This window comes from Actinoplanes sp. NPDC048988 (assembly GCF_043197815.1).
In the GTDB taxonomy this organism is placed as follows: Bacteria; Actinomycetota; Actinomycetes; order Mycobacteriales; family Micromonosporaceae; genus Actinoplanes.
This window is the reverse complement of the sequence record NZ_JBICTW010000017.1, coordinates 56,123-113,793: the sequence shown is the minus strand read 5'-3', so window position 1 is coordinate 113,793 and position 57,671 is coordinate 56,123. Positions and strand designations below refer to the sequence as shown.

The 57,671-nt window shown below is 67.5% G+C and carries 36 protein-coding genes, 2 tRNA genes and 1 pseudogene (2 of these 39 running past the window's edge); 14 read left to right on the top strand and 25 right to left on the bottom strand.

Annotation, left to right across the window (positions count from 1 at the left end; translation table 11 throughout):
* On the bottom strand, positions 1-1,682 hold the 5' portion of the coding sequence (locus tag ACGFJ7_RS37375; protein WP_392646684.1) for a S8 family serine peptidase. Its footprint begins 1,255 nt before the window's first position; only the first 1,682 of its 2,937 coding nucleotides appear in the window; the start codon lies at positions 1,680-1,682; its stop codon lies beyond the left edge, outside the window.
* Between the two features lie 237 nt (positions 1,683-1,919).
* On the opposite strand from ACGFJ7_RS37375, the gene ACGFJ7_RS37370 reads away from it, so the two are divergent.
* Positions 1,920-3,902 (top strand): hypothetical protein, encoded by a 1,983-nt coding sequence (locus tag ACGFJ7_RS37370; RefSeq protein ID WP_392646682.1) that lies wholly within the window; start codon positions 1,920-1,922, stop codon positions 3,900-3,902.
* A 5-nt stretch (positions 3,903-3,907) separates the two neighbouring features.
* Positions 3,908-5,860: a hypothetical protein gene (locus tag ACGFJ7_RS37365; protein WP_392646680.1), complete on the top strand. Its 1,953-nt coding sequence runs from the start codon at positions 3,908-3,910 to the stop codon at positions 5,858-5,860.
* On the opposite strand, the gene ACGFJ7_RS37360 is transcribed toward ACGFJ7_RS37365, so the two are convergent.
* From ACGFJ7_RS37360 to ACGFJ7_RS37345, 4 genes are all read right to left on the bottom strand, one after another.
* On the bottom strand, positions 5,850-6,320 hold the full coding sequence (locus tag ACGFJ7_RS37360; protein ID WP_392646678.1) for an NUDIX hydrolase: 471 nt from the start codon (positions 6,318-6,320) through the stop codon (positions 5,850-5,852). The two genes, ACGFJ7_RS37365 and ACGFJ7_RS37360, sit on opposite strands and share 11 nt — an antisense overlap.
* Positions 6,321-6,330: 10 nt before the next feature.
* Positions 6,331-11,106, bottom strand: a complete 4,776-nt coding sequence (locus tag ACGFJ7_RS37355) for an ExeM/NucH family extracellular endonuclease (RefSeq protein WP_392646676.1) — start codon at positions 11,104-11,106, stop codon at positions 6,331-6,333.
* Positions 11,107-11,284: 178 nt separating this feature from the next.
* Complete coding sequence (locus ACGFJ7_RS37350) at positions 11,285-12,850, bottom strand: DHA2 family efflux MFS transporter permease subunit (protein WP_360247537.1); 1,566 nt, start codon at positions 12,848-12,850, stop codon at positions 11,285-11,287.
* A gap of 337 nt (positions 12,851-13,187) precedes the next feature.
* Positions 13,188-13,823, bottom strand: a complete 636-nt coding sequence (locus ACGFJ7_RS37345) for a DUF4360 domain-containing protein (RefSeq protein ID WP_360247539.1) — start codon at positions 13,821-13,823, stop codon at positions 13,188-13,190.
* 344 nt (positions 13,824-14,167) lie between these two features.
* Here ACGFJ7_RS37345 and ACGFJ7_RS37340 point away from each other — a divergent pair, with 344 nt between their 5' ends.
* Complete coding sequence (locus ACGFJ7_RS37340; RefSeq protein WP_360247541.1) at positions 14,168-14,803, top strand: DUF4360 domain-containing protein; 636 nt, start codon at positions 14,168-14,170, stop codon at positions 14,801-14,803.
* Between the two features lie 54 nt (positions 14,804-14,857).
* On the opposite strand, the gene ACGFJ7_RS37335 is transcribed toward ACGFJ7_RS37340, so the two are convergent.
* The gene (locus ACGFJ7_RS37335; RefSeq protein WP_360247543.1) at positions 14,858-15,577 is read right to left on the bottom strand and encodes a ferric iron reductase; all 720 of its coding nucleotides are present in this window, start codon (positions 15,575-15,577) and stop codon (positions 14,858-14,860) included.
* A 373-nt stretch (positions 15,578-15,950) separates the two neighbouring features.
* Between ACGFJ7_RS37335 and ACGFJ7_RS37330 the strand changes: the two genes are divergently transcribed.
* Positions 15,951-17,459 (top strand): peptide deformylase, encoded by a 1,509-nt coding sequence (locus tag ACGFJ7_RS37330; protein ID WP_360248281.1) that lies wholly within the window; start codon positions 15,951-15,953, stop codon positions 17,457-17,459.
* Here the strand turns inward: ACGFJ7_RS37330 and ACGFJ7_RS37325 are convergent.
* The gene (locus tag ACGFJ7_RS37325; RefSeq protein ID WP_360247545.1) at positions 17,456-18,571 is read right to left on the bottom strand and encodes a globin domain-containing protein; all 1,116 of its coding nucleotides are present in this window, start codon (positions 18,569-18,571) and stop codon (positions 17,456-17,458) included. The two genes, ACGFJ7_RS37330 and ACGFJ7_RS37325, sit on opposite strands and share 4 nt — an antisense overlap.
* Before the next feature lie 138 nt (positions 18,572-18,709).
* Here ACGFJ7_RS37325 and ACGFJ7_RS37320 point away from each other — a divergent pair, with 138 nt between their 5' ends.
* Entirely contained in the window at positions 18,710-19,474 is a 765-nt protein-coding gene (locus ACGFJ7_RS37320) for a CPBP family intramembrane glutamic endopeptidase (RefSeq protein WP_360247547.1), read from the top strand.
* Here ACGFJ7_RS37320 and ACGFJ7_RS37315 read toward each other — a convergent pair.
* Positions 19,461-20,888 carry a hypothetical protein gene (locus ACGFJ7_RS37315; protein ID WP_392646672.1) on the bottom strand — a complete coding sequence of 476 codons (1,428 nt, stop codon included), beginning with the start codon at positions 20,886-20,888 and terminating at the stop codon, positions 19,461-19,463. The genes ACGFJ7_RS37320 and ACGFJ7_RS37315 overlap by 14 nt on opposite strands.
* A 387-nt stretch (positions 20,889-21,275) precedes the next feature.
* Between ACGFJ7_RS37315 and ACGFJ7_RS37310 the strand changes: the two genes are divergently transcribed.
* Both ACGFJ7_RS37310 and ACGFJ7_RS37305 read left to right on the top strand, forming a co-directional pair.
* Positions 21,276-21,365 (top strand) — tRNA-Ser (locus ACGFJ7_RS37310).
* A gap of 41 nt (positions 21,366-21,406) precedes the next feature.
* Positions 21,407-21,479 (top strand) — tRNA-Arg (locus tag ACGFJ7_RS37305).
* A gap of 102 nt (positions 21,480-21,581) precedes the next feature.
* Here the strand turns inward: ACGFJ7_RS37305 and ACGFJ7_RS37300 are convergent.
* On the bottom strand, positions 21,582-23,012 hold the full coding sequence (locus ACGFJ7_RS37300; RefSeq protein WP_392646671.1) for a tyrosine-type recombinase/integrase: 1,431 nt from the start codon (positions 23,010-23,012) through the stop codon (positions 21,582-21,584).
* A gap of 103 nt (positions 23,013-23,115) precedes the next feature.
* Positions 23,116-23,313 carry a hypothetical protein gene (locus ACGFJ7_RS37295; RefSeq protein WP_360247553.1) on the bottom strand — a complete coding sequence of 66 codons (198 nt, stop codon included), beginning with the start codon at positions 23,311-23,313 and terminating at the stop codon, positions 23,116-23,118.
* Positions 23,314-23,615: 302 nt separating this feature from the next.
* On the opposite strand from ACGFJ7_RS37295, the gene ACGFJ7_RS37290 reads away from it, so the two are divergent.
* Both ACGFJ7_RS37290 and ACGFJ7_RS37285 read left to right on the top strand, forming a co-directional pair.
* On the top strand, positions 23,616-32,546 hold the full coding sequence (locus ACGFJ7_RS37290; RefSeq protein WP_392646669.1) for a putative Ig domain-containing protein: 8,931 nt from the start codon (positions 23,616-23,618) through the stop codon (positions 32,544-32,546).
* A 2-nt stretch (positions 32,547-32,548) separates the two neighbouring features.
* Positions 32,549-32,836 carry a barstar family protein gene (locus ACGFJ7_RS37285; protein WP_360247557.1) on the top strand — a complete coding sequence of 96 codons (288 nt, stop codon included), beginning with the start codon at positions 32,549-32,551 and terminating at the stop codon, positions 32,834-32,836.
* A gap of 255 nt (positions 32,837-33,091) precedes the next feature.
* Here the strand turns inward: ACGFJ7_RS37285 and ACGFJ7_RS37280 are convergent, their stop codons facing one another.
* From ACGFJ7_RS37280 to ACGFJ7_RS37235, 10 genes are all read right to left on the bottom strand, one after another.
* Positions 33,092-34,210 (bottom strand): IS630 family transposase, encoded by a 1,119-nt coding sequence (locus ACGFJ7_RS37280; protein WP_392646797.1) that lies wholly within the window; start codon positions 34,208-34,210, stop codon positions 33,092-33,094.
* A 1,211-nt stretch (positions 34,211-35,421) separates the two neighbouring features.
* Positions 35,422-36,219 (bottom strand): phosphotransferase, encoded by a 798-nt coding sequence (locus tag ACGFJ7_RS37275; protein ID WP_392646667.1) that lies wholly within the window; start codon positions 36,217-36,219, stop codon positions 35,422-35,424.
* A gap of 16 nt (positions 36,220-36,235) precedes the next feature.
* Positions 36,236-36,712 (bottom strand): hypothetical protein, encoded by a 477-nt coding sequence (locus ACGFJ7_RS37270; protein WP_360247561.1) that lies wholly within the window; start codon positions 36,710-36,712, stop codon positions 36,236-36,238.
* Between the two features lie 303 nt (positions 36,713-37,015).
* The gene (locus ACGFJ7_RS37265; RefSeq protein WP_360247563.1) at positions 37,016-38,086 is read right to left on the bottom strand and encodes a hypothetical protein; all 1,071 of its coding nucleotides are present in this window, start codon (positions 38,084-38,086) and stop codon (positions 37,016-37,018) included.
* Positions 38,086-38,916, bottom strand: a complete 831-nt coding sequence (locus tag ACGFJ7_RS37260; RefSeq protein ID WP_392646664.1) for a thiopeptide-type bacteriocin biosynthesis protein — start codon at positions 38,914-38,916, stop codon at positions 38,086-38,088. Before ACGFJ7_RS37260 ends, ACGFJ7_RS37265 begins: the two co-directional genes overlap by 1 nt.
* A gap of 10 nt (positions 38,917-38,926) precedes the next feature.
* Complete coding sequence (locus tag ACGFJ7_RS37255; RefSeq protein ID WP_360247567.1) at positions 38,927-40,165, bottom strand: lanthionine synthetase C family protein; 1,239 nt, start codon at positions 40,163-40,165, stop codon at positions 38,927-38,929.
* Positions 40,162-43,188, bottom strand: a complete 3,027-nt coding sequence (locus tag ACGFJ7_RS37250) for a lantibiotic dehydratase (RefSeq protein ID WP_392646661.1) — start codon at positions 43,186-43,188, stop codon at positions 40,162-40,164. Before ACGFJ7_RS37250 ends, ACGFJ7_RS37255 begins: the two co-directional genes overlap by 4 nt.
* A gap of 104 nt (positions 43,189-43,292) precedes the next feature.
* Positions 43,293-43,475 carry an FxLD family lanthipeptide gene (locus ACGFJ7_RS37245; protein ID WP_317789530.1) on the bottom strand — a complete coding sequence of 61 codons (183 nt, stop codon included), beginning with the start codon at positions 43,473-43,475 and terminating at the stop codon, positions 43,293-43,295.
* Between the two features lie 58 nt (positions 43,476-43,533).
* Positions 43,534-44,745: a methyltransferase, FxLD system gene (fxlM, locus tag ACGFJ7_RS37240; RefSeq protein ID WP_392646659.1), complete on the bottom strand. Its 1,212-nt coding sequence runs from the start codon at positions 44,743-44,745 to the stop codon at positions 43,534-43,536.
* An 84-nt stretch (positions 44,746-44,829) separates the two neighbouring features.
* Positions 44,830-45,018, bottom strand: a complete 189-nt coding sequence (locus tag ACGFJ7_RS37235; RefSeq protein WP_392646657.1) for a hypothetical protein — start codon at positions 45,016-45,018, stop codon at positions 44,830-44,832.
* A gap of 616 nt (positions 45,019-45,634) precedes the next feature.
* On the opposite strand from ACGFJ7_RS37235, the gene ACGFJ7_RS37230 reads away from it, so the two are divergent.
* Positions 45,635-46,198, top strand: coding sequence for an NUDIX hydrolase (locus ACGFJ7_RS37230; protein ID WP_392646655.1), 564 nt, complete (start codon positions 45,635-45,637; stop codon positions 46,196-46,198).
* Between the two features lie 57 nt (positions 46,199-46,255).
* On the opposite strand, the gene ACGFJ7_RS37225 is transcribed toward ACGFJ7_RS37230, so the two are convergent.
* The 4 genes from ACGFJ7_RS37225 to ACGFJ7_RS37210 form a co-directional block, all read right to left on the bottom strand.
* Entirely contained in the window at positions 46,256-47,134 is an 879-nt protein-coding gene (locus ACGFJ7_RS37225; protein WP_392646654.1) for a phosphotransferase, read from the bottom strand.
* 8 nt (positions 47,135-47,142) lie between these two features.
* Positions 47,143-48,684: a helix-turn-helix domain-containing protein gene (locus ACGFJ7_RS37220; RefSeq protein WP_392646652.1), complete on the bottom strand. Its 1,542-nt coding sequence runs from the start codon at positions 48,682-48,684 to the stop codon at positions 47,143-47,145.
* A gap of 268 nt (positions 48,685-48,952) precedes the next feature.
* A complete protein-coding gene (locus ACGFJ7_RS37215) occupies positions 48,953-50,410 on the bottom strand; it encodes a tyrosine-type recombinase/integrase (RefSeq protein WP_392646650.1) in 1,458 nt (485 codons plus the stop codon).
* A complete protein-coding gene (locus tag ACGFJ7_RS37210; protein ID WP_392646648.1) occupies positions 50,407-50,700 on the bottom strand; it encodes a hypothetical protein in 294 nt (97 codons plus the stop codon). The genes ACGFJ7_RS37215 and ACGFJ7_RS37210 overlap by 4 nt, the downstream gene beginning before the upstream one ends.
* Before the next feature lie 1,001 nt (positions 50,701-51,701).
* Here ACGFJ7_RS37210 and ACGFJ7_RS37205 point away from each other — a divergent pair.
* The 3 genes and pseudogenes from ACGFJ7_RS37205 to ACGFJ7_RS37195 all read left to right on the top strand — a co-directional run.
* Positions 51,702-51,932 (top strand): annotated as a pseudogene (locus ACGFJ7_RS37205) (replication-relaxation family protein); the annotation flags it as partial.
* A complete protein-coding gene (locus tag ACGFJ7_RS37200) occupies positions 51,833-52,528 on the top strand; it encodes a replication-relaxation family protein (RefSeq protein ID WP_392646795.1) in 696 nt (231 codons plus the stop codon). The pseudogene ACGFJ7_RS37205 and the gene ACGFJ7_RS37200, both read left to right, overlap by 100 nt.
* Positions 52,529-52,755: 227 nt before the next feature.
* Complete coding sequence (locus ACGFJ7_RS37195; protein ID WP_392646646.1) at positions 52,756-53,811, top strand: beta family protein; 1,056 nt, start codon at positions 52,756-52,758, stop codon at positions 53,809-53,811.
* Between the two features lie 138 nt (positions 53,812-53,949).
* Here the strand turns inward: ACGFJ7_RS37195 and ACGFJ7_RS37190 are convergent, their stop codons facing one another.
* Complete coding sequence (locus tag ACGFJ7_RS37190; protein ID WP_392646644.1) at positions 53,950-55,314, bottom strand: Eco57I restriction-modification methylase domain-containing protein; 1,365 nt, start codon at positions 55,312-55,314, stop codon at positions 53,950-53,952.
* A gap of 345 nt (positions 55,315-55,659) precedes the next feature.
* Here ACGFJ7_RS37190 and ACGFJ7_RS37185 point away from each other — a divergent pair, with 345 nt between their 5' ends.
* Positions 55,660-57,671: the 5' portion of an Eco57I restriction-modification methylase domain-containing protein gene (locus ACGFJ7_RS37185; RefSeq protein WP_392646642.1), read on the top strand. It continues 970 nt past the right edge of the window; only the first 2,012 of its 2,982 coding nucleotides appear in the window; its start codon is at positions 55,660-55,662; the stop codon falls past the right edge of the window.

The following is a 57,671-nucleotide window of genomic DNA, read 5'->3' as shown; positions in this document are numbered from 1 at the left end:
AGATCCGGCTTCTGCAGTCCGGTGTGCACCTGGTCCGGTCCGTACGAGGAGAGTCCGGCCACGCTGGGCAGTCCGGCCAGGCTCGACCCGTCGCCGCCGGTCACCAGCGCCGCCGTGCCGTCGTCGCGGTGCGCCCACAGGTAGTTGAAGATCTGCCCGGCCTGCTCGGTGCTCCACAGGTAGACCGTGGGGAAGTCGTAGATGACGTTGAGCCGCGCGTTGCCGTTGGTCTGGAAGAGCACGACGCCCACGCCGCCCTTGGCCTTGACCTCCTCGACCGCCCCGGTCGCGCTGTCGAAGTCGCAGGCCACGATCTTGCCCTTGATCTTGGCCGCGTCGAGGCTGCCGCCGAGGCAGAACTGGGCGCCGTCCTCGACCGAGCCGGCCCGGTCGGCGAAGACGATCGGGGTCCGCTGCCGCGAGGGCAGCACGTCCATCGACGTACCGACGATCTTCGTGCCGTCGCCGAGGCGAACGGTCGCCTCGTTGGCCCGCTCGACCGCCGCGCCGACCGTGGTCACCCACGGCTCGGCGTTGCTGATCATGCCGGACCAGCCGTCGTTGCCGGCCGAGGCGGACACGAAGACCCCGGCCAGGTACGCGTTGAGGAACGCGTTCCCGATCGGGCTGTTGGCCTGGTAGTCGCCCATCGCGTTGCCGATGGAGTAGTTGATGACGTCCACGCCGTCGGCCACCGCGGCGTCGATCGCGGCGATGATGTCGGCGTCGGTGCCGGAGCCGCCCCACAGCGCCTTGTAGACGGCGATCTGCGCGTCCGGTGCCACCCCGGAGATCGGGCCGAGGTCACGCCCGAGCACCATCGCGTGCTTGACCGGCAGGCCCGCCGCGGTCGAGGCGGTGTGCGTGCCGTGTCCCTGCATGTCGCGGGCCGAGAGCACTTCGCCGTCGGGCAGCGATCCGGCCATGGCCAGCCAGCCGTCGGCGAAGTAGCGGGCGCCCACGATCTTGCCGTTGCACGCGGACGCCGGGAAGCCCTCGCCCACCTGGCAGGTGCCGTGCCATCCCTTCGGCGCGGGCATGGTCGCCGCGAACGACGCGCTCTCCGGCCAGATGCCGGTGTCGATCACGCCGACGACGACGCCGGAGCTCTTGCCGGGTTTCGCCGTGGGCGTGGCGGCCGCCGTCTTGCCGGTTCCGCCGAGGGACGCGGCCTCGGCCTTGACCATCTGCGCCTTGCTGACGGCGGCCACGCGCGGGTCCTTGGCCAGCGCGGTCGCCTGGGCTCCGGTCAGCTTCGCGGTGAAGCCGTTGAAGGCGGTCGTGTAGGTCTGCCGCGCGGTCACCCCGAGGTCGCCCAGCACGTCGCGCTGCGCCTCGCCGAGGTGCTTGCGATATCTCTCGGCCGCGGCCGAGTGGGGCTCGAGGTCCTGCCCGGCCGCCGGCCGGGTCAGGGCCAGACCGTCGACCCCTCCGGTGTACGACGTGACGGGCGCCTCCCGGAGACGGACCACGTACTGGCCGTCGGTGAGGGCGGCGGTCGCCGCGCCCGGGCGGAGGGCGGCACCGCCGGTGAGCGTCGCCGGGGTCCGTCCGTCGCGCAGAAGGCCGAGGTCGGGCAGGGGTGTGCCCGGTGCCGCCGCCCGCGCGGGCCCACCGAGACCGGTCACGGTCAAGGTGAGGGAAACGGTGAGCGCGGTCAGCGCTCTGAGGCTCGTGGCCACGAGTCTCCTTTCTCGGATGAGAGAGAAGGGTGTTGATGTGGCCGACAGTCCACTCTGAACCGGTTAAGCCCAGATACCTGGATCATTACGATTGCTTCACGCCGCACCGCATCGACCGAACGGTCCAGTACCGACCACCTGTGCCGGTACTGGCGCCATCGGTTCGGCCACAGTTGATCCACAGATGACGATCGTGTGCCTTACGCTTCGCGTACATAGACCACGGGGGTCCTCAATATGCACAAGGTTCGAGCCGTCCTGACGGCCGTGGCGGTCGCCTGCACCGCCGCCGTCACCGTCACCTCAGCCGCCAGTCCGGCCCTGGCCGGCCCGCCCGCCCTCAGCGGCGGCGTCGTCCTGCCGATCGACAATCCCAGCCGGGTCGTCGTCGATCCGATCCACAAGCGGGTGCTGGTCACCGACCCGAAAGCCGGCGAGGCGCTCTGGCTGTCCTACTTCGGCGGGGTGCAGAACCGCTACACCCTCGCTCCGGGCATCGAGGGCATCGCGCTCACGCCCGACTTCTCGACCGCGTACTTCGCCTCGTCGGGCTACTACAACTCGATCAGCGAATACGACATGGCGACCGGGTCCAACGAGGGCATCCATGTCCTCGACCCGTCACTGCGCGTGCGCACCGTCGCGGTGGCCGGCGGCCTCGTGTGGTTCGGTTACGACACCAAGGGCAAGGACTCGCCCGGCGGCTTCGGGTCGCTCGACCCGGCCACCGACAAGGTGACGCTGCACGACCTCCCGGCCGCCGTGCACGGCGCCCCCGAGCTGATCACCTCACCCGGCGCCCCGGGCACCCTGGTCGTGGCCGACGTCTCCGGCAACGCCGAGACCAGCGGTAACCTCGCCGTCCTGGACGTGACCGGCGCCGGCCCGGCCGTCACGAGCAAGGGCAAGTTCAGCGACGGCCTGCTGCACGGGGTCGAAGTCTCGGCCGACGGCTCCACGCTGATCGGCTACGGATACGGCTGCCTGGTCTGGAAGGCGCCGATCGCCGACCCCGCCAAGCGGGCCCAGGCCTTCCACAACGGCTTCTGCGACACGGAGACGTCCGACGTCAACACCGACGGCCGGGTCGCCCTCGGATACAGCAACACCAACGGCACGACCGACGTGGCGATCTCGCCGGCCGGCTCCGAGCTTCCGGCCGAGCAGTTCCTGGCCCCGAACACCGACCGGGTCACGCACGTCACCTGGGAACCGGGCGGCGACCGGCTCTTCGTCCTCAGCCGCGGCGCCGACGCGGGCAACTCCGAGGTCCGGTTCTGGCCCCTCCACGGATCTCAGCCGAAATACACGACGCTGACCGCGACGGCTCCGGCGACCACTCCCGTGGGCGTGCCCCTGAAGATCACCGGCACCGTCGGCGTGCCCAGTGCCCCGGTCCGGCTCTACCGCACGGACGCGACCGCGCCCGGCAAGACCGAGGTCGACTTCGTTCAGGCCGACGCGGCCGGCCGCTTCACTCTGACCGACCGGCCCGACGCGGGCACGGTCAAGTACACCGTCTCGTACGCCGGCGACGACACGTACGCGCCGATCTCGACCACGCGCTCGGTCGTGGTGTCCCGCAACGCCACGGCGCTGTCGCTGAGCCCCAACAACACGGTGAACAACTACGGCTCCACGGTCACGGTGACCGCGCGCCTGGGCAAGACGTACTCCAACCGGACGCTGGAGATCTGGGCCGACCCGTACGGCACCGAGCCGCTTCGGCTGGTGCGCAAGACCGTGACGGACGCCAAGGGCAACCTGACCGCCAAGCTCAAGCTGACCCGCACCACCGCCGTGCAGGTCAAGTTCGCCGGTGACGCCCAGTACGCTCCGGCGTCGGCCCGCTCGGTGCTCAACACCCGGGCCGCCGTGAGCCTGCAGCCGTCGCGGCAGTACCGGACGGCCAAGGTCGGCTCGGTGACCTACCGCTTCTTCCGCAAGAAGGTGCACCCGTACTTCCTGACCACCATGACCCCGTACCCGGGCCGCAAGCAGCGGTTGACCCTCGAGGTCTACTCCGGCGGCAAGTGGAAGGCCTGGCGCGTGCTCAACCTGCCGCTCAACGCGGCCGGAAAGTCGGCCTTCACGCTGACCGGCACCCACGCCGTCGGCGCCAAGTACCGGGCCCGCACCGGCTATGTCACCAAGACCTCCGGTGACACGGTCAACTACACCAACTACAGCCCGTACTACTACTTCACCTTCACGAAGTGACGCGCATGAACAAGATCAGAGCAACCCTGACGGCGGCTGTGGTCGCCGGTACCGCCGCGGTCACCGTCGTCGGCGGCACCGGCCCGGCGGCCGCGGCGGCCGCACCCGTCGCTCTCGGCCCGGGCGCCTACGTGCCGATCAACGGCGTCGGTGACGTCGCCGTCGACCCGGTACGCAAGCGGGTCCTGGTCACCGACGCCACTACCAGCTCGCTGAACTCGCTGTCGTACTTCGGTGGCGTGCAGAAGACCGTGGCGGCCGGATGGAACGCCGGCGCGGTGACGCTCTCACCCGACTATTCGACCGTCTACGTCGCGTCGCCGGACGAGCACAAGATCACCGCCTTCGACGCGGCCACCCTGAGCACCAAGCGCACGTACGACCTGGGCGGCGAGGTGTGGACGCGCCACCTCGCCTTCACCAGCGGCAAGATCTGGTTCGCCTACGACGGCGGCATGGGCTCGCTCGACCCGGCCACCGGCGAGACGACCCTCTACGACCTCGACAACGACGCCTGGGTCGACCCGCTGCTGATCACCGCCAAGGGCGCACCGGGGACCCTGGTCGTCGCCAACGCCTGGCGCTACTCCGTGGGCAACGGCGACCTGTTCGTCTACGACGTGTCGAGCGGCGAGGCGGTCCTGAAGACCAAGGGCCGGTTCGGTGACGGCACGCTGCGCGATGCCGCGCTCACCCCGGACGGGTCGACGCTGATCGGCTTCGGCAACGAGTGCCCGATCTGGAAGGCGCCGGTCACCGACCCGGAGAAGCGCACCACGATCTACGACAACGGCATCTGCCGCCCCGACTCGATCGACATCAACGACGACGGACGGGTCGCGATCGGGTACGGCAACACGAACGGCGCGACCGATCTCGCGGTCTTCACCCCCGGCTCGCAGGCACCGGCCGAGCAGTACACGACCGATCCCGGCGAGGAGATCTGGTGGCCCGCCTGGGAGCCGGGCGGCAACCGGCTGTTCGGGGTCGGCAACCTCGGCAAGGACTGGCGCTTCCACGCGGTCCACGGCTCGGCGCCGGTCCGGTCCACGATCACGATCAGCGCACCGGCGATCGCCGCCCCCGGCCGTCCCGTCCAGGTCACCGGCAAGGTCAGCCAGCCCGGTGCGCGCGTCGAGCTCATCGTCGACGCGAACGCGCCCACCGACGTCTTCCACGCCGACACGGCCGTCGCCAACGCGTCCGGGCAGTTCACCCTGACCGACACCCGGCCCGAGACCGGCACGTACACCTATACCGTCGTCTACGCCGGAACCGACACGATCGCTCCGGCGTCGGCGAGGACGAGCATCACGGCGCAGAACACTCCCGAGCTCACGCTGCGGCCCAACAACACGGTCAGCAACTACGGCGCGACGGTCACCGTGACCGCGCACCTCGGCAAGACGTTCACCAACCGGGCGGTGCAGATCTGGGCCGACCCGTACGGCAGTGAGCCCGCCCGGCTGCTGCGGTGGACGAACGTCGACGCCAAGGGCAACCTGACGGCCTCGCTGAAACTGACCCGGACCACGGCGGTGCAGGTCAAGTTCCTCGGCGACAACCTGTACGCCGCGACGTCGGCCCGCTCGGTGCTCAACACCCGGGCCGCTGTCAGCCTTCTGCCGTCACGGCAGTACAAGGCCGCCAAGATCGGCTCGGTGCCCTACCGCTTCTACCGCAGGAACGTGCACCCGTACTTCCTGACCACCATGACCCCGTACCCGGGCCGCAAGCAGCGGTTGACCCTCGAGGTCTACTCCGGCGGCAAGTGGAAGGCCTGGCGCGTCCTCTACCTGCCGCTCAACGCGGCCGGAAAGTCGGCCTTCACGCTGACCGGCACCCACGCCGTCGGCGCCAAGTACCGGGCCCGCGCGGGCTACGTCACCACGTCGTCGGGTGACACGGTCAACTACACCAACTACAGCCCGTACTACTACTTCACCTTCACGAAGTAGCGGCCCAGGGGCCTTCAGGGTCGAGCCGCCGGAGCACCGCGAGGAGCTCCGGCGGCTCGACCCTCTCCGTCATGGTGGACAGTTCCGTCCAGGGCACCCACGCGTGCCGGTCGAGGTCGTTCTGTTCGTAATCCAGCAGGCCGTCACGGCGTACCACCGGCTCGTCGGCGGTGAAATGGGCCAGGAACCACTGCTCGGGCCCCCGATAGCGGCGGCCCTTCCACCGGGTGTCGCGGTGGACGTCGAGGCCGGGGCCGTCGACCTCGACCGTCAGGCCGGTCTCCTCCAGCAGTTCCCGCCGCGCCGTCTCGGCCGGCGTCTCACCCGGCTCGATGCCGCCGCCGGGCGGTTCCCACAGGTACGAGCCGTCGTACGGGTCCCGCCAGCGCATCAAAAGGATCCGGCCGCCCGCGTCGACACAGACGACGCGAGCGGCCGGACGGAACGGCGCTATCTCCACACAGGGGACGTTACTTGGTGACCTTCGCCGTGAAGGTCCTCGGCGCGGAGGAGTTGCCGGCCTTGTCGGCCGCCCAGTAGGTGACCTTCAGGGTTCCCTTCGCGACGCCCTTGACGCCGACGCTCCAGACGGCGCCCGCGCTCAGCGTGGTGTCGGTGAGCACCTTGGCCTTGGCCGCGGCCTGCGACTGCGACGCCGCCTTGACCCACTTGGCGCCGTTGAAGTAGTACCACTTGCCCGAGCGCTGCTGGATCAGCTTCGCCTGCACCTTGGCCACGCCCAGGCCCCGGTCGGCGGCGCGGCCGGAGACCTTGCCCCACGACGACGCCCGCTCGGCGTGATGCGGCGCGGTCAGGGTGGCCGACGGGGCGACCTTGTCGACAGTGACCTTGACCGAACCGGCCGTCACCGTGGTGCCGGTGCCCGCCACGTTCCACGGCGTGACCGTCACCTTGAAGGCGCCGCCCTTGGCGTAGGTGTGCCTCAGGACCGCGCCCTTGGCGGAGACGGTGGCCGTGGCCCCGTCGCCCCAGGCGACGACCAGCTTGGTCGCGCCGTTCACCGGGCCGACGGCGAGCGACGCCGACTGCCTGGCCCAGATCGACGACGGCGCGAGCACCGTCCGGACCGGGGGTTGCGCCGACGCCCGGACCGTGGGAGCGCCCATGAACGTGGCCGCGGCGCTGTTGCCCGCCTCGTCCGTCAGCGCCACCGACACCGTGTACGTGCCGGCCTTGGCGTACCTGTGGGTCGCGGTCGTCGTGCCGGCGGCCAGGGTCTGCGGCGCGCTGCCGTCGCCCCAGGTGACCACCCGCTTGATCGCGGACACGGCGCTGACGTCGTCGCTGAGCGCGATCTGGGTCAGCGTCGCCGACTGGCCGGCCCAGAGGGCGACGGCCGCCCCGTTGAGCGCGAACCGGCCGGTGGGCGCGGTCGCGTCGAGCACGCCCGCGGTGGAGCGCGGCTTCGGGTCGGCGGTGATCGGCGTGTACTTGGCGAAGTAGTTGACCAGCATGGTCAGGTCGTTGTCGCCGGTGGTCACCTTGTCGTCGCCCTTGCCGAGGGTGGCGAAGTTGTCGCCGCCCGCCGCCAGGAACGAGTTGCTGGTGACCCGGTACTCGCCGAGCGGGTCGAGGGTGACGCCGTTGAGCTTGAGGCTCGAGGCGATGATCCGCGAGTTCTGCGGCTTGTTCACGTCGTAGGAGTAGGTGAGCCCCTTCGACGAGCCCAGGTGCAGCACCGGGCGGGACGCCCCGGCCGGCTGCCACTGCTCCTCCAGCACCTGCTTGATCTCGGCGCCGGTGAGCGTCTGGGTCACCACGTCGTTGGCGAACGGCTGGACCGAGAACGCGTTGGCGTACGTGACCGTGCCGTCGGTGCCGTACTTGAGGTCCGCCCGCAGGCCGCCCGGGTTCATGAAGGCGATCTGCGCGCCGCCCCGGCCGGGAGCGCTGGTCTGGTCGAGCTGGACGTCGGCGATGAAGTTGCCCAGCACCGACTCGGCGCCACGGTCCTCGGCGCCGGCCGCCGTGTAGGCCCGGTTGATGTCCGCGGTGATCTTGCCGAGCGGCTGCTTGCCGAGCTCCTCGGCGGTCGCCTTGGCCTTGGTCACGATGTCCGCGACCGCGGCGTCGGCCGGGTAGCCGGTGACGTTGAGCAGCTCGGCCGTCGACTTGGTGACCGACTTGGTGGCCGGGTCGTAGGTCAGCACGGCCTTGCCGAGCTTGAGGCCGTAGTCCTCGGCCTGGATGACCGGACGGGTCCGGTCGGTGCCGGGAACCGGAACCTCGAAGGCGTACGGCTGGTGGGTGTGGCCGCTGAAGATGACGTCGATGTTCGCGTCGACCTTGGTGAAGTTCCCGAACACCGGGTCGTTCTGCAGCGCCTGGGCCGAGCCGATGTTGGCGGTGGCCGCGCCCTCGTGGGCGAGCAGCACCAGCACGTCGGCCTCGCCGTTGGCCTCGTTGCCGTCGGAGAGCTGCTTGGCCAGGGTGTTGGCCTCGGCGACCGGGTCGTGGAACTCGACGCCGGCGATGCCGTCCGGGCTGACCAGCGACCTGGTCTGCTCGGTGACGACGCCGATGTAGCCGACCTTGACGCCGCCGACCGTCTGCACGCTGTAGCCGGGCAGGACCCGCTGGCCGCCCTTGTAGACGTTCGCGGCCAGGTACGGGAACTGCGCCCGGTCCTCGACGCGGCCCAGCAGGTCGGCCAGGCCCTTGTCGAACTCGTGGTTGCCGACCGCCGAGACGGCCAGGCCGCCCGCGTTCAGCGCGTCGATCGTCGGGTTGTCGCCGTCGATGGCCGAGATGAAGGTGGACGCGCCGATGTTGTCACCGGCCGAGACCCACGCGGTGTTCGGGTTCTGCGCGCGCAGGGCGTTGACCATCCCGACCAGCTGGGCGGCGCCGCCGTTGCCGGCGGTCGGCTGCTCGAGCCGGCCGTGGAAGTCGTTGACGCTCAGCAGCTGGAGGTCGACCGGACCCTGCGTGGTCTTCAGGCCGATGACCACGGGGTCGTGGTCGCTGGCCCGATAGGGGTCCGGCGCGTAGAACGGCGCGTAGCCGTCGTACTCGTACGCGAAGGACTCACCCGAGTTGATGTTCCAGATGTCCACGCCGGTGACCCGCTTGGCCAGCGACGGCGTCGCGAGAGCGTGGTCGAGCGAGCCGGACTCGCCGCTGAAGACGTACGAGTTCTTGTCCGGAGCGAACGTGGAGTGCAGGTCGCTGTAGCCCGCGTCGTACAGGGCCCGCATCGGGTCCTCTTGCGTGTACGCGTTGAAGTCGCCCAGCAGCAGCACCTCGTCGCTGCCGCTGGAGGTCTTCAGCCCGTCGACGAACGTGGCCAGCGCCTTCGCCTGCCGGACCCGGTCGCCGTTGTACGCGCCCTGCCCGTCCCCGGTGTCGACGTTGTCGCCGGTCGGCGCGACCGACGCGCTCTTCGACTTGAGGTGGTTGGCGACCACGGTGAAGGTCGTCGACCCGGCCGTGAAGGTCTGCGCGATCGGCTCGCGGGCGTTGGCCCACACCGTCTCGTCGCTCAGCGACCGGGACGGGCCCTTGGCCGCCACCTTGGCCGGCTTGAAGATGATGGCCGTGGTGATGAAGTCCTGCTCGGCCGCGCCCGGCAGCTCGGCCGGCGAGCGCACGTAGTCCCACGTGCCCGCGCCGTCGGCCTCGTTCAGGGCGCCGACCAGGGTCTTGAGCGCCTTCTGGGGGTCGTTCGGCTCGAAGCGGACCGAGTTCTCGATCTCCATGAGCGCGACCACGTCGGCGTCGAGCGAGGTGATCGCCGAGACGATCTTGGCCTGCTGCTTGGCCAGCGCCGCCGCGTCGGTGGCGCCGCGGGCCTCGCCACCGAAGTGGACGAAGTAGTTCAGGACGTTGAAGCTGGCGACCTTGAGGTCGCCGCCGACGGCGGCCGGGGCGCTGGTCCGCGGGTTCGTGTCCTTGAACGTGGTGCGCGACGCCGCCGATGTGTCCGCGTCGACCGGGGTGGTCGGCTGGAGGCGCCAGTCGTTGAGGCTGTAGCCGAGCACGGCCGGCCCGAACTTCTCGACGGTGTCGCCGACCCGGACCGGGTCGTTCTTGGCGAGGTACGGCGGCGCGAGGCCGGCGCTCGACAGGTTGGTGCTCTTGCCGTCGTCGAGCAGGATCCGGGCGGCCTTGTTGCCGGCCTTCACCTTGGCGGCGGCGTCGGTGCCGGGCCGGGCCACGTCGGTCGGCACGCGGGCCGCCTCGTCGCCGGCGGCCAGGACGACCTCGCCGTACCGGTTGGTGTTGTAGACGTCGGAGACGGTGAAGGCGCCGACCGGGGCGACCAGCATGCCCTCGACCGACTCGCGGGCCGCGTCGTCCAGCGGGAGGCTCAGCGCGACCGGGGCCGGCAGCGGCGCGTTGCTCGCGCAGACCTGCACGTCGGCCTTGGCCGCGGTGGTGATCTCGGTGAGCCCGTTGAACTCGCTGACCGTGCCGGTGACCCGCACCAGGTCGCCGACGGCGACGGACGGGTGGACCGCGGTGTTGGTCGTGAAGTAGGCGAAGATCGCGTCCGAGGCGGTGCCCGCCTTGACCGCGCGGTCGCCGCCGCTGCCGGCCGTCTGGACGTAGACGCCGTTGTAGCCGCCGGTGCGGTGGTCGGCGGTGACGACACCCTCGACGGTGACCTTGGTGCCGGCCAGCTCGGAGGCCGTGCCGGTGCCCTGCACCTCGGCGATCTTGTTGGTGACCGCTGTGGTGCAGCCGGGCTGCGGCTCCTCCGGCTCCTGCGGCGTGGTCCCGTTCACGGTGCCGAACGAGCTGGTGGCCGGCCCCTGCCACGTGCCGTCGATCTTCTGCAGCGACTGGCCGACCGGGGTCGACGTGGTCTCGGCGACGCCGAGGTCGACGCTGGTCTGGCCGGCGGCCGGGCCGCCGGCCGCGGTCATCGTGCCCTCGTACGAGAGGAACTCGGCGACCGATCCGTCCGGCTTGACCAGGGCGACGCCGTCGGGGGCGCCGTTCTGGAGGCCGTCGGTGGGGTAGTTCTGGACGACCATGCCGGCCGCCGGGACGGCGCCGCTGAGCGTGGCGGTGTTGTAGACGGCGTTGTTGGCGCCGTTGTAGAGGGCGAGCTGCCAGCCGCTCAGGTCGAATCCGGCCGGAGCCCGGATCTCGATGGCCTCGCCGCTGTCGGTGCCGGCGTTGTCATAGTGGATCTCACTGATGTACGGCGTCACGTCGGCCGCGACGGCCGGTCCGGCCATCGTCAGGCCGAGCGCGGTGACGAGGCCGGTGGCGGCCACGCTGTGTCTATATCGACGCATAGAGATATGTCCTCCGATGGACGTTGATCCGTCGGAGATTATGGATCTCGAATGACGTTCAATTCTCTTTCAGGTAACGAATAGGCATTCCCGCAGGTAAAAGCATGGCCCCGCCTCGCCATGCGACGAAACGGGGCCTCGCTCTTCTTAACGATCCTTAATGGATCAGAACGGGCGGTTCGACAGCTCCCTCGCCGCTCTCGTTCTTCGCGATCCGCTTCTTCGGGAGGAAGGCGATCGGGATCAGCGTGGCCACGGTGAGAAGGAAGCCGACCCAGAACGTGGTGGCGAACGAGTCGGCCGCCCACTGCAGGCCCCGCTGAAGGATTTCCGGCGGCAGCGGGATCTTGGCGCCCTGCTGCACGGCGATGGCCGCACCGGCCTCGGTGATCGGCTCGCCGTTGTTCGGGTTGGTCAGGCCGGGGATCTCGGCCGAGCCGTTGAGCTGGCTGGTCAGGATCACCGACATGATCGCGGTACCGATCGAGCCGCCGATCTGCTGAAGGATGTTCACCAGCGTGGACCCGCGGGCCACCTCGGAGTGCGACAGCGTCCGCAGCGCCGACGTCATGATCGGCATCATGGTGCCGCCCATGCCGAGGCCCATCACGAACAGCGAGCCGCACAGCAGCACGTACGACGTGTCGGTGCCGACCTGGGTGAAGGTGAAGAAGCCGGCGGCGATCAGGGCCATCGCAAACGGGACGGTACGGCCCACCGGCACCTTGTCGGCCAGCATGCCGGCGATCGGCATGGTCAGCATCGCGCCCAGGCCCTGCGGCGCCATCAGCAGACCGGCGTTCAGCGTCGACTCACCGCGGACCTGCAGGAAGTAGCTCGGGAAGAGCAGACCGGCGCCCATGAACGCGATGACGAAGACGAACAGCGAGATGGTCGCGATCGTCAGGCTGCGGTTGCGGAACAGCCGCAGGTCGAGCAGCGGGTGGCGCGGCTTGAACGAGTAGAGGACGAAGCTGATCACCAGGAGCGCGCCGACGAGCATGGGCACCCACACCTTGGCGGCCGTGACGGTTCCGGTCTCCGGGAGCGACGAGACGCCGTACAGGAAAAGCGCCAGACCCGGCGACAGCATGAGCATGCCGACGAAGTCGAAGGACTCCGACGGGTGCGGCTCGTCCTTGGGCAGCACGACGAACGCGTAGACCAGCGCGATCGCGCCGATCGGGATGTTGATCAGGAAGACCCAGTGCCAGCTGGCCACGTCGATCAGCCAGCCGCCGAGGATCGGGCCGCCGATCGGGCCGAGCAGCATCGGAACGCCGAGCACGGCCATGAGCCGCCCGATCCGGTCCGGACCGGCCGCCCGCGTCATGATCGTCATGCCGATCGGCATGAGCATGCCGCCGCCGAGACCTTGCAGCACGCGGTAGCCGACCAGCTGCTCGATCGACCCGGCGGTCGCGCAGAGCGCCGAGCCGAGCGTGAACAGCAGCAGCGCCATCATGTAGAGCCGCTTGGTGCCGAACCGGTCGGCGGCCCAGCCGCTGAGCGGGATCACGGTGGCCAGGGCCAGCGTGTACCCCGTCATGGTCCACGCGACCTCGGCGTACGTCGCGTCGAACTCGGTCTGGAAGGTGGGCAGGGCGACGCTGACCACGGTGATGTCGAGAATCGACATGATCGCGCCGAGGACTACGACCCCGGCGATCTTCAACACATGAGCGTCAAGCTTGTTGGGTGGCGCGGCGGCTTGCTCTGTCACGGAAAACTCCAGGGTTGGCTTCCGGCATCAACGCGCTCGCAGGTCAGAAGGGCCGCGCGCGCTCAGCAGACGGCGATAGTTGCATTACACACCGATCAGCCGCATCAGGTTTTCAGCTTGTCAGTCTTCTGCCAGTCACCTGCGCGGGTGGCTGAGGACCAGCGAAAACATCCCAGCTCAACGCATTGATCAACCTGAGAGCCGTGTCGAACGTCACTATCGGTGAGCCGCGGTCCCGGCGCCGGAAGAACCACCGGCGCAGGGTCTGTGGCGCGGGCCCTGGGCTGAGCCACGGGAACGATCGGGCGACCGTTCCCGCCGCTTCCGCCGAGTCAGATCAGCACTTCTGCCAGGCGACGTGGTACGTGGTCTCGATGTTGCCGTCGGTCGAGTCCATGGTCAGGAAACTGGTCGCCTTGGGGCTGGACCAGCCTCGATTGACCCGCAGCTCGGTGTTGATGTTCAGGTAGCGCTCCTCGCCGCACGGCAGGAACGACAGCGACTGGATGCCGACGCTGTCGCTGCGGACCCAGTCACCGTCAGCCGGCCCGGTGAAGTCGTGTTTGATGCGCGTGGACTGTCGCTCGCCCTGGAAGTAATAGTTCGCGCTCTCCGAACCGGTGGCGCCCTTCTCCAGATGGACGTATCCGCGGTAGTCGGCGCTGGCAATGGCGTACGTGTACCCCTGTGGCACATGCACATCGAGGGCCAGCTGACAGTTCTTGCGGAAATCGGTGGGCTTGGTGTCCGGGCCCACCTGCGCGGTGAATTCGCTGTACGTGACGGTGAACGCTTTGCTGTCCGGCGACACCGTCACCTCGGCGCTGCCGAGGGGGCAGCCGGAGCCGTTGGCGGCCGCCACGTCGATGACCATGTCGTCGGCCGGGCCCGGCGCGGGCGCGGCGTGGGCGGGGGCGCCGGTCGCCACGAGCGAGGCGAGCAGGGTGGCTCCGGTGGTGAGTGCCTTCAGCATGCTGATCCTTCCCGAGTTTGCAGTGTTCCTTTTGCACGTTTGTGCAGGTGGAGGAGCAGCGAGGTGAAACAGCCACTTTCCGGCCGACCGGCCGAGGAGGTGGCCGCCCGTTCGGTTGACCCCGAAATGATCACCTCTCCACCACGGTGTGAATCCGCGTCGGCCGAACGGCCCCCGGGCGATCGGCTGACCAGTCTTGACCTGCGCGTTTGCGCTCCGCAGGTCGTCGCGCTTGACAGGCTCTTCGTAGCGACAGATGTCGCAAAGCTCACATAACGGCTGTCGCGCGGGTCTCTCCGAAGTGCACCGCCGACACGACGAACTCCCACGGGGAAAGGACCACCATGCTGAAGGCACTCACCACCGGAGCCCTCCTGTTCGCCTCTCTGACCGCGAGCGCGGCGGCGGCTCAGGCCGCACCGGCGCCGATCCCGAGCGACGACATGGTCATCGACGTAGCGGCCGCGAACGGCTCCGGTTGCCCCTGGGGCAGCGCCGACGTGACCGTCTCGCCCGACAACAAGGCGTTCACCGTCACGTACAGCCAATTCACCGCACAGACCGGCGCCGGCACCAAACCGACCGACTTCCGCAAGAACTGCCAGCTGGCCTTGAACGTGCACGTTCCGCAGGGCTACACGTACGCCATCGCCGGGGCCGACTACCGCGGTTTCGCCCACTTGGAGAAGGGCGCCTCGGGTACGCAGAGCGCGAACTACTACTTCCAGGGCGAACGACAGTCCACGCGCATCCGCCACAACTTCACCGGGCCGGCCGACGGTGACTGGGTCCGCAGCGACAGCGTCGGTATCCAGTCGTTGTCGTTCCTGCGGTGCGGTGACCAGCGCTACCTCAACGTCAACACCGAGCTGCGGGTGAGCCGGGGCTGGTCCAGCCCCAAGACGACCAGTTTCCTGACCATGGACTCGACCGACGGCAACATCGAGACCGTCTACCGCGTCGCCTGGAAGAAGTGCTGATCGACTCGTACGCCCGGTCGGCCGCCCTCCGCGCCGGCCGGGCTCCCCGGCCCGTCAGCCCTTGATGCAGCAGCCCTTGCAGACTTTCGGCTTGGGCAGGGTGAAGGCCAGGCAGCAGGTCTTGCGCTGAACCTCGAGCTCGCCGCCGGGGCCGGGAACCAGGTCGATCAGGCCGTCGACGCCCAGCGCGCGGTGCAGCCGCGCGATGTTGTCGGCGGACGGGCCCGGGATGACGTCGGCCGAGCGGAGGATGCCCTGGGCGACGCCGGAGCTCAGCGAGCCGAGCAGGGTGCGCTTGCCGAGGCGGACCCGGCCGTGGATGGCGTCCAGCAGCGGGGTCAGGTGGCTGTCGAGCAGCGAGGCCCGCAGCTCGGCCAGCAGGGCTTCCTCGTCCGCCACGACGTGGACGCCGGGGAGGCCGGCGATGGCGATCGGGTCGCCCGGCAGGACCGCGACGGGCGTGTCGGCGCGCAGGCCGAGGGTCACCAGCGGGCGTGCGTCGTTGAAGTGCACGAGGACGTTGTCGCCGGTGAGCAGCGGAACGCGGCGGGCGGAAGCCCAGCCGAGCACGGCCGGCAGCGCCAGCCAGTACGTGTACGCCTTCCAGGCCAGGGCCGCGGCGGCGTGCGGCTGGGCGTTCCAGCGGCGGCGGGCCGAGTCGAGGAGGGTGTCGAGATTTTCGGTGGCGAGAGTGGCGGCGGGAGTCCAGCCGGCCGGGTCGGTGACGACCAGATCGGGGGCGAGGCCGGGGATCTCGGTGCTCGTGCCGAACATGGCACGAAGGGTCGCGGTGACCGGAGCGAGGGGCCGGGGGACGGTGACGGAGCGTGTCACTCGGTGCAGGGCCGTCGTCACTGTGCGCTGCCCGCCGGCGGCGACGAGAGAGGAGCTGTCACCGCATTCACCTCGCTAAATCGAGTGGGCACCCCAGGGTCGAAACGACCCCGTCATGACGACCCACCGTACACCTCTAAGGGTAGCCTAACCAAGCCGAACTTTCGGACTAATACCCACAGCAAGGGTGGCCTAACGTTCGGCACCCATGTTGCCGGATTCGTCAAGATATCTGTCGGCAACGCGCTAGTAGCGCGATGCGGACACGCGCGGCGGCGACACTGAAATTCTCGTCGCGAAGGGGACATCGATGATGACCACCTCGCCCGTCGAGCGGGCCGCTGACCAATTCGTTACGGCGTTGGCGCACTGGCGGGTCGAGCGCGGGATGAGCAAGAAGCAACTCGCCGCGCGCATGGGGTTCGACCCCTCGTACGTGAGCCACGTGGAGGGGCGCCGACATAAGCCCACCGAGGACTTCGCCCGGCGTGCCGAGGCGGTCCTCGGTGCGGGCGGCGCCATCTGGGAACGCTTCCAGGAGTACGACCAGCTGCGCCACGCGCGCAGCACGGCGCTCCACCGCGATCCGCCCGTGCCCGTGCAGTGGCTCCCGCCCGGCACCGGCCTGATCGTGGAGCGCGAAGTCGCCGAGCTCACGTACGTGGACGGCACCTACCGCTGCCGCGTGCGCCGCGCGCTCTACAACGCGGGCTCCGAGCCGGTCACGCGGTACCTGGTGAAGATCGCCGTGGACCGCTACCCCAACGACCCCACCGGCTCCAACCGGCACCACCGTGAGCACCCGCTCTCGTTCGACGAGATGGCCCTGGTGGCCTGCGCCGGCGAGGGCGACGCGATCGAGCCGATGCAGTGGCGGGTCAAGCTCGACCGGGACGCGTCCAAGGAGGTCTGGCTGCTGTTCGCCAACGAGCGCGGCCAGTTCGCCCTCTACCCGGGCGAGCGCACCACGATCGAGTACGCGTACACGGTCGGCGTCGAGAAGTGGGGTCAGTGGTTCCAGCGGGCGGTTCGGCTGCCCACCCGGCGGCTGACCGTGCGGCTCGACTTCCCGGTGGCGTTCGACCCTCAGGTGTGGGGCGTCGAGACGTCGCTGGCGGCCGAAGTGCCGGTGCGGACCCCGATGGAACGGCACGACGAGGGCGAGCGGGCAGTCTTCGAGTGGTCGACCGACGCGCCACAGCTCAACGCCCGCTACCGGCTGGAGTGGCGGTTCCGGGGCGCGAACGCGCCGTCGTACCCGGCCGTGGCCCCGGGCAACACCGGCAACGGCCACCGCCCGGCCCGCGACATCGGCATCGTGCAGCGCGGGTCGGAGCTGCTGCGGCAGCGGGCCCGGCACTTCCAGCTGCCCCGCGAGGAGGTCGAGGCGCACGAGACGGTCGACGCGCTGCTGAGCGCGCTGACCCGGCTCGAGCAGGTGCACGACTTCTCCAAGGGGGTCGGGCTATCGGCGCCGCAGATCGGGCGTTCGGTGGCGGTCGCTGTCGTACGCCCGGGCGACGGCACGCCGGAACCGGTGGTGCTGATCAATCCGCGGGTGGTCGGCGAGACGACGGAACGCGACGAGCAGTACGAGGGATGTCTCTCGTTCTTCGACTACCGCGGGCTGGTCAAGCGGCCGCTGCGGATCGACGTCGAGCACGCCCGCTACGACGGCACCCGGGTGATCACCACGTTCGAGCGGGCGATGGCCCGGCTCGTGGCCCACGAGATCGACCACCTGGAGGGCCGGCTCTACGTCGACCGGATGAACGCCGAGTCCAACCTGGTGCCCGACTATCAGCGGCCATGGGCCTACTAGGCCATCTCCGAGAAGCTGTCGTACTTGATGCGGATCGAGGGGACCTGCTGCTCGGCCAGGGTCTTGAGGGTGGCCTTGACCATCGGGCCCGAGCCGGAGACGAAGAAGTCGTGCTCGTTCCACGGTCCGTACCGGGCCACGACGTCGGAGATCTGGCCCTGCTCGCCGGGGAAGGTCGGGTCGTCGCTGCACGCGGTCACCACCGAGAGCCAGGGATAGCGGGCGGCGAGCCGGTTGAGGTCGGGCAGGTCGTAGAGGTCCTCGCGGTTGCGCGCCCCGAAGAAGACGTGCACCCAGCGGGTCCGGTTGTATCGGGTCAGCTCCTCGAGCAGTGACTTGATCGGGGCGAGCCCGGTGCCGCCGGCGATGAAGACGGTGTCGCGGGTCGAGCGGCGGTCCAGGGTCATCGAGCCCATCGGCGCGGCCAGCCGGATCATGTCGCCGACCTCCAGCCGCCGGACGAGCGCGCTGGAGACCCAGCCGGCGCCCACGGCCCGTACGTGGAACTCGATCGTGTTGTCCCGGCGGGGCGCGTTCGCCACGGAGTAGGTGCGCCACAGCCGGGGCTGTATTCGGGGGCATTCGACACTGACGTACTGGCCGGCCCGGAACTCCAGCGGCTGCAGGGGCTGGACCGTGAAGACGGCGATGTCCTGCGCCCGGCGCTCGTGCGCCACCACCTCGGCGTACCAGTAAGGGGGGTTGGTGTCGGCCTCGGCGCCGCTGAGCATCTTCGAGGCGATGACCGCGTACGCGTCCGCCCACGCCTGGTCGTACTCGACGCTCCAGCTCTCACCGGCGTACTGCCGCATCGCCTCGATCAAAGCCCCGCCCACCACCTCGTAGTGCTCCGGTTCCACGTGGAACTTGCGGTGATCGCGGCCCAGGCCGCGCAGGTACGAATCGAACTTCTCCGGATCCTCGAGCGTCTGCACCGCGGTGACGATCGCGTTGAGAAGCCGGGAGCGCTGCATGTCCATGTGGACCGGAAAGAGATCCCTCAGCTCCGGGTGCGACAGGAACATCCGCGCGTAGAAGTAACCGGCGACCTTTTCCTGATGCTCCTCGATGAGGCTCCAGCTCTCCTTGAGCATTCGTCCGAGGTCTCCCATGGATTCAGGGTGGTCACAACAGTCGGATAGGCGACGCACGGAACGTGCGACTCATCTCCATTCACGCCGTGACCCTTGACCCGATAAGTCCGTTTAGGTGGTGCCTGGGACCATCGAACGAGTGAGTAGTTTTATCGCGTGACCCTTGATCAGCGGGCCGGCCGCAAGCTCCTGACCGGCGAGATCATCATCGTTCTGCTGCTGTCGCTGGGCCAGAGCGCGGTGTACGCCGTGGTGTCGCTCATCGCGAAGCTGACCGCCGGCAAGCCGCTGTCGTCCCAGGCGGCCGTGCTGAACGCGTCACAGTCGGCCCGGCCCTACCTCGACCTGACGTACCAGCTGCTGGGGATCTTCTTCGACCTGATTCCGGTCGCGCTGGCGCTGTATCTCCTGCTTCGGGACCATATTGCCGTACGCCGGACGCTCGGCCTGGGCTTCGACCGGCCGGCCTTCGACACCGGCTGGGGTTTCGGGCTGGCCGCCCTGATCGGCATCCCCGGCCTCGGCCTGGTCTACGTGGCCTCGGCGCTCGGCCTGAACGCGCAGATCGTGCCGGCCGCGCTGCAGCCCGTGTGGTGGGCCGTGCCGGTGCTGATCCTGTCGGCCGCCCAGAACGCCATCCTCGAAGAGGTCATCGTCGTCGGCTACCTGATGACCCGGCTCCGGCAGCTCCAGTTCTCCACGGTCTGGATCGTGGTCTGCTCGGCGGTGCTCCGCGGCTCGTACCACCTGTATCAGGGTTTCGGCGCCTTCGTCGGCAACGCGGTCATGGGCGTGATCTTCGCGTTGTTCTTCCTGCGCTTCAAACGGGTGATGCCGCTGATCGTCGCCCACACCCTGCTGGACGTGGTCGCGTTCGTCGGCTACACCCTGCTCCCCGACTCCTGGCTCAACTGGATCTAGCCGACTTGAAGTACTTGGCGGCCCGCGCCGCCGTCGCCTGAGCCGAAGAGGTGGTGGCCAGGAACGCGGCCAGCAGACTCGTACCCGGAAAGCGGCGATTCACGACCTTCACGGCCGCCCAGGCCGCCGTCTGAGCCGTGAGCATTCGCGCCAGACGCCAGAGCGGTTCTTTCGAGTCGTACGCGGGCCGGCGCGCCTCGGCCAGCGCGTCAACCGCCTCGGCCCGCGAGGCGTGCACCCGCCCGATCACGAGCAGATCAACCGCCCGCTCCTCATCCGTCGGATCCAGCCCGTGCGCCGCCGCGATGTGCAACGCCAGCTCGGCGTCGGTGAGCGCGGCCGCCCCGAGCAGAGCCACCGGCGCGTACGACCCGGCGACAGCCCCCAGAATCCCGGTCACACTGCCCCACCGCGTGAACTGCCGCGTAGCCAGCCGAACGAGAGCGTCGGTCCCCGCCGCCGGATAGGCCTCCCGGGTGCGCGCGGCCCACTCCTTCGCCCGGGGCCCCAGCGTCTGAACGGCCGCAATGGCCAGAAGTTCCGGCGCCCGAGCCGGATCGGCGACAAGCCCCGCCCACGGATCAGTCCGCTCAACCTTCGCCTGCCGTACGGGGTAAGCCACCTCACTACCCGCCACGACGGCCGCACCCTCAATCGGCGAAGCCACCACGGCCGGCTCCCGCGCCGGCGTTTCAGCCTCACTCCGCGGGACCGCGGCCTCGGCATCAGTCCCGCCCGGAACAGGGCTGGCCGGCTCCTTCCACACGGTGGCTGCCGGCGCCTCCCGCCCAAACTCGGCAACCGACACAGTCGGCTCCTGCGGAATCAGCTCCTCCTGCACATGCTGACCCGACGCAGCCTTCCCCCGGTTGCGCACACCACCACCAGTCGCCGCCGTCTTCGCAGCCCGGCTCCGACGCGCTCGCGGCGGCCCAGCCTTCGAACCCACCGCGTCCACCGCCCCCGGCCCATCGGCCGAACCCGCTGCTTCCACCTTCTCAGCCGAGCCCACTCCCGCCGCCTGCGCATCCCCGGCTTCTACAGCTCGCGCATCCCCGGCTTCCTCAGCCTTGGAATCCTTGGCTTCCCCTGCTGCCGGCTCCTGTACCCGCACCCCGGCGCCCGCAGCCTTGAGCTCCTCCGCCGGAGCCTCGTCCACCACCGTGGGCGTCTCCGCTGAAACCGCGCCCGCCTCGGGCTTCTCCGCTGAAACGGCGCCCGCCTCGGGCTTCTCCGCTGAAGCCGCGCCCGCCGTCGCCGCCAAGGCCCCACTCGCCTCGGCCGCATTCGCGGTCCTATCGTTCGAGATCGGCGCCGCCTGCGACCGGCCAGGCGCCTGACGCGGCTTGCGTGGTGTGGCCTTGCGCACAGTCTGCTGCCCCTCGGCCGCAGGCTCATCGCGCGGAGCAGTCACGCGCTTACCCCTCGTACGAGAAGCGCCCTTAGCCGGCGGCCGACCCGCCCCCTCAGCCGGCGCAGACCCCCCAGACGGGTGATCTTCGGCACTGGGAGGCTGGAAGGTAACCGGCGGCGCCGCCTTGGCCGCCTTACGAGGAGCCCGAGCCACAGGCTTCTCCGGCGCCCCCGGTTCCCCGGTCGCACTGAACGAGGGCCGCGGGCTACGCGCTCGCGGCGACCGGCGAGGCTCACTGGGCGGGTTCTCCTCCATGCCGTGGGAGCCTAGCCCCAACGAGCACATTTCACCTGTTGACAACCTCTACGACCCGCCCGGCGTGGCCCGCTTTGTGCGCCCCCACGCCGGTCCGGTATTCTCAGGCGTCGGTAGCCCTGCGGCTACCGGGGAGACTTCGCCTAGTCTGGTCTATGGCGCCGCACTGCTAATGCGGTTTGGGTTAACCGCCCATCCCGGGTTCGAATCCCGGAGTCTCCGCGTGTGAGGCCGGTGTGTATGCTGGTCGAGCACCAAGGCAAGCGCCCGTAGCTCAATGGATAGAGCATCTGACTACGGATCAGAAGGTTAGGGGTTCGAGTCCCTTCGGGCGCACAAGATTGAGATGGGTCTGAACTGCGGAAACGCGGGTCAGGCCCATTTTGCTGTCCGGCCTGTGCGGACGATGGGTGGCGTGTGGGTGACACATGGGGGTCGTCACCGTCCGTGACGGTGCGGGTGTTTGCGGGCTCGTGACCTGCGGCGGCGGCTCTTCTGATCAGGCTTATCGGCCGGGGTGGTGTGTTTTTCGACGCGCCCCGCGGGCCGATTCTTCGCCGCCTTCTCCTTAATCCGTTTCCGGGTGTGCCGGGCCGCCGCGAGGACCAACGCGGCAGTCGCGTCCGCGCAACGGCGCTGGGAATCGGGCAGCACGCTGGTGTAGGTGTCTGCGGTGACCACGATGCTGGAATGCCCGAGCAGATCCTGCAGCGTCTTCAAGTCGGCGCCGGCCTCATGCGCGAGGGACGCGGCGCCGTGCCGCAGGTCGTGCAACCGGACCGGGGGCAGCCCGGCCCGCTCGGTGAGTTTCCGGAATCGGGTGGTGGCGTAGTTCGGGTTGATCGGCAGGCCGTCCTTACGGCTGAACACATAGCCGGAGTCGATCCAGATCTTGTCGGCAGCGTGCCGGCGATCGCGGTGGTTGAGCTGCCGACTGCGGTGCGCGCGCAAGATGCTGACGGTGTGCTTATCCAGAGCGACGGCCCGGTGCCCGGCGGCGGTCTTGGGGTCGCCTTCGACGACGGTGTAGCCGGCGGTGGTGCGCTGCCGCTCAACGACCAGTAGCCCGCGGTCGAGGTCGACGGCCGCCCATTTGAGGCCGCAGAGCTCACCGCGGCGCAGACCACGCAGCGCGGCCAGCCACCAGAACGCGAACAACGAATCCTCGACGTTGGCCTCCAAGAAGGTGGCGAGCTGTTTCGCAGTCCACACCGCAACCGCCGGGTGTTCCCCGGTGAGTTCCCACTGCTCGACGCGGCCGTCGGTCCAGACCTGGGCATGTGGGCGCCGGTAGCCGGCGATCTCGATGTGCCGGGCCGGGTTCGATGCGATCAGCTCTTCGCGGACGGCCAGGTTCAACGCGGCACGCAGGGTGGTGCGCAGATGGTTCAGTGCCGACGGTGACTGTGGCAATCCTTTGGCGTTGGTGGTCTGCGCGATCTCGGCGAACACCGCCCGCAGCAGCGGCCCGTCGAGATCACTGAGCCGGTAGTGGCCGAGGCGGGGAATGAGCACCAGCTCGACGTCGCGGGTGTAGGCCAGCCGGGTCGTCAGCCGGATCCGGGTCCGGGTGTCCAGCCAGTGCCGCAGCCACCGTTCCAGGGTCCAGCCGTCACCACAACGCCGTGCGGCGCTGTCGGCCAGGCAGTCCTCACGGGCTTGCCGAGCGGCGTTCTGGGTGAGAAAGCCGCCCCGGCGGATCCGCTCGGAGCGGCCATACAGGTTCGGCGCCGAGCACTGGAAGTACCAGGAACCATGCCCACGCTCAGGCAGTCTGGGGCAGGTCTGCTCCAGCCGCTTGCCCTGCTGGTTGCGGCATCCACACCGTTTGAAGGTTTTGTTTGTACTGGCCATCGCACTGCCCTCCACGACCGATCCGGTACATCGAGCGTGATGGGCGCGAGCGGAAGTATGACTCCCTCGGCGGAGTGACACTGCAGCTGGCGGCCGCTATGGCGCGGTTTGGTTTCCGTCACGGCTGACTATGCTCAGGCCGCCGTTGGGGCGGGTCGGGCACACCGTTGATGCCGGCCTCGATGCCGGTCTTGCAGTAGACGCGGGACAGGTAGGTGACCACGGGCCGGGCTGAGATCAGCAGTTGGTCGACGATGGCGCGGTTGCTCGGCTCCGGGCCGTAGAAGCGACTTGAGGAAATCGCTGCGAGATTCACCCGACCTTCATCGCACGCGCCCCGCGGTGGTGGGACTGGAGTGCACCAGACGATCTCTGTGATCGTGCTGTGTAGGCGCTGAGACTCCCCTGTCGTTCGCCAGGCCGACGAAAAACTGGCTGATCGGACCGGTCTTCTCCGTCAATCAGACCGGCCACGGCCTGTTCGTCTGTACCGCCGGGCTGCACCTGATCTGCACCCTTTTAAGGGTTATCTCCGGGTGTGGAAGGTCGGGCATGTCTAGTCGCGGATTGCGGTCGGTCAAGGCGTTCACTGGCAACGGTGGTGCGCCATCCCCGCGGTTGTATACGTCGGTTCTGATCAGCGTTCTCGCGCTGGTGGCCACCTTGCTCAGCGCGCCGGCGTACGCGGCGACCGCGCCGACGGTGACCAATCCAGGCAGCCAGTACAGCGGTCTGAACGTCGCGCTGAACAAGACGATGGCCGCGACCGGCGGCACCTCCCCGTACACGTGGTCGGCCACGAACCTGCCCGCCGGCCTGGCCATCAACACCACGACCGGAGTCATCTCCGGCACACCGACCACAGCGGGGGCGTACTCGGCGAAGGTCACCGCCACCGACGCCGCCCGGCTGGCCGGGACGACGTCGTTCACCTGGACCATCGGCACCGCGCCGGTGGTGGTCAACCCGGGCACCCGGGCGAGTATCAGGGGCACGTCGGTGTCGCAGGCGATGTCGGCCAGCGGCGCGAAGACCCCGTACACCTGGTCCGCGACCGCCCTGCCGGCGGGTCTGACGATCAACGCCTCCACCGGGGCGATCTCCGGCGCCCCGACGACGGCCGGTTCGTACAACACCACGATCACCGCCACCGACGCCAACAAGATCCCGGGGTACGCGTCGTTCGTCTGGGACGTCGCCGCGACCGCGGTTGCGGTCACCAACCCTGGCACCCAGCAGGGCACCGTCGGGCAGGCCGCCACCCTGACCTTCGCCGCCGCCGGCGGCACCGCCCCCTATACCTGGGCGGCGACCGGGCTGCCCGCCGGTTTGACTCTCAACACTACGACCGGTGTCGTGTCCGGCACCCCGACCGCGGTGGCCACCTCCGCGGTCAGCCTCACTCTGACCGACAAGGTGAACCGGACCGCGACGGCGTCGTTCAGCTGGGTCACCGCCACCGCACCGAGCATCAAGAACCCCGGCACGCAGACCGCCGCGGTCGGCTCCGGCGTCTCCACGACGATGACCGCGACCGGCGGCACCACCCCTTACACGTGGGCCGCGACCGGTCTGCCGGCTGGGCTGTCGATCAACGCGTCCACCGGTGTCATCTCCGGCACGCCCACAACCACGGGCACGTTCTCGGCCACCGCCACCGCCACCGACTCGGGCAAGCGGGTCGGCACCGTCGCCTTCTCGTGGACGGTCGCGGCCGCGCTAACCGTCGTCGCTCCCGGCAACCGGCAGGTCATCGCCGGGCAAGCCACCACACTGAGCATGACGGCCGCCGGCGGCGCCGCCCCCTACACCTGGACGGCCACCGGCCTGCCCGCCGGGCTGAGCATCAGAGACAGCGGCGTCATCTCCGGTACCGCCCAGCAGGCCGGCAGCGCCACGGTGACCGTCACCGCCAGCGACGCCGGCAACCGCACCGCCAGCGCCTCCTTCACCCTGACCGTGATCGCCGCCCTGGCCGCCACCGAGCTGGGCGAGCAGCACGCGACGACCGACACCGGCACCACGATCACGCTCAAGGCCACCGGCGGCACCGCCGCTTACTCCTGGAGCGTCACCGGCCTGCCCGCTGGGCTCACCGCCGCCACGAACGGCACCATCACCGGCACGCCGCAGAACCCGGGCAGTTCCACGGTGACCGCCGTCGTCACCGACACCAGCGGGCAAAGCAGTACCACCCGCTTCACCCTTCAGGTCACCGGGCCGCTGACCGTCACCAACCCCGGCCCGCAAAACGGCAGCATCGACGACGACACCACCCTCACCCTGGCCGCGGCCGGCGGCACCAGTCCCTACACGTGGCGGGCGATCGGCCTGCCCGACGGGCTGAACCTGGACTCGAGCACCGGCGTCGTCGCCGGCACCCCGACCACCGCCGCCATCTGGTCGGCCACCATCACCGCCACCGACGCCCGAGGAAAAACCGACAGCCTGTCCTTCGACTGGACGATCACCAAGCCGGTCACCGTCGCGCGACCCGAGGTCCAGATCGGCGTCGCAAAGCAGAGCACCACCGTCGCGATGACCGCCACCGGCGGCACCGGCACCTACACCTGGACCGCCAAGAATCTGCCCGCCGGCCTGAGCATCAACGCCACCACCGGCAGCATCACCGGCACGATCACCACCGCCGGCACATTCACCGCCACGGTCACCGCCACGGATGCCGGCGGCCGCACCGGCAGCACCACAGCCACCTGGCGAGTACTCACCGCACCGGTCTCAGGTCCGGTGATGGAAGCCGGCGAGGTATCGACCGTAACCGACGACGGCGCGCTGTACGGGACCAGCGGTATCGCGCTGATCGGCGACTACGCCTACCTCAGCAAGGGCACCCAACTCGTCAAAGTCAACAAAACGTCTGGGGCCATCAGCGTTGTCGCCGGCGTCGCCGACACCAACAACTGCGTCAACGGCGCAACCGGTGACCAGGTCCACTTCGCCTCAAGCATTCATGTTCTCGGCACCGACGGCCGGTTCGTCTACGTCCTGGACTACTGCGGTGTCCGGCGCATCAACCCGGACAACGGCGCCACCGCCATTATCGGCGTTCCCCCCAACTACAACAGCGCAACCCTTGCCGGGCGGTGGCTTTACCTCAGCGCCGGCAACACCATCTGGCGCTACGACCTGACCGCCAGCAACGACTGGGTCTCTGCTGACACCGGGCTAACGCTCTCCAGCCGGACCAGCGCCATCGCCGCCGACGACACCTACGTCTACCAGCCCGACGGCAACGGCAGCCTCTACCGGATCAACCCCACTACCGGCGCCAACACCCTGATCAGCAGAACCCTGATCCGCAACGATGTCTCGGCTTTGACCTCCGTCGGGGACTATCTCTACGCCGCCTTTAAGGCGCCCGCCACACCCGGCACCGGCACGACGATCATCCGGATCGACAAGAACGACGGCAGCACCCGGCTGATCTCGCCCAACGGCATCGGCACCACCGCCCTGGCCGGCGTCACCGGCATCGCCAGCGACGGCACCAAGCTGTACCTCGCTGACAGCGGCCCCGAAGGTAACTGGCTTAAGACGCTGACCCCGGTCACCGCCCCTACTCCGGCTCCGCCGGCGTCGACGCCGGTCATGGAAGCCGGCTCGGTCACCACCGTGACCGACGACGGCGCGCTGTACGGGACCAGCGGTGTCGCCGTGATCGACGACTACGCCTACCTGAACAAAGGCACCCAACTCGTCAAAGTCAACAAACGGTCTGGGGACATCAGCGTTGTCGCGGGTGTCGCCAACACCAGCGACTGTGCCGACGGCGTCACCGGTGATCGGGTTCACTTCGATGCCCGGTACGGCGCTCAAGTACTCGGCTCGGACGGCCGATTCGTCTACGTCTATGACTACTGCGGTGTGCGCCGCGTCAACCCTGACACCGGCGCCACCATCACATTGAATGCAACCCCGGGCGGTTACGGAACCGTGGCCGGACGGTGGCTTTACCTCGCCGCCGGCACCACCATCTGGCGTTACGACCTGACCGCCGGCAATGGCTGGGCCTCCGCCTACACCGGGCTGACGCTGCCCGGCGGAATCAGCGCCATCGCCGCCGACGACACTTACGTCTACCAGCCCGACGGCGCCGGCAGCCTTTACCGGATCAACCCGACCACCGGCGCCCATACCCTGATCAGCAGCACTCTGATCCTTGCCCCTGTCACGGCTTTGACCTCCGTCGGGGACTACCTCTACGCCGCCTATGAGGCGCCCAGCACACCCGACACCGGCATGACGATCATCCGGATCGACAAGAAGGACGGCAGCAGCCGGCTGATCTCGCCCAGCGGCATCGGCACCACTGCCCTGGCCGGCGTCACCGGCATCGCCAGCGACGGCACCAAGCTCTACCTCGCCGACCGCGGCCCGGAAGGCACCTGGCTCAAAGCCCTCACCCCGATCGCCGCCCCCACCCCAGCCCCAGCACCGTCAGGCCCGGTCATGGAAGCCGGCTCGGTCACCACCGTGACCGACGATGGGGCGCTGGAGTGGGCCAGCGGGGTCGCGGTGATTGGCGGCTACGCCTACCTGAACAAAGGCACCCAACTCGTCAAAGTCAATAAGAGCTCCGGTGCAGTAGACGTCGTCACTGGTGTCGATGGCACCGCCGACTGCGCCGACGGCGCCACTGCTGACCGAGTCCACTTAGACCCACGCCGGCACGGCATTCGAGTAATCGGCACCGACGGGCGGTTCGTGTACCTGTTGGACAACTGCGGTGTCCGCCGCATCAACCCCGGTAACGGCGCCACCACCACCCTCCACGGAACCCCCGCCAACACCGGCTTCGGAACCGTAACCGGTCGATGGGTCTACGTCAGCGCCGGCGAAACCATTTGGCGCTACGACCTGCTCTCCGGTACCCGGTTCACCGCCGTGTCCACCGGCATCGCCCCCTACGGCGCGAACGGCGCCATCGCCGCCGACGACACCTACATCTACGCCTTCGACAGCAACGGCTACCTCTACCGGGTCAACCCGAACACCGGCGGCAACACCGTGATCACCAACTCGCTGGTCAAAGACACCTTCTATGCCGTGGTCTCCGCCGGCGACTACCTCTACGCCTCCTACAACACGCAAAGGAGCGGCTGGGCCGCTGCCACCACGATCATCCGAATCAGCAAGAACGACGGGAGCACCGCCTTCATCGCCGGTTCTGACCTGGTAGGACACGTCGACGGGCTCTACGGCAACGCCAGCTTCGAAGGCATCAACGGTCTGGCCTCCGATGGAAAGTTCTTGTTCGCCATGGACGGCCCATGGCTGCGGAAGGTCACCAAGGCGAAGATCCCGGTCGCTGCGGGTGGGCCGAGCCTGCCGGGCGAGACCATCGGCGGCGTCAACATGTCCGAGGTCGCCTATTGCAACTCCTGCTGGGGCGACCCGGTGCAAACCGACACCGGCGCGCTCGTCGAGCCAGCCACTGACCTGAACGTCAATGACCACGGCGGCACGTTCGCGATGTCGCGCAGCTACAGCTCCGAGGCGGCCGGCGCCAAGAGCGTGCTCGGCTACGGCTGGGCCTGGCCGTTCGGCATGAACGTCGTCCAGCCGGCCGCGAATACGGTCACGGTCAACCAGGAGAACGGCAGCACGGCGACGTTCACGCTGCAAGACGACGGCACCTACAAGGCGGCTCCCCGGGTGCTGGCCACCCTCGTCAAGAACAGCGACGGCACCTGGACGTTCACCCGCAAGAAGCAAGTCACCATGGTCTTCAACGCCGACGGGCACATCGTGCGGCAGGTAGGCCGCAACGGCCGCGCGGTGACCTACACCTACAACTCGGACGGGCAGCTCACCGCGGTCACGCTGGCTTCCGGGCGGGCGCTGACGTTCACCTACGACAGCGCCGGCTATCTCGAGACGGCGACGACCCCGTCCGGCGCCCGGGTGCTCTACACCCAGGACACCGCCGGCAACCTCACCTCGGTCACCGACCCCGAAGGAGCCGTCACCCGCTACGGCTACGACAGCGATCACCTGCTGACCACCATGACCAACCAGCGCGGCGCTGTCACCACCAACGTGTACGACGCCGACGGCCGAGTGGTGAAACAGACCCAGCCCCTCGACCAGGTGTGGCAGTTCGCCTACGAGGACGGCGATGCCGTGGGCACTTCCACGGTGACGGTCACCAAGCCGGGCGGCGCCAAGATCCTCGAGCAGTACGTCGACGGGCAGCTGCACTCCCAGACCCAGGCCTACGGCACCGACCAGGCGGCCACCACCACCTGGGAGTACAACTCGACCACCTCCCAGGCAATCCGCATCACCGGCCCGGACGGGCAGGCCGACGAGTACACCTACGACGCTGACGGCAACACGCTGACGCACACCGACCCGCTGCACCGCACCACGACCTGGACATACAACACCGACGGCGACCAGCTCTCCGAGCGGGCGCCAGATGGCAACACGACGCGCTCGACCTACGACGCCGGCGGCAACCTGCTCACCACCACCACGGCCACCGGCAAGGTGACCCGGCTGACCTACAACGCCGACAACACCCTCGCCTCGCGCACCACCGCCCAGGGCCGCAGCACCGCCTACGGTTACGACACCAACGGTGACCTGCTGACCGTGACCGACCCTATGCACCGGGTCATGTCCTACGGCTACGACCCCGACGGCCGCGTACGCACGGTCAAGAACGGCCTGGGTAAGACCGTCAGCACCACCCAGTTCGACAACACCGGCCGGATCACCTCGGTCACCGACGCTCTCAACAACGTCACCGGCTACACCTACTACGCCGACGGCACGCCGTACTCGACCAGCGACCCGCAGACCGGGCTCAAGAGCTACACCGAGTACGACCTCGCCGGCCGGATCATCAAAACCACCGACGCCAACGGCGCCCACACCGGCTACGCCTACAACGCAGCCGGACTGCTCGACACGGTCACCGACCCCAACGGCAACACCGTCGCCTACACCTACGACACGCTCGGCGACAAACTGACCGAGACCACCAGCGCGGGCACCACCACCTACCGCTACGACGCGGCCGGGCGGCTGCTGTCCACCACCAGCCCGGCCGGCAACACCACCACGACCGAATACGACGCGGCCGGCCAGATCACCAAGACGATCGACGCCAAGCAGAAGACCACGACCTACGCCTACGACGCCGCCGGCCGGCTCGCCACCCTCATCGACCCCGCCCAGCGCACCACCGCAACCACCTACACCGCCGACGGACGCCCGGCGACGATCACCAACCCCGACAACTCCACCATCGAGTACGCCTACTACGACGACGGCGGCCTCAAGTCCGTCACCAACCCCGACAAGGGCATCACCAGCTACACCTACAACGACGCCGGCCAGACCGCCTCCCGCACCCAGCCCGGCGCCATCACCACCACCTACGGCTACGACGCCACCGGCCAACCGACCACCACCACGCAAAACGACGGCTCCACCACCACCCGCGTCTACGACGCCGCCGGCCGCGTCAGCGACCTCACCTACAGCGACCCCAACACCGCCGCAGCGCACTACACGTACGACAAGAGCGGCCGCCGGACCAGCATGACCGACGGCACCGGAACCACCAGCTACACCTACGACAACACCGGCCGGCTCACCAGCACCCGCCACGGCGCCGGCAACACCGTCGGATACACCTACGACGCCGGCGGCCGCCTGACGACCCTGACCTACCCCGGCGGGCAAACCGTCACCTACACATACGACGGCGCCAACCGCATGACCTCAGCCCAAGACTGGGCCGGCAACCTCACCACGTTCGGCTGGACCAAGGACAGCGAACAGAACCTCGAGACGACCCCGAACGGCGTAACCAGCAACACCGGCTACGACCCCAACGGCGCCGTCACCAGCATCGACATCGCCAACGACTCCACCCAGGTGGGCCGCTTCACCTACACCTACGACGACGCCGGCCAGCTCACGGCCAGCGACAGCCCCATCGGCTCGCAGACCTACACCTACGACGCGCTCGGCCAGGTCGGCACCATCACCACCGCCACCGGCAGCGGCGCCAGCGGCAGCTACGGCGTCACCGCCAACGGCCTGCTCAAATCCCTGCCCGACGGCACCACCAACACCTACAACGCCGCCCAACAGCTCACCGGCACCACAAAGGCAACCGGCTCCGCGATCAGCTACGGCTACGACAAGCGGGGCAACCGGACCAGCAGCACCACCGCCGGCTCGACGAACACCAGTTACACCTTCGACCAGGCGAACCGGCTCACCGGCACGCAAGACACCAAGTCGAAGATCGGTTACACCTACAACGGCGACGGGCTGCGCACCAGCCGGACCCTCAACGGCAGCACCAGCACCTTCGTCTGGGCGACTAACGGCGGCATGCCGGTACTACTCGACGACGGCGCACACCGCTACCTGTACGGGCCCAATCTCACCCCATACGCCCAGGCCAGCCGCGACGGCACCACCGAATACCTGCACACCGACAACCTTGGCTCCGTCCGCCTCATCACCAACGCCGCTGGTACCACCGTGGGCACCAACACCTACGACACCTACGGCAACCGCACCCAGCACACAGGAACCGCCGACAGCGCCATCGGCTACACCGGCAACTGGACCGACCCCACCACCGGTGTCATCCACCTCCGCGCCCGCGACTACGACCCCACCACCGGCCAATTCCTGTCCATCGACCCCGCCGTCGACACCACCCTGCAGCCCTACGCCTACGCCGAGAACAACCCCCTGCAAAACACCGACCCCACCGGCCAATGCCCGTTCTGCATCAGCGCCGCCATCGGCGCCGTAGCCGGCGGCCTGATCGGCGGTGCCACCTACGCCCTGCAACACCATAACGACGACAACTTCAGCTGGGGCGGCGTTGCCAAGGCAGCCGGCAAGGGCGCCCTCGTCGGCGCCGCAGCCGGCCTGCTAATGCCAGCAGCCGGAACCTTGGTCGCCGGAGCATTCGAACTCACAGGGGCCGCCGCCACCGCAACATCCGTCGCCGTCAACGCCGCCGTCGGAGCCGGCTTCACCTGGGTCGTAAACACCCTCGAATGCCGACCCACCACACCGTTGGACCTACTACTCGGCGCCGCCGCAGGCGGAGCCTCAAGCGGCCTACGCGGCTTCCGAGGTGGGGCTCGGACAAGCTCAGGCGCGGAATCAGCAGCAGCCGGCGCTGCACTCAACAGAGACCTTCGGGCAGCCGAACTCGCCAATCCGGTCATAGAGAGTCTCAGGAAGACCGGAAGCCTGCCTTCGAACTACATTACGAAGGACGAAGCCCTGGCTGCGGGCTGGAAGCCCGGCAAAGCCCTCAATAACAAGGTCCCAGGTGGCCAAATCGGCGGAGACGTATACCGTAATGACGACAACCTTCTCCCGTCGGCACCCGGCCGCATCTGGCATGAGGCAGATATCGGTGTTAACAACATGATGAGCAGGAAGACGCAAGGCAACCGACTACTCTACTCAAACGACGGGCTGGCATATGTTACGCCGGACCACTACGACTCCTTCTATCAAATTCCTAACTGGAAGTAGCCATGTTGGTCGAAATCAAAGGCACCGACATTCAGACGGTCCAGGACCTACACAGAACTCTGGCTCAACAGCTCGACTTCGGCACCGACGGCTGGAACATGGACGCGCTTCGAGACCGTCTAATGTACGATATTGAGCGCCCCATTCATCTAGTCTGGAACGATTCGGAAGTCAGCCGAGCACGCTTGGGTGAACCGACCTTCACTGCCGTTGCGAACATCTTTCGCGAAACACAGGAACAGGACGAGCGCTACGGCTGGGGCGAACGTTTTACCTTCGAAATGAAATAGAGAGTCGGATTGACTCATCCCTGAGGAGAGGCTCCGGCGCGTGCGCGCCGGAGCCTACGAGTCAGATGCTCTCGCCCGCGTCGTGGCAGCGCGGTCGCGTTGGCGGCCCGTGTCTCCTCTGAACTTGGATTTGAACATCGCGCGCAGTCACGCCGTCGTTCGTGCACCGGCCCAGACGGGTAACACGACTGGGCCGGCAACGCGGCGGTCGGCTACTAACTAGTGCCCTGACCAAGAACGTTTGAGGTGTTGGGGTCAAGCTGCGCGGGTGGCGGGTTGGCCCCAGCGTCGTTGGCGTTCGCTGCGGATGCGGGCGCGTTCACGGCGTTGGGCGGCCAGGACGTCGGGGTGGCGGGCGTTGGCGTTGCGCCAGCGCAGATAGTTGTGCAGGTGGCGAGTCATCGCGGGATGGTGCGGGTGGTCCGAGCCGGCGATGACGAAGGTGCGTAGCGGTCCGAACTGGGCCTCGATCGGGTTCGCCCAGGACGCGTAGGTCGGGGTGAAACACAACTCGACTTTGTTGCGGGCCGCCCAGGCCCGGATTTGCTTGCCCTTGTGCGCGGAGAGGTTGTCCAGGATGACGTAGATCGGCGCGCCGTCCGGGCGGGTCCGGCGGATCGACTTGAGCGCGGCCAGGGTGTTCGCGGCGCCCTTGCGCCGCCGGACGACACCCCAGAGCTGATCGTCACCGACTGAGTAGCAGCCGTGGAACTGCCGGACACCGTGCAGCTTGTGATAGTTCGCCGGCAACCTGCGCGGGTGGCCTTTGGGCGCCCAGCCAGCACCGGCCTGCGGGCGGATGACCAGGGGCCCGAACTCGTCGAAAGCGAACACCCGTTGCGGGAACCGGCTGCTCACGTACTCGATCCGGGCGAGCTTCGCCTCGCGGTCGGGATCGTTGGACTCTTTCCACGTCTTGGTCCGCTGGAACGTGATGCCGTGTTTGATCAGTAGCAGTCGCAGCCGTTCCCGCCCGATCAAGATCGGGCGGGCGGCCTGCCAGGTGAGGTAGTCGGCGAGCTTGCGCACGCTCCACCGGGTGAACGGCCGCCCCAGACTTTCGGGGCGGGTGTTGGCCGTCGTGATGACGAACTGTTCGTCGTCAGGACTGATCAGGCGGGGACGGCCACCCGCCCACCGAGGGTCCAGGCTGGCCATCCTCATCTCGTTGAACCGGTGGATGACCTGCCGGATCGTGTCCTCGTCAGCCTGCACGAGCCGGGCGATCGCCGGCACCGTGTTCCCACCGGCCGAAGCGAGCACGACCATCGCCCGCTGTAATCGAATCGGTGAGCCGGTGCCCCGGCGAGTAATGCGCAGCAGCGTCTGACCTTCCTGGTCACTGAGTCGCCGCACCCGTACTGGATCTGCCACCACCACAGCCTGACCGCCACAACGACGCCCAGCCATCAGCTCGCACGGCGTGTCCTCCAACACCGTGAACGTTCTTGGTCAGGGCACTAGCCGCTACGGCAGCGGCGCCGGGCCTACCGACCGGGGTCCGGCACGTGGCCTTCGACCGCCTTTCGCGAACGATGATCCTCCGACCCACGCCGCGAACCAGCAAGACACTCTCCGGCTGACGAAAGCCAACGATGGTGATCCGCCCGGCGATCGCCTGTCACCTCTGCGGTTGTAACAGCGATAGCTGTCGGTCACATCGGTGCGCGAACGCCGCCTTGACCTGTACTATTACGGCCACTCTTACGCAGAGTGATTCACGGGCACGGTGATCGGTGGGTGATCGGATGTCGACGACCGATTCAGCACGGGCGCGGCTAAACCAGCACGGCCGAATCAAGACCCAAGGCGAGGCCGGCGCCTCCGAGAAGCACTCAGCCGGGACCTGCGCAAACTCAGAAGCCCTCTGAAGTGCGGAAACGACTTCGGACCGACCTCGAACAGACCAGTCACGCAGTGTACTCATGACTACTAGTCATCTGACTACGGATCAGAAGGTTAGGGGTTCGAGTCCCTTCGGGCGCACTTCTTGAAAATGCCGTGACCTGCGAAAACGCGGGCCACGGCATTTTTGTTTCCCATTGAATGTCGGCTGGAATCCCGTTATTTGGGACGTGGTGATCCTGTGGCGATCGGTTGTTCCGGATTGGCCTGTCAGTCCTGGTGCTGACCAGGCTTTTGCGTCCGGGCGCGTCCAGAGTCGTGTCGGCGGCCTGTCGGTCGTGCCACATGATCGGCGGCCAGGTAAGGGCGCTTGAGCTGCGGCGTTGCCTGGTGAGCTGGACCATGAGGCGATCGCGCTCGGCGGCGTCGCAAGCGGTCGAAGCGCGTCCGATTCGGAGTTGCCGAATTCATTGAGCGGCACCTTTACTCGGTGCCGGGTGATCCCACGGGTGATCCGCCGTTTCGGACGCGGATTCGCCCTGGATGCCGGCGTCTCGTGGTAGGCCATCAATCGGACTTGATCTATGCCGTGGTCCACGCGATGGTTCGTGCACCAGCCGGGGCTGAGCTGACCGGCTGGCACCGTGGCGGATGGGTCGTAGGCAGGCCTTCGCTGTGGCAGCGCCGCCGGGCTCCTCGTTACGGGGAGTCCGGCGCGTGGCACCGCCCGGGAGTGAGTGTTAGTTGGTCGGGGCGGTGTTGCTGGTTCGGAGTCGATACGTAGACCACTTCGCCGTCCAGGCCGCGAGGTCATGCATCCAGGCTGCGGTTGATCTGGCCGACTTGGACGCCCACTTCTCCGCGTTCTTCGTCGCGAAGTAATCCAGGACCCCTGGATCCGCCGATTGCCATGCGGGGTGGCGTGCCAGCCACTGTTCGGCTTGCTCCGGCGTGTGGCCGGCGCTGATCAGCCACGGCGTGAGCATGGCCAGCTCAACCCACGGTGCTGCCTTGGCTGCCATCGCCCAGTCGACGATCTGCAGGCCATGCGGCGTGACGATCAGGTTGGCCGGGCAAAGGTCGGTGTGAACGAGCGTGTCGCCGTTCATCGTCGAGTGCTCGAACCCGAGCCGCGCCTTCGGGCTGAACAACGGCACATCGGGTGTCGGCGTCTCACCGAGCACCGTCAGTGCCTCACCGAGAAGATCGAGGTCGGGGCTTCCCGGTGACAGATCGGCGTGCGGGCCTTCGCAGTGCTCGTAGCCCACCACCAGCCAGTCGGCAGCCTCGAAATGCCACAGGACCGCAGGCGAGAGAGGCCCGCTGATGGCCTCACTCACCCGCAGCTCGAAGCGCAGTGACCGGACACCGAAATCTGTGCTGGCTGCCTTGACGAACACCCGACCGTTGGTTCCGGTGACGGTTGCGGCCATCTCCGCGTGGTCACCGGTGGTGGCGGGTGTGACGTGAGTTCCGCCGACGCGGTCGGCTATCTCTGTCGTGACGGCCTCGGGCAACGCGGTCCAGTCGATGCGCATCGATCAGGTAGCCCTTTCAGATCCCCGGGTTCGGCGGGCAGCAGGACTTCGCCTCGCCGTCCCAGAACTCGGGGTCGACGTAGTAGCCGGTCGCCTTGAGCGCCTGGTGGGTGTACTCCATCGAGGAGCCGTCAGCCATGCCCTCGGTCAGGATCGGCACGTGGTGCACGAATCCTCCCGCGATCTGCTGGCAGGCGGCTTGGTACGGCTCGGTGTGTTGCAGCGACACGTGCCAGGCCGCGTCGACCGGTTCGGTCGGGACGACGCGGTAAGACCGGCCGTCCGGCAGCAGCCGGCCGAAGTCGGGGTCGTGCTGCGAGTCGGCGTGTGCCTTGAGCATGAGCAGCATCGGTCCGACGGCCCGTCGGGCGTAGGTCTTGGTGACCTCCTGACGGGCGGCGAAGAACTCGGCGAGCTTGTCGAAGGTCGCCGGGTCGACGAGGGCTTGCGGATCCTTGTCGGCTTGGACCGGTAACGCGGTCGTGAGGGTCATGACTCCTCCTTGGGGGTGTATGGATCGCCGGCGCCGGGTGCGCCGGTGAATCCCGGATCAACGGGTCTTCGGGTGCTGGCTGGTGTGGCTTGGTGCGTGGGAGATGTAGTCGACGTTCGGTTCGGCGCGCGCCGCCTGGAGCAGCTCGGCGGCCAGGGCGCTGATGTCGGCGCCGTTCAGCCAGTCCGTGAGCAGATCGCGTGCCTCGGCGACCTGCTCCGCGAAGGCGGCGGAGTCGACGACGCTGGCGGGCGCGATAACGCGGGGTGGAGGTGAGTGCGGCCTCTCAAGTCAGCGCTGTTGTTACGAGGTGTGCAGCGGCTGGGGGATGCTGCCTGAACGGATCAGGGGTTCGACCTGGCTGAAGAGAGTTGTCAGTTGATCCGTGTGGTCGGGATTGAGGAAGCCCTGATCCAGGCCGCAGGCGCGAACGACTCGGCGGAGCTGGTGGACCTGGTCGTCGGTCGCCGCTTCTCGGCATGCATGGTGGGCCAGGGCGTCGCGTGCTGCATATCCGTCTTCGGTGGCGTGTAGCAGTACGCGGGCGATGAGCACTTGTGCTTGGGGTTCGTGGCGGCCGAGCGCGTCGATCAGGCTGAGCCCCAGCCGGGTCCAGAAGACGGCGAGACCTTCCCCTGGTGGCTGTTGGTGGTAGGTGGTGTCGACCTGTTTGTGGTCGACGGCGGTGCAGAGCAGGTCGAGGCAGTTGGTGACGGCGTTTTCCCACGGCTGGCCGGGGGTGGTGTCGTGCAGCAGGGTCGTGGCTTCGGTGGTGCGGCCGGCGAGGATGTGGGCGATGACGGCGATCTGCCGGCCGTCGAGCATCCGTTGACCGATGCCGCGGTGGTGAGCCAGGCGTTCGCGGGCCTCGTCCCATCGGTGGGCGGAGGCGAGGGCGTGGGCGCCGGTGCCGAGCAGGACTTTCCAGGCCCATTCGCGGAGCTCGCGGTGACTTTCCTGGGTATAGGTGAGGTCGGCGGTGGCGATGGTGAGGCCGTCGATGGTGATGGTCGCGCGGTTGGTGACTGCTTGATAGAGGGCTTCCAGCATCTCCCATGCGGTGGTTCCGTCGCCGGCGCGGATGCGCAGGCGTGCCAGGTTCACCACCGGTTCGAGGGCGAAGCGGCCGGGGTGGCGGCCGGTCAGGGCCAGTCGGGCGAGTCGATGGCACCAGCGTCGGGCGAGGTCGTGGTCACCGCAGTCTGAGGCGAGCAGGGCGGCTTGGTTGAAGACGTAGGTGGCGTCGGCGAGGTTGCCCGTGGCGATGGCGGACGCGGCAAGGGCGTGCAAGCTGGTCATACGGTCGGCTAGCGGGATGCAGGCAGGTCGGGGGCGCGCGATCAGGGGGAACCGCTGCGCGGTGGTGGTGTCCATCAGCCGGCCGCCGTTGCGGTGAGCGCGGTGTGGGATCCGAAGGTGATGTCGCGGGCGGTGGCGGCGAGGGCGGCTTGCTCGTGTTCAGGTATGCCGCGCCGGTTCCACATGAAGATCACGTGGTGGGTGAGGACGTCCCGGAGCCCGCGGCGCAGTTGTCCGCTGTCGTGGATGCGCCGCAGCGCGGCGCCGGTGGTGGTGAAGGCGTCGAGCCAGGTTCTTTGCTCGGCGAGCGGGGCTTCGCCAGTGTGGGTGAGGCTGGCCGGATCGACGGTGAGCAACTGCTGGACGGCGTCGCGGAGGGCGTCGAGGTGGGAGGGGTCGGCGAGGTTCCGATGGTCGGCGACGCGGGCCCAGACGTCGCCTTGTTCGTACCAGTCGAGGCCGGCGGCGCGCATCATCGCGGTGCACAGCAAGATCGACAGCTCGCGGGTGCGTCGCGGTTGAGTGGCTGTTCGAGGCAGTAGATGGCGGCTGTCGAGGTGCCAGAGTCGGTGCGCCAAGCGCATAGCGCGCGGGCCGCCGAAGGCGGTGGTCTCCGGTTCATAGATGACCGCGGTCACGTTGGCCAGATGGCCCTGAAGGCGCAGGTCGTCGAGGCGGTCGCGGACCTGGTTGGTGTGGATATCTCGGGGCAGGGTGGGCAGGTAACGCAGCCGCCATTGATGGCCTTTGCGGATGATGAACCATGCGTTGATCAGCTGGTCGGCTTCCGCCTCGGTGAGGATGGGCCAAAGGTGGGTGCCCGCGATCTGCTCGGCGAGGGCCGGGTCGGGGAATTGCAGGCTGGCTTGCTGCCACGGGGACGTGTTCACGGTGACCTCCGGCAATGGGAGTGGGTTAGGCGAGCAGGAGGTACGCGTCCCAGTTGGTGAGGCAGGCGCCGGTGTGGGCCGTGTGCAGGGCGAGTGCTGCTCCGGCGGTGCCGTCCATCAGTTCCGGTGTGTCCGGTGGTGCGACGGCAAGCTGCCGGGCCAAGGCGTCGGCGATTTCGGGGATGGCGGTGGTCAGTTGCGTGGCCAGGTGCGGGTTGGTGCTGGAGGTGGTGGTGCGCCAGGCGGCTTGCAGCAGGCCGGCCTTGCCGTGGCACAGGCCCGGTTCGGGCAGTGGGGCTTGCTGGTGTGGATCGGTTAGGGCGGTCACCATCGCGGCCTCGGCGCGGCGGGATCGGACGGCGTCGTCGAGGGCGAGGCCGGCGAGTTGCTGGGCGCGGGCGGTACCCGCCGTGCCGTAGCACCAGGACGGTCGGTGCGGTGTGGCCGCTACCTGGCCGTCGGTGATGTAGGCGGGCCACCAGGAGGTGCCGGTGACGTCGTCAGTCTGGCGGTGCTGGTCGAACCACGCGCAGAGCCGGGCGAGCGCGTCGAGGATGCCGGGTGGCCGCTGGTCGGCGAGTATGGCCAGGGCTAGCAGTGCGGTGACGGCGCTCATGCCGTGGGCGATGCCGAGGTTGCCGTGCCCGTTCGGGAAGCGGTCGTGTGGGGTGCCGCCGAGGCCCGCGTTGAGCCACCACGGCGGCCGCCCGGCCGTGTCGCTCCGGGCTGCGGTGAGCCGGATCAGGTAGTTGAGGACTTCGTGGGTGATCGGCTGGTCGGGGTGGTGGCGCAGGTGGTAGACGCCGAGCCCTGTCAGGCCGTGGATGAGGTCGAACTCGCGCATGGTCAGCGGCGTTTCGGCGGCGATGCGGGCGTGAGCGGTGGCCAGTCGGTGGCGGGTCAGGATGATGGTCTGCTCGTGGAGAGCCGCTACCGCCCGTTGGTAGCCGCCGAGGCTGGTGGAGGCGTTGTGCAGCAGCATGGCTAGGGCGGGCGCGCCGGCGAACAGGTTGGCGGCGGTGCCGGTGCTGACCGGTCCTGCCGCTGCGGCGCGGATCCAACGGTGGGCGAGAGCTTCGTCGCCGTGCCCGGATACGGCCCGTTCCAGGTGCAGCAGGGCGATGCCGGCGGCGCCGCCGGCCAGCGATTGCGGATGGGTCCGGCCGTCCTCAGAGGTGCCGATGACGGCGGGATCACTCAACTGGTCGGCGATGGCGGCGACGGTGGCACCGAGGTTTGTCCCGGCGGTAACAGTGGTGGTCATGACCGGCTCCCGGCTCGGGCGGCCCAGCTCAGCGCGGCAGCGCGAGCAAGGTGCAGGCAGACGGCTTCCGCGGCCCGGTCGGGGCCGGCGACGCGGGTGTGATGCAGGTGCAGCAGGTCGGGAAGCAGAGTGGCCGCTTCGATGCCGGCACCGTGCAGGGCCTTGCGGTACTCGGTCAGTGCGGCGGCCCGCGACTGCCAGCACGTCAGAACCGCTTTGCCGGACGGGGTCGCGGCCATCGTGGCTCGTACCGGGTTGGCGAGCTGCACGGTCTGGTCGTAGACGGCGCGGGCCGGCGCCGGTCGCTGGGTACGGACATGCTCGGTCAGCCAGTGCCGGGCGTCGTCTGGGCCGTCGAGCAGCACGGTGGCGATGTCGAGCATGCTGGCCGCGGTCATCGCCTGCCGTGCTGGCCCGTCTCGGTGGGCGGTGGCGGTCAGTTGTGCCTGCACTGCGGCGGAGTCGGCGGCGAAGACCTGCTCCGCCGCTGGGTAGGCGTCGAGGCCGCCGAAGCGGCTCACCTCGTGGAAGTCGGTGTCCCACTGTGCTCGGCCGCTCAGCCGCTGCTCGCGTAGCCGCCGCACCCACTGGTGCACACGCGCCGGGTCGACGTTGGTGAGGCGTAACCGCAGGTGAGGGTCGGGATCGTGGTACCGCTGGAACCACCACGGCCCTAAGACATGGTCGACGAGAGTGGGCAGATGCTCGGTGAGGATCCGGTCCTGCTGGTCGAGGCTGGCGTACACCTTCAGGTAGGTGTGGGGGCCACCGGGCAGCACGCCGTGACGGCGAACGTCGACGACCGCCCCGAGGCGCGGCGCCGGCACAGGTCCGGTTGTCGTGGCCAGTGGGATGACGATCTCGTGGGCCCGTTCGCCGATCCAGCCAGCACCGTCGGGTGCTTGGCGTAGCACGGCGACGTGGTGGCGGGTGAGGTAGTCGCGCAGCAGCACTCGGTGGGCGGGCAGTCGCAGGTCGATGACCAGGCATTGGTCGCCGCTGCCGACTGACACTGCCGTGGGGCAGCCGGTGGTCTCGCGCCATTGGGAGAGTTCGCGGTCCCACGTGTCGTAGTCGGCCGTGGCTGTGGGCAGGTCGTCCTCGGTCAACCGCCAGCGAGCTGCGCTGAGCACCGTACGGCCGTAGCGCACCGCGGGCAGGAACGGCAGGTCGTGGGCTGCCGGGCCCCACTCGAACGGATGGCAGGGGGTGGACAGGGCGGTCGATGCCTCCGCCAGGAACCGCACGACGGGCAGCATCTGCCGGTCCGGAGCCGCCGCGGTCATCGGCACAGGCTGTACCGGCCGCCGCTGCGACAGGCTGATCAGGTAGAGCCGGGTCGGGTCGGCGGTGACGGCGATGTCGTCCAGCGGAATCCGTCGCGGATCGTCGCCGGTGTGGCACTCGGCAACGGGGATCAGGAACGGCAGGACGTGCGGTGCGCGGGCCACGTCCATGCTGATCGTGTAGCGGGTGGGCGCCGCGAGTTGCGCGATCAGTGCTCCGTCGACGATCGGCGGCGTGCCAGCGGCGTACGCGGCTGCCATCCGGATCTGGTCGGCGGGATCCAGCAGGTCCATGACGCGTCCGGTGCTGGTGCCCGCGTTGCGGGAGACCCGTACCACCGACAGCGTGAACCGGCCTGCCCGGATGTCTCGTAGATCGTGCGCGTGGACACGCACCGTCAGTTCGGTGGTGTTCTGCACCGTCTCCGGCCGCTCGGGAGCCAAGGCGTCCAACTGCCGGTCGTCCAGGACGATCTCGCGTTGCCGGGTCAGGGCGGCACGTTGTGCCAGCGCGATCAGCGCACGGTCCCGGTCGGTTACGACCGGTGCAGGTGCCGGGTCGGCGCCCTCGAAGCCGGCCGGGTAGCCGAGTCCGAGAACCGGGTCGACGGCGTCGAGCACCGGAACGAGCGCGTACGGGCCGAAGCGTTCGAGGAACCGGCGGTGCCAGCCTGCCCAACCCGTCGGCGCCGGGACAGCCAGCCGAGTCAGCGCGGCCGCGGCCCGGCACGCTTCGGCAGGCACCTCCGGTGGCACGGTGACGTCGGCGTCCAGGCGCAGGTCGACGCCGACCGCTGGTTCGGCGTCGATCGTCGCGGCCGTCGCGATGATCTCGCGTCGGTGGGCTCCGGCCTCGACCTCGTTGGCGGCGGTGTCGTGCCGGTGCTTCTGTTCGGCGAGCCGACCCAGTGTCTGCCGGAGACCGTCTGAGTCCATGTGCTGTCCAGGGTTGGGCGTGGCGGCAGGAAGCTGTTGCAGGGCGGTGACCAGGACGGCGAGGGGATCGGTGGTTGTCATCGACGGCCGGAGGCTGGTCACCAGCAGGTGCTGTTGCACCAGTTGGGTGATCAATCGGTCGGCGGCTGCCGGTTCGGCGGCGCACCCGGTGACGACAGCGGCGCACAGATCCGTCCACCGGATCGGCCGGGCCGCGGCGGTCACCGCAGCACGGACGGCGCCGGTGGCGCGAACCCGAACATGTTGCGGTGCTCCGGTAGCGGACGTGCTGGCACGGTGCTCCAGCCAAAGTTCACCGCCGTGTTCGACGAGCAGATCGTTGACCCGCAGCCACAGGTGTGGCCGGATCGTCGGGTCGATCTCCAGCCGTGTCAGCACACCGGCGAGCCAGGGCATCCGGATCCGGGCCACCGGCCGATGGGCAGTGCCGACCCGAACGTCCCCGGAAGCGCCGACACGGGCCGCGGCGATGCCGGCGAACAATCCGTACGGGGTGGCGCGGGTCGTCGCCCGTAGCAGGTAGCGCATCACCGCAAGGACCACGCGGCGGGCATCACGGTCCGTCGCCTGCCCAGCTAGTACGGCAGTGACCCGCCGGGCCAGGTCCGGGCTCGCGTGTCGTAAGGCTGCTGCGAATCCGGGGATCTGCCAAGTGTGGCTCAGCCACTGCGGCCACGAACCGGCCGCGTCCGGGCTGGTCAGGTCAGGCCACGTATCGGCCTGGTCCGACGTGCAGACGGCCGCACGGAGCAGCAGCGCGTCGTCCAAACTTCGATACACGGCGTCTCCCAGCCCGGTGGTCGGATAGAGCGGGGCAGGGGTGCCCGGTGGGGGCCTGTCAGCTGGCCGGGCACCCCCTGAGTGGGGTGAAGCGGTGAGCTGGGTCAGCAGCTCGTGCAGGCGGACTGACAGGTACTGCCGCAGCCGTCGTTGGTCATCTTGATGATGTGGTCGACGGTGTCGCCGGCCTCGATGAACGTGATGTCCAGGTCCTCGATGCCGGTGTCCGCCAGCGGGGTCTCGGCCGCCGGGGCAACGGTGCTGCGCTCCACGGTGGGTGCCGTCATGACAACCTCCTTGAATCAGGGGGTGGTTCTCCCGGCCGGCTGGCCGGAAGCTTCTCTTCTAGGACCAGCTGATCGCGAGCGTTCCGTGACGTTTCGTGGACCGCCAGCCGGTCAGGTCGCTGATGTCGCTGCCGGTCGGGTAGTAGACGATGTTGGCGGCGCCGCGGCGCAAATGGTCGGTGCCCCAGTCCTGGATCAGGGTGAGCAGCTGTCGGCCGACCGTCTCGGCGTCAGGCCCGTGGGCGCGTACTCCGGCTTCGTATCCGCTGGTGAACGTGTCGTTGGCGCGTTTGATCCGGTAGGCGAAGCTGCCGCCTCGCACGAGAGCGGGAATCCCGTGCCGCACCGCGGGGTCGACCACACCGTCGTCGACGGCCTTCTGCGCGGCGTGCATCATCACCATCCCGGACCCGCCGGTGGTCAGCTGGAACAGGGCGAGCTCGTCGGGCATGTCGAACGCAGTACCGGCCCAGAGTTCGACGGCCGGGGTGTGCAACGCCTCGCGCAACAGCGCCACGTCGAAGTCGTGCTTTTGCTGAGATTCGAGGCGCAGGCCGATGTCCTCGGTGACGCGTACCAGCTCCTCGCTGACCGCTCCGTCACCCTGCATCGGCACGAAAGCGCCGAGACGGTAGCTACTGGCGGTCAGGTTCTGGCCGGTGCGGCCGAACGCGATCAGCCGGGTGATGCCCGCGAACCTGAGCGGAACGACGATCCGGCCGCTGTCGGTGAGTTGCTCCAGCCACGAGCCGGGGATGTCCCAGGCGCCTACCGTCACCACAATCCGGTCGTACGGGGCATGCTCGGCAACGCCATGCTCGGCGTCGGCTTGCACGACGCTGACCCGCTCGTAGCCGGCCCGCGCGAGGCAATCCTTCGCCCGCTGCACCACCCCCGGGTCGATGTCGACGGTCGTCACCCGCCCGCCCGGTCCGACGATCTCCGCGATCAATGCCGCGTTGTAACCCCCGGAACCGATTTCCAGAACGCTCATGCCCGGCTCGACGCCGGCCATCTCCAGCATGATCGCCTGGATGTGCGGCGCCGACACGACGCTCGACTCGGTACCGTCGGCAAACAGCACCGCCTCAAGGGTCGCGTCGGTGTCGTACACCCGCGTCAGATCCTTCTCGTGCGGCGCGAACACGTGCCGAGGCACCGCCGACAAAGCGGCCGCCACCGGCTCGGAACTCAGGAGGCCTTGCTCCCGCAGCGAGTCCACCATGGCGGTGCGTAGCGCGGCAGGATCGTTCTCGTGGGTAACCGTCATGAGTAACTCCCATTCCCGTTGTGGAGTGATGTACGAAGGCCGTTCGCGTCCTGCCGGCCATGCGGCTAATCCCAGCGCGTTGGTCTAGCTGATGAAACGCTCGTACAGGTCCGGTGGTGGCCCACTCGCCGCGGCTGCCCAGTCATCGATCGCCTCGATCAAGTACGAGGCGAGCAGGACCGACAAGCCGTGCGGGAAGCGTCGGTACTGGTCGGCGAGTTCGACCTTGGCGATGGCACACGGCCACGGCTCGCCACCACCCTGCAATACCATGCAGGACGTTCACCGTGATGCGCCGTACGAGGAATCAGCATGATCGAGATCGCCCCGCCCGGTACTCCTGCGCCGGGGTGAGCGCACCGGCGCGACCGACCTGGAGTAGCGGCATCGTCGGATCCGCCCATCGCGGCACCCGCGGCGCGGGATCACCGGCAACGGGCAGAACCCGACACTCCTGCCGCTGTCGGTTGGCTTCGATCCGCACTTCCAAGCAAGGCCACGGCAGGCCGCAAACGCAGCGCGACCGACCCAGGATCCGCCACCACGGCCGCGTTCGTCGCGTATGCATCGTGCCTCCTGATCCACTGGCCGTTGGAGTACGTCGGGGTCCTTCGGACGCGATGAGGGTCTGCGTTGCCGTGGCGACCCCGACCCTTGGGAGCCCCTTGAAGCTTCGCCGGACACCGCCGAGGTGCGCTATGCCGCACCGCGCATAGCGTTTATGCGGCGTCGGAATGGGGTGGATAGCGCGTGCCAGGAAGGCCGGGGATGTTGACGCCACCGCTGTTCGGAGTGGGACCGTTGGCGAACGTCGATGAGATGCCCCGCCATCGCGATGGAGCCGTGCCCAATACCGCGGCGATCGGATTTCGGTGGCTACTGTGCGGGCATGGTGGCGGAGCCGAAACGAGCGAGCGAATGGACGGTTCATGGAGAACGCGTCGTTGATGACACCCGGCGTGCGGTGCTGAGCATCGCCGACGTTGAGCTACCTGATGGCGTGCGGTTCGAGCAGTATGTTTTGCGTGTGCCGAGCGCTGCCATGGTCGTGGTCCTCGACGACGAGCAGCGGGTTCTGCTGCTCAGGCGCCATCGGTTCATCCTGAACCGTTGGGTCTGGGAGTTACCCGGCGGCTACCTCGACCCGGCTGAAGATCCCATGACTTGCGCTGTCAGGGAGGTTGAGGAAGAGACCGGCTGGCGTCCCCGCGGCATGAAGAAGCTGATCGCCTTCCAACCCATGGTCGGCACTGTCGACCAGGAGAATGTCGTCTACTTGGCCCGGGGCGCGGACTTCACGGGTGCGACCCCGGACATCAACGAGGCCGAGAGCGTCGGTTGGATCGACCTCGACACGGTCCAGCAATACATCAGCGAGGGCATGATTGTCGGTGCCGGCTCGGTGTCCGGCCTGTTATCAGTGCTCTTGCTGAGGGCGACCGGCGATCTCTAAAGGCATGTCGGTGTGCGATAGAGGCGTCGGCGGAGTCTCTAGCCAGTGGGGTGGTGATCAGAGGATGCGCCAGCCGGTCAGTTCATATCGTCCTTGACGTAGACCCGCGATGCGACGGTGAACCTCCTCCGCTGCTGGTGTGCCAGGTAAGGACTTCCGAGCGTTGGTGGCGATCATCTGTAGTTCTCTGAGCCGGCACAGGTCCTCGAACTCGTCCCAGGTTTGCGGATCCCAGCCGTAGGCGTCAGCGAAGGCGGAGAAACCGGCGTCGTTGGCGAAGCGACGGCAGTGGACGGCGACGGTGGCGACATCCCAGCTGCGGTCACCGATTCGTGACCCGTCCCAGTCGGCGAGTACGGCGATGCCGTCGTCGCGGCGCAGTGCGTTACCGACCTGTGGGTCGGACTGGATCAGGCCCCAGCCCAGCGGAGAGCTCAGCGTCCTGAACTCATCGGCGAAGCCTTCGAGGCGATCGGTCAGGAGACGGCGTTCGTCGTCGGTGAGGATGGCTGACATGCCGATCGAGTGCCGGATCCCCGGGATCGGGTCGAGTTGAGGAAGCGGCAGCGGCGGAATGTTCAGGTGGTGAAGTGTGTGAAGCAGGCCGCCCAGTTCACCGGTGGACACCGGACGGGCGATCGCACCATCGAGCCTCTCCCACACGGTGACACCGAAACCGTCGACGATGAGCGGCTGCTCGACCGCGGATACGAGTCGAACGGTGGGAAACCCGGCATCGTCGAGCCACCGCACGAGACCGGCAACGGTACGCAGCGAGTCGATGGTGAGGTCCGGTCTCGCGATCTTGACGACTACATCGTCGACGGCGTACACCGCGTTGGTGTGGTGGCGCAGCAAGATCGCATTCGCTGCGGAACGATCGAGGAGGCGGCATACCTCGCGGAGTACAGGCCGAGTCCTCTGCTCCACGAACATGAACGCTCCTAGCCGTTGATGGCGCTCCGCCCTCCCGCCAACGATCGGGCCTGTCGGCGGCACTCACGAAGATAGCCGTCGAGTTCGACAATCGGTCGGGGGCGGTCGACGGCTGGCACCGCGGTCACGATCTCGTGCGCTCGCGCCAGAACGATCTCCGTGCGCTGCGGGGCCGGAAGGCCGGCGACCGCTTCCAGGGCTACGGACGCGGCCTCGCCGACTCGTCCGTCCAGGATCAGGCAGCGTGCTCGGTCCAGCAGGATCAGGCAGGGATCGATGGACCAGGTGGTACTCGTGCTGTAGAGCTCGAGCGCTTCGTCCTGGAGCCGGTAGCCGGTCCGGGTATCCGCCATCCAGGTGGCGGCGCCGCTGAGGTAGAAGAGGAATCGTTTGTCGGTGAAGCAGAAGGCGGCGTCGCTGCTATCGCCGCCGACCTCGTCGAAGAGTGTTCGTGCGTTGTTTACCGCGTCGCGAGCGGCGGCGGTGTCGCCGATGCGAGCCAGCGCACGGGCCCGGCTGGCTGCCGCCAAGGCAGTGGAACGGCAGGGCTTGGCCGACATCGCCAACGCCTCGTCGGTGAGTTCGACCGTTTCGTGGGGGTCGCCGAAGTAGTACGGCAGCATGGCGGCCTGGGCGCGAACGAGTACGCCCAGGGAGGGCCGTTCGCTGTCGTCTGCTGCGAGCATCGCGGTGCGGTACCACAGCCGGGCATCCGGCGTTTCGCCCAACCGCATCAACGCGTCCGCGGACAACGTCGCGAGTAGCGCCGCGCAACTGGACAAGCGGGCCTGCACCGCGGCCGGCTGGCGCCGCCGCGACAAAGCGGTGACCTCGGTGCACTCGGCGGCGATCCGCTCGATCATGACCGAGGGGGGAGTGGCCGGGTAATCGCGGACGTGACCACGCGTCGATGCTTCGATCAGTTCCATCTGGCGCGGTGACACGCTGGACGCGGCCAGCACCTCGTCGAGCTGCACACGTACCGAGGTCAACGCGCCGAGTACCGCACTGTTGGGCCGGAGCGGTTGCACCTGCTGTGCGCTCACGCCGGCGGGATAGGTAGGTGGCCGACCGCCACGGACGACCGGGGAATCGACGTCCAGGTCCGGTTCTTCCTCACCTGTCACGATGGCGGCAGCCATTTCGGCGGCAGGCACCTGGTAGCCGTGCGGCATCGAGAACCACAGCATCCCAGGCGGGATATCCAAGAGCCGTGCCCAGAATTGGAGTCGGTCCAGCTGCTTGTCAGGACCACCCGTCTCATACCGGCTGATCTGCGCCTGGCTCATTCCTGCCCAGCGGCCGATCATCTCCTGGGAGATAGGAACACCGTGATCGGGGTGGCGGCGGTATGCGGCGATAATCCTGCCCATATGCCGCTCAGCTACCGCGACCTGGATATCGCCATGCCGCCAAAAGGAAGCGGTTGTCGGACCCGGCCCCTGCAGGCGCTGCATCACCGCCGGCCGACACGCGGAGCAGTGTCCGCCCGGATTATCAGCGGCGATCGGCTTCCTGCATCGAATGCATCGGCGGCCGACCGTGTTCATACGGCACCTCCGTTCGATGACCTCGCTGTCCGCCGAGAGGTTGGATCATACCGTCCAATTTATTGATCAAGAGCAATGAATCTTGCCGTGTCTGATAGCCCGGCATCCCGAATGAGTGACCCTTCAAGATGCCGGACGTTCAGGACCGGTAGAGGACGGAAGGCTCCGAGGCCCGCGATCGCGAGGCTCAGCGGCTGGCCCCAGGACCGGCAGATCCTCCCTACACCAAGCCGGGACGTCACTACGACGGCCCGGCCCAGCAGAACTTCTATGCCGCTTCGCGGGGGATGAGGTTGGCGGCGGCGTCGGCGTTGGGGCGGCGGAGGTCGAGGATGACGGAGGTGTACGTGTCGGAGGTGAGTCCGATGGTCGAGTGGCCGAGGACTTCCTGGATCTCTTTCATGTCGGCGCCGCCGTGACGTAGGTAGGTCGCGGCGCAGTGGCGCAGGTCGTGCAGGCGTACCGGTGGTAGGCCGCTGGCTTTGACGAGGTAGTCGAAGCGGCCGCTGATGGCTTGGGGGTGCCAGGGCTGGCCGTTGGGGCGTACGAAGAACAGCCCGGTGTTCGGCCAGGTGTCGCCGCTGACCTGTTGCCAGCGGTTGCGCATGTCGAGGTAGGCGGTGAGCCCGGCGACGGTGGTGGGCCCGAGGGGGATGATCCGGTCTCCGGCGTCGCTTTTCAGTTCGCGGGTGACGGGGGTGTAGCCGACGGAGGTGATCTGCTGGACGACGCCGAGGTAGGCCTCGTCCAGGTCGACGTCGAAGTCGCGGAGGCCGATGGCCTCGCCCCGGCGTAGACCGCGGTGCAGGATCAGCTCGAACAGTGGGTAGAGCACGGCGTCGTGCTTCTGGGCGTAGTCGAGGAACTGTCCGGCCTGTTCGGGTCGCCACACCATCACCGGGCTGGGCCGCTGTCCCGTGGCCTTCCACTGCTCGACCGCCTTGGGCGTCCAGACGCGTGCCTTCGGGCGTGCAACAGGTTCGAGTTCGATACCCAGGGCCGGGTTGTGGGGGATGAGCCGGGAGCGGCGGACGGCGTCGTTGAGTGCCGCCCGCAGCGTGGCGTATAGCCGAACCATGCTGGTGGGGCCCATCGGCCGGACCCCTCGAACCGTGGCGCGTATGACGGGGTCGTCGCTGGCCCGCGCGGTGCGGATCTGGGCGTTGCGCTGGTCGAGGGCGGTGAACATGGCCTGGATGTGGCTGGTCCGCAAGTTCTGCAGCGGGATGTCGCCGAGGTGCGGGATGAGCCGGCGGCGGATGTGGTCGCCGTACGACAGGAGGGTGTTCGGTGACAGGCCGCGCCGCCCGGCGAGCCATTCGGTGAGGTACTGGCCGGTGGTGGTCGGCACGTTGGCGGGGACCCCGGCGTGCACGCGGGCGGCGACGGTGTCGAGGCTGGGTAGCGCGATGCCGTTCTTGCAGGCTTGGAGCATGTCGCCGATCTGGACGGCGAGGCCGGTGTCGTCGCCGGCGAGGGCGAGCAGCGAGCGGGCGTGGTCGAGCTCGGTGCGGGTGGTGTCGCGGTCGTCGAAGCCACTGCGGCGTAGCACCCGGCGTGTCTGCCGTGGTGCGGTCGGGAGTTCGAGTTGGTAGCCCCAGGTGCCGTGGGTGGTGCTCCACAAACCACCGGAGCGACGGAGTTTCGGGCAGCCGCTGTTGAGTCGTTTCCCGGTGACCGGGTCTTTGCAGCCGCATCGTTTGGTGATGGATCCTTCGCTGATCACGGTTCTCCCTGTGTCGCGTGGTCGTGGACGGCGGTCGTTCTGATTGCGCCGTGGTGATCCACGCTCGACTGCGCCGAGAAGGTCAAGTCGCCGGTGGCGGGGAGGCCGAGAGCGGTGAGGATGCCGGCGATCGGGACGCGGTAGCGGGTGCCGGCGCGGATGACCGGCGCCGGGAACCGGTCGGTGCGAGCGAGGTCGTAGGCCAGGGACCGGCCGAGCCCGAAGATCCGTGCGGCGGTGGGCAGGTCGGTGACGGCGCCCAGGGCGCGGATGCGGTCCTCGGTCCACACATCGTCACGGTGCCGGGGGCGGTGTTCGGGGTGGCGTTCATGGTGAGAGTGCTCCTGTCGCAAGAGACGGGCCGACACCGGGCGCATTCTCTTGACGCCCGCGGGCGCGGAAGGAATGCGCCGGCACTCTCAAACCGGCTCTTGTCAGCCCCGGCGAACACTGATCGATCTAACAAGGTTCTGACAGCGCCTGACGAAAGTCTGACAGTGCAGGTCAGCGCCTTGATCGGCCCGAGAGTTCGCGGCTGACGGCGCAGGCTCATTGACTTGCGAGACGTGCTGTCAGTCGGTTGTGTGCAACCGACTGACAGTCCGGTCGACCTTGCTGGGGGCGTCGTGCCGAATCTGGCCGGGATGCCTGCTGACCTGCACTGTCAGAGATCCTCGGCGGCGCGTCAGAAACCTGTCAGATCGATGAGTGTTCGTCTGAGCTGACAAACCCCGTTTTGAGCTTTGGCGTCGCCGGTATGTGCCGCGCCGAGGGAGCCCGGCCGGGACGTGGACGCGCCGGTATCCGACGGTCATACGGTCGCCTGCGCCGCGGCCCGGCGACCGGATCGGGGTGGTCGGCCCCAACGGCGCCGGCAAGACCACCCTGCTGCGGGCTGGGTGACACCGGTCGAAGTCACCCTGCCCAGCGGGCCATCAGCGGAGACGACGGCGCGCGGCTTTACCCCTGCGCGCCCTGTGCCCGCCGGCTCTCGTCGGCACCAGGCCCGGCCTGACGGGGCGCGGAAGGCAGGGCCAGACGGCTGCCACCGCTTCCCGTACCTCTCGAAGATCGAGGAGATCTCTGTTGCAGTTCTCGTACTCGTCACCGAAGACGGTTCGACCGTCAGAACGGCTGTCAGCCTTGACGTCAGTGTTGACGTCAGTCTTCAACCGGACCCCGAAACCGGCCCCCGCCTCCGCCCCACAGCCCAGGTCAGGCAGCCTGTCACCGCCGAGGGTTTGTGCACCGACAGACCCTGCAATCGTCCGGGTCTCCCCGGGGGTACGGCATGGATGATCCTGTCCTGCGTGTGCAGTCCCAGCTCACCGCCCGCGACCGGATCCTGCTGGGCTGGCTCTACGACCACGGCGTATTCACCACACCCCAGGTGGCCAGGGCCCTGTTCCCGTCGCTGGACTTCTGCCAGCGACGGTTGCGCACCCTCTACCAACTGCGTCTGATCGCCCGCTCCGGCCGCAGCGCGCGGACGGCGGCTCGTATCCGTACCACTGGCTTATCGACCAGCTCGGCGCTGAGGTCGTCGCCGCGGCCCGCGACGAACGGCCGCCGCGCCGCGACCATGCCCGCCTCGAGCGCCGCCGCTGGACCTCCACCCGCACTCTCGACCACCGGCTCGGCGTCAACCAGTTCTTCACCGACCTCGCCAGCCACGCGCGCACCCACCCTGGCGCTGAACTCCAGCAGTGGCTGCCCGAAGTCGTCTGCCAACGAGCCGGCACCTTCGTCACCGACGACGACCCGGCGCTGCTCCGCGCGTACGAGCCATCGGTACGCCCAGACGGGTACGGGCTATGGGTCGAGGACGGCCGCGAGGTGCCGTTCTTCCTCGAGTACGACACCGGCACCGAACCACTGGGTGTCCTGACGGCCAAGGTCGTCGGATACGCGAGGCTCTTCGCCACTCTCGGCCGGTCCTGGCCGGTCCTGTTCTGGCTGCACTCCGCCGCCCGGGAACGCAACCTCCGGCAGCGCTTCAGAGACCTACCCGACCTGTTGCGCGTCGCCACGGGCACTCGCGAAGACTCGGCCTGTCCCGCCTGCCAGATCTGGACCAGCGGTGGACCGAGTGAGCGCTGTCGGCTGTCAGGTCTCTGATCAGGAACGCTCGCCGGGTCAGGGCTCTGGCGCGGTTGGATCGCAGCAGTCCCGACACCTCCATATGCGAGTAGGGCGCCCAAAGCCGATCCGGCGGCAGCCAACACGGGCGACGACCACCGCTATCGGGGGCTGCTGGTCGTGTAGTACCTACCATCCGCGCTACACCGCGAGCACTGCTGTTGTTGCATCACTACTTAGGGTGCACCATTGAGTGACAAGCGTGGATGGCCAGCGAAGGGTGCGCCGTGGTCTACATGCCCATACTCAAGGGCCGGGAAGGTGAACTCAAAGCCATCGACCATCTGCCAGAAGCGCTGGCAGCGAAGATCATGCCGATCTTCGAAGTGCCGCCCACGAGCGGGGATCCGATCAAGGACGCCCACAGCTTCGCCGAGAAGGCCCGTGACGTCATGCCACGGGGCATGGGCGCGGCGGTCGACGCTCGCTACCTGGACGACCCGGACGGAGCCTGGCGAGGACCGCTGCAAACCATCGCCGACGATTTCGCCGACTGGTGCGTCCCCATCCGGCCGGTTCTCCATCTCAACGACTCCGAGCGCCGGTTGGCGGAGGCTCGGCAGGCTGCGGAGATGCATGATGGGCAGGTTGTCATCCGGCTCGGCGGTCACATCGCCGATCCGGATGAAGATGAAGCCGAAGTGTCGCTGGCCAAGCTCTGCCAGCGAGCGGGGACGACCATCGAGAAGTCAGCACTCGTTCTTGACTTCTTCGACATTCGCTCCGAACGCGAGATCGGTAGAGTCGAAGCGCTGGCACGGAAGTGCCTGGTCTGGGCGCGGCGCTATCCGTGGGAATCCATCACGGTGGCTTCAGGGGCGATGCCGGACTCACTCAGCGACCTTCCGTACAACATCGCGACCCCCATCCCCAGACGCGACCTGGCTCTCTGGAGGCGCCTCCAAGAACCTGACATCGTCTTCGGGGACTACGGCATCGCCCATCCCAAGATGAACGTCAAGGGATGGCCGCCGCCTCCGAACCTTCGGTACACCGACGAGGACGTGTGGTGGATATATCGATGGGCGCGAGACGGCAACGGCCATAGGGGCATGTACGACCTCTGCGCATCGCTGGTGGCGGCGGATCACTGGCCGGCAGAAGGCGCCGCATACTCCTGGGGTGATGCCGAGATCGCGCAACGAGCTGCCATGGTCGGCGGCCCCGGCAACGCGGCAGGATGGCGAGCCTGGGGTACGGCACACCACCTGACCCACGTGGTGAAGATGCTCGAAGATTCGCACGACGATTTCGGCGGCTGACTCCTCCGACCCTGCATCACGCCGATCACACCCGTCGCCGCTCGTCGATGGCCGCCCAAAATGCGGATTATGGTGCGCGCGTGCGGACCATCACCTGATCTTGAATCCGCACGCACACACCAATTCATCTATACCGCCTCATTTGCGAGTGGAACGACCTCGCGCTGCGCGCCGGTCTCGAAGACGGATCCACGCGGACCGGATCTGAGCCACCTCATTCGCTGAAAATTGCAGAGTCTCAACAAGCACCTGTTGGTCAACAAGCTGAACCGCCTCCTCCAGTCGATTGTCGCGCAACAGCTCGTCGACCTTCTCAATCAATGCCGGTGCGATCAAAGTCGGATCTGGAATAGGCAGAAGCTCTGCCTCGTTCGGCTCTAGTTCAAGGAGCCCGCCGCCGTAACTTCTTCCGACCACCTCTGTGGCGGCAAAGGTTGCGCTATTGAGCGCTGCAACGGAAAGTTGGGCCGGCGATGCTGAGTCTGTGCGCATACGGACGCGGTGCACGGTGTCAGTGCTCGTAGCACCTGCTTCGTTGGATACAAGGCGCGGGTAAAGGTGAATCTGCCGCAGGAGGAAGCCATCCGGTACTGAGACGGACGGCACTCGCCACCACTGTCGACGAATGCGGCATTTGTAGCCAAGATGAACTTCTTCGCGCTCGCCTTCTTCGACGTGGGCACGTAGCCCTGGATGCGTTTGTGGAGTGACCTCCGCAGGGACAGACAGAAGCCTAGTTCTAGCAGCCGTTCCTCGTAGTCCATCCAAGTCATCATTGGTGACGCGAACGCCGGTGAGCTGCTGACTCCGCGATACTAGAGGGATAGTGAGGTCTGCTATTCCCCTCGCGTCGGCCTCCTCTGCCGTCATGGTGAAAAAGCTATTGCGCCCGGTGACTACGCCGACATCCACCGAAGCCCATTGACCTAATGGAGACATGCGCTCGTCAGACCGGAGCGCGCGTACTGCTTCGACTTGCTCAGGGAGTAGGAAGTATTTCGACCACTTCTCTCCGTCGTGTAGCGCGGCACGAACGGCGGAGGTCGAGGATAGATCGAGCTGCTTGAGCCCGGCGGCATCATCAACTTCCAGGGTGCGTATCACCGCGGGCCCCGGACCGCGCTCAGCCAACAGCAGAACGACCTCTTGCAGAATCCCTGGAAAAATTAGCTTCCGAAAGCCGACAATACTAATTTCACTACAATTATCAACGAGATAAGAACGAAGCGGCGCGGCGTAACCTACCTGAAGTAGCTCCGCTGGTAGCACGAGTCCTACGCGTCCACCCTGGCGAACAGCAAGGAGGGATGCAACGACGAAGGGCAACCACGCATTGGTAAGGCGGCTCGTGGGCAGGCCTTGCTGCCGCATCAAGTCCAATGCAGGCTCGCGCTCTTCTTCTCGCCAGTTGCCGAACCGGATGAAGGGGGGATTGCCAGCAGCCCCATCGAAGATTCCGTGGTGATCTGACGTGAACCACTCGAAGAAGTCGGAAGTGATCACGGGAGCGCCGTGCCGGCGGGCGGCCTGAGCCTCATCCGGAAGTAACTCTACACCGAGGACGTGGTCAGGGCCGGCAGACTGCACCAACTGCCCGAGAATCTGTCCGTCCCCGCAGGAGGGCTCGAGGAGCCGTGAGCCAGCCCCCGCCACCCACGATGCGACAGCTTCGGCTAGCGCGTCGGGCGTGTAGTAGCCACCGCGCAGTTTGTCGGCATCTGGCTGGATCTTCCCTGGAAATCTAGGCACAGGGCACGATATCCGCTGTCTTGGTGTGGTGTACACCGTGCGCCGCGCCAGCGTGTCCCGTACTACCGGCAGGCCACCTTCATCCGTACGGTGATCGGCATGACCTTTCAGCGACTCTCGCGCGAGCAGGCGCGCGCCGAGATGGCTCGCCTTGTCGAGACTTACCGGACACATGCCGTGCAGATCGAGACACCTGGTTCGACTTACTCGGAGGCGCAGGTACGGCTTGACTTCCTGGACAAGATGCTACAGATACTCGGCTGGGACGTATACAACCAAGATGGCAAGTTGCAGGAAGCGCGAGACGTCGTAGTTGAACAGTCCTTGGCAGGGGATGGAAGCAACGGCCGGCCGGACTACCGACTGCGTGTAAATGGGCATGATCGAATCCCCTGGGAGGCGAAGAAGCCCTCGATTAAGTTGTCCGCCTCCCCTCAGTCGGCTCATCAAACCAGGTCTTACGGGTTCACGCTGCAACGACCAGCAGCCGTCCTAAGCAACTTCTCGGAAACAATCGTTTACGATTGCCTTAATCCGGTGGAGGAGCAAGAAGGCGCGGACGTAGCTATCATCCCTGGGTGTCGCTACTCCTGGGACCAGTATGTCGATCGTTTTGACGAATTATGGGAGAGGCTATCCTATCAATTCGTAGGAAGTGATCGCTTCTATGAGGTTTATAACTACAAAGAGCCTCCGCGTGGACAGTCACCGTTTGACAAGACCTTCCTTGAGCATTTTCGACGGTGGCGCTTGCTTCTCGCTCAAAACGTGGCGGACGAGAACCCGGAGCTTGGTGCGGCTGAGATTGGCCGACGGACACAACGGGTACTAAACGCCTTGATATTCCTGCGAGTTTGCGAAGATCGTGACATTGAGCGCTATAAGAATCTACTGAACTCTGCCAACAACGAACTTCTAATAGCTGAGTTTGAGCGCGCGGATCGTACCTTTAACGCTGGACTCTTCTCTGTCCTTCGGACCACTAAAGTGGCCAGCGCAGCGTTGCGAGATGTCGTGCTGCAACTCTACTGGCCACAGAGCAAGTTCGCTTACGCCCTAATCGAGCCGCAAACGCTAAGCGCTGTATACGAGCAGTACCTCGCCGAACGCATCGTTCTATATCCCGATCGTCGTGTTGCGGTGATAGAAAAGCCGGAGTTCACTCATGCCGGCGGTGTCGTCCCAACCCCGATGGCGGTGGTGGATGCATTGCTAGAGGCAAGCTTGGTGCCCAAGATGTCGTCGGAGGAAGAACAGTCGGCAGACATCACCGTGCTTGATCCCGCATGTGGCAGTGGGGTCTTCCTAGTCCGTGCGTTACAACGCTTGATTGCTGCGGCTGAGCAAGATGGTGAGCCGGTTGGCCTCCGTCGGCGAGCCGAAATGGCACGAAACCATATCTTTGGTGTTGATATAGATGGCGAAGCCGTCGAGGTTGCCCGACTAAGCCTTTTGCTCGTTGTACTTGATGGCGAGCATGTCGATGTGCAGAATGAGCGCAATATCCTGCCCGACCTAAGTCGAAACGTGCAGACAGGAAACTCCCTTGTTGGTCTCGATTTCGACCGCATCTTGCCAAGCCTGGCGAAGATTCCGGAAACTCGTGCGGAGGTCCTACCGTTCGATTGGCATGCGGCTTTCCCAACGGTGATGAGTGAGGGCGGTTTCAGTTGCATCGTTGGAAATCCGCCATACATTCGAATTCAGGTACTGAGCGAATACATGCCGGCACAGTTATCGTACTTCCAGAATCCTCGGTCAGGCTTCAAGTCGGCAACCGGCAGCTTCGATGTTTACATGCTTTTCATCGAGAAGTGCCTAACGATCCTGGCTTCCGACGGCATGCTAGCCCTAATCATCAAAAGCAGCCTACTGACGTCACCGTCGGCGTCGCCGGTTCGTGAGTTGCTAGGACCGCGGCTACTACGGCTGGTGCATTTCGGCTCTAATCAGATATTCCCCGGTCGCAGCACTTACACCTGCCTGATTGTTGCGAGCGGTGGGGAACAGTCGTCACCTGCCAAGCTTGTCCCCGTCGGCAATGCTGTCGAGTTCTTAAGTGACCCTTCAAGTGCGGAGGCGACTCTTGTTGAGCGGGCGGAGCTCACTGG

Excerpts from the sequence above, each read along its gene's own strand:
- ACGFJ7_RS37370 (WP_392646682.1), top strand. The coding sequence starts at position 1,920 with ATGCACAAGGTTCGAGCCGTCCTGACGGCCGTGGCGGTCGCCTGCACC.
- ACGFJ7_RS37365 (WP_392646680.1), top strand. The coding sequence starts at position 3,908 with ATGAACAAGATCAGAGCAACCCTGACGGCGGCTGTGGTCGCCGGTACC.
- ACGFJ7_RS37345 (WP_360247539.1), bottom strand. The coding sequence starts at position 13,823 with ATGCTGAAGGCACTCACCACCGGAGCCACCCTGCTCGCCTCGCTCGTG.
- ACGFJ7_RS37340 (WP_360247541.1), top strand. The coding sequence starts at position 14,168 with ATGCTGAAGGCACTCACCACCGGAGCCCTCCTGTTCGCCTCTCTGACC.
- ACGFJ7_RS37335 (WP_360247543.1), bottom strand. The coding sequence starts at position 15,577 with ATGTTCGGCACGAGCACCGAGATCCCCGGCCTCGCCCCCGATCTGGTC.
- ACGFJ7_RS37330 (WP_360248281.1), top strand. The coding sequence starts at position 15,951 with ATGACCACCTCGCCCGTCGAGCGGGCCGCTGACCAATTCGTTACGGCG.
- ACGFJ7_RS37325 (WP_360247545.1), bottom strand. The coding sequence starts at position 18,571 with ATGGGAGACCTCGGACGAATGCTCAAGGAGAGCTGGAGCCTCATCGAG.
- ACGFJ7_RS37285 (WP_360247557.1), top strand. The coding sequence starts at position 32,549 with ATGTTGGTCGAAATCAAAGGCACCGACATTCAGACGGTCCAGGACCTA.
- ACGFJ7_RS37275 (WP_392646667.1), bottom strand. The coding sequence starts at position 36,219 with ATGCGCATCGACTGGACCGCGTTGCCCGAGGCCGTCACGACAGAGATA.
- ACGFJ7_RS37270 (WP_360247561.1), bottom strand. The coding sequence starts at position 36,712 with ATGACCCTCACGACCGCGTTACCGGTCCAAGCCGACAAGGATCCGCAA.
- ACGFJ7_RS37265 (WP_360247563.1), bottom strand. The coding sequence starts at position 38,086 with ATGGACACCACCACCGCGCAGCGGTTCCCCCTGATCGCGCGCCCCCGA.
- ACGFJ7_RS37255 (WP_360247567.1), bottom strand. The coding sequence starts at position 40,165 with ATGACCACCACTGTTACCGCCGGGACAAACCTCGGTGCCACCGTCGCC.
- ACGFJ7_RS37245 (WP_317789530.1), bottom strand. The coding sequence starts at position 43,475 with ATGACGGCACCCACCGTGGAGCGCAGCACCGTTGCCCCGGCGGCCGAG.
- fxlM (WP_392646659.1), bottom strand. The coding sequence starts at position 44,745 with ATGACGGTTACCCACGAGAACGATCCTGCCGCGCTACGCACCGCCATG.
- ACGFJ7_RS37235 (WP_392646657.1), bottom strand. The coding sequence starts at position 45,018 with ATGGTATTGCAGGGTGGTGGCGAGCCGTGGCCGTGTGCCATCGCCAAG.
- ACGFJ7_RS37230 (WP_392646655.1), top strand. The coding sequence starts at position 45,635 with ATGGTGGCGGAGCCGAAACGAGCGAGCGAATGGACGGTTCATGGAGAA.
- ACGFJ7_RS37225 (WP_392646654.1), bottom strand. The coding sequence starts at position 47,134 with ATGTTCGTGGAGCAGAGGACTCGGCCTGTACTCCGCGAGGTATGCCGC.
- ACGFJ7_RS37220 (WP_392646652.1), bottom strand. The coding sequence starts at position 48,684 with ATGAACACGGTCGGCCGCCGATGCATTCGATGCAGGAAGCCGATCGCC.
- ACGFJ7_RS37195 (WP_392646646.1), top strand. The coding sequence starts at position 52,756 with ATGGCCAGCGAAGGGTGCGCCGTGGTCTACATGCCCATACTCAAGGGC.